Source organism: Dielma fastidiosa (assembly GCF_000313565.1).
GTDB classification, from domain to species: Bacteria; Bacillota_I; Bacilli_A; order Erysipelotrichales; family Erysipelotrichaceae; genus Dielma; species Dielma fastidiosa.
The window spans coordinates 106,334-164,004 of the sequence record NZ_HE578927.1 but is presented as its reverse complement, the minus strand read 5'-3'; the positions used below and the strand labels follow the sequence as shown (position 1 = coordinate 164,004).

Sequence of the window (57,671 nt, the reverse complement as noted above, 5' to 3'; positions counted from 1 at the left end):
TTACCGTTCGTCTGAAGGATCGTCCTATTGATATCGTGATTGCGCAAAAAGCGGTATCGTTTGCGGAAAAAGCTCAATATGATTATGCTGGTATTAATATGGATTATGATGTTATTGTTGTAAAACAGGGTTATTTATATCCTGAACTGAAGCAGGCAGCTAAATATTTTGTTATGTCTTTGACCGATGGGGCTACCAATCAGCGTACAGAGAAAATTAAGTATCAGAAAATTTTAAGACCTATGTATCCAATTGATGCAATTTAGAATAAGAGGGAGCAAAAGCTGGCACCCTTTTAAGAAAAAATAATGCTAGACTATGGATAACAAGGATCAGGCAGAGAAATGCTGATGCGCGCTCATGAATTATTCAGTTAGCTAGAATGTCTGAATCATTGTATTTAATTTAATATACGAAAATATCGATAAAGGAGATTCGCTATGTATTATAAAGAAAAGCCAAAGTTTCCGGATACGTTCTTATGGGGAGCTTCATCGGCAGCCTGGCAGGTTGAGGGTGGTGTTGCTGAGGATGGCAGAACGCCGGCAATTATTGATTTGAACAGCAAGAAGAAAAAACCATATACAGATAATTCAATTACAGCCGATCATTATCATCATTATAAAGAGGATGTAGCATTGATGGCTGAATGTGGATTTAGTTCATATCGTTTTTCAATCTCATGGTCAAGAATTATACCTGCCAGTGATGGTGTTGTAAATGAAAAAGGTATTCAGTTCTATAATGACTTGATTAATGAATTAATTCGTCATCATATTACACCGATCATAACTCTGTATCATTATGATATGCCAGTGTGGGTTGATGAAGAATTAGGTGGTTGGCGTGATCGCCGCATAATTGATGCCTTTGATCATTATGTTCGAGTATGTTTTGAAGCATTTGGTGATCGTGTTAAATATTGGCTGTCAATTAATGAACAGAATATGCAGATAGTTTATGGCAAATGGTTAGGTATTGATAAAGGATGTACAGACTGGGAAAAAGAAAAGTGGCAGATTAATCATATTATGAATCTGTGTCATGCTAAGGCTGTTATTGCCTGTCATGAGATGGTTGCAGATGGGAAAATCGGACCGGTTCCCGGTTATGTGCCAATTTATCCAAAAAGCTGTAAGCCTGCTGATCAGATTGCAGCTATGAATGCTGAGGAATTGACTGAGAAAATCTGGAATGATTTATATGTTCATCGTGAGTACAGCAATTTTGTGAAAAAGTATTGGCAGCTTCATGATGTTGATCCGGATATTCGGCCAGGAGACATGGAACTGATTCAGCAGGCCAAAATTGATTTCTTTGCATTGAACTGCTATCGAAGCAATACGGCAATGGATTGTCCGCCTGATGAAAGTTATCTTGAACTTCAGCTGAATAAGGAAGGAATTAAAGGACAGTTTGTGTATCCTAAGTTTCCTGGCGAATATCAATTATGCGCCAATCCTTATGTAGAAGTGACGGATTGGGATTGGGAAATTGATCCGATAGCGATGCGTTATATGCTGCGTTATATGTGGGATCATTATCGTCTGCCGATGATGATTACAGAAAATGGTATTGGTGCACATGATGTATTAAGTGAAGATGGTCATGTTCATGATGAATATCGTATTAATTTCCTGCGTGATCAGATTGAACAAATTGGTATGGCCATTGAGGATGGCTGTGAGGTTTGGGGATATAATCCATGGTCTTTTACTGATTTGTTAAGTACAGGCAATGGTATGGCAAAGCGTTATGGTTTAGTTTATGTCAATACAACTGATCAAGAAGTATTAGATTTGCGGCGTATAAAAAAAGATTCCTTTTATTGGTACAGCAAACTGATTAAATCAAACGGTCAGGATTTGGGAAAATAAGGAGAACGGCGATGAAAAGCAGCGAAAAAGAAATAAAAATGATTGATGATATTATTCAGCTTGTTGGCGGTGTGGATAATATTAATACAGTTATGCATTGTTCAACACGTTTGCGCTTTACTTTAAAAAAGGAAACAGCAGCGGATGTGGAAGCGATTGAAAAGATTGAAGGGGTATTAGGAGCACAGTGGAAAGCGGGACAACTGCAGGTAATTATTGGTCAAAAGGTTGGCCGCCTGTATAATGAATTAATCAGCCGTTATAAAATAGAAGCTCAAGGTGAAGTTCCTGATGATTATGGTGAGAAAAAGAAATTCTCATTTGCGATGATTTTAGATTTTTTAGCGGGTTGTTTATCACCATGCCTGCCTTGTATTCTCGGCGGTGGTTTATTAAAGGGGTTGATCAGTTTATTTGTCATGCTGAGTATCTTAACTCCAGAAACAGGCTTTCATACACTGTTGACTATTCTCTCTGATGTACCCTTTTATTTCCTGCCATTTTTGTTAGCAAGTTCAGCAGCTAAAAAATTCGGTACTGATCAGATGATGGCAATGGCTGTCGCTGGTATGTTGATGTATCCAACGGTAATCAACAATGCGGGTTCATCTATTTCAGTGCTTGGCCTGCCGATTACTTATGTTAAATACTCAGGTTCAGTGATTCCAATCATTTTATCCGTATGGGTTTTGAAATATGTTTACAAATGGGTGAATAAAGTGATTCCGGATACTATGCGAATGCTGTTTGCACCAGTTTGTATCTTTATTATCATGGGTATTGTCAGCTTGGGAATTACCGGCCCAATTGGTTATTATTTAAGTTCATATGTTGCGATGGCAGTTAATTGGCTGTTTGCTTTTTCACCGGTGGTTGCTGGCTTTGTTGTTGGCTTTACCCGTCAATTTATCGTTTTCACTGGTATGCATCTAAGCTTGACTTCAATTATTCTCTCTAATATTGAAGTATATGGTTACGATCCGCTGATTGCCATCTATGGTATTAGTGCTTTAGCTGTATCTGGTGCAGCTTTCGGTGCTTTCTTCAGATTAAAGAACAAGAGTAATCGTCAGGTTGCTTTATCTTCAGGAATCAGTGCTTTACTTGGTATCACTGAACCAGGCCTTTACGGTGTGCTTGTACGTTTTAAGTGGCCGTTTATGGCTGTTTCTATTGCCAGCGGTATTGGCGGCGTTATCAGTGCCTTATTAGGAGGACATGGTTATACAGTATCTACACCTTCGGTAATTACCTTATCTATTTTTGAGGATACGATGCCAGCGGTAGCATTAAGTTATGCGGTAGCATTTGTCATTGCCTTTGTGTTAACATATATACGTCCTATTGATGAAACAGCTGCTAAGAGTGAAAAAGCACTGGCGGCTGAGAAAAAACTGGTGATTAAGGTTGAAGCATCACCGGCTGATATTTGCGCACCGGCTAAGGGTACAATGATCGAATTAAGTGAAGTAAATGATAAAACATTTGCCAGCGGTGTAATTGGCAAGGGAATGGCAATCATACCTTCTGATGGAGACTTATATGCACCGGTTGACGGCGTGGTGGCAATGATTTTCCCTACTCAGCATGCGTTGGGCTTTACAACTGATGATGGTAAAGAAATCTTAGTTCATATCGGTTTGGAGACAGTTGATCTTAATGGAGAAGGCTTTAATCTTGAGATTAAGGCTGGTCAGCAAGTTAAACGCGGTGAGCGAATCGGCAGTTTTGATTTAAGCTTGCTGAAAGAAAAAGGCTATGATCCTACAATCATCGTGGTTGCAACACATAATGACAGTCAGATTGCAACACAGGCCGCAGGTAAAGTTGAAGCCAAGGATTTAATGTATACAATTAATGCCTAAAAGAAAGCAGGTGACAGGATGAGGGCAGGTTACGCAAGAGAAATAATTAATCCGTTTTATCCTTGTAAAATGGAAGGATATAATGAAGCTAGATTCTGTTTTAATCAAAGTGAGGAACAGAAGGCTGCAAGCGGTGAAGGCTTGAGAACGGCCTATGGACAGCGTGATGATCTGTTAATGGATGTGCTGTGTATTGAAGCTAAAACAATGTTGGTTTTTATACAGCTTGATATTTGTATTGTTGAAAGAGAATTTGCTGACTTCTGCCGTGAGGCTTTGTCTTGTGAATTTCATTTGCGTCGGGAACAGATTTCCATAGCATGTTCACACACGCACAATTCACCTGTTGTTTCTCATGGTATGGCTTATGATTTGAAACCAGATCTTGAGTATTGGGAATTGATTCGGAATAAAATGATATTGGCTTTGCGTCAGGCAATAAGCAAGCTAGAGGATGTGAGTGTTTGTTTAGATCAGCATACAGTCACTGGTTATTATAATAATCGGAATCGGCCAAATGATGAGTATTATCGCTATTGTGATGAAATTCGAATCAGTGCGGGTAATAAGCCTATTGTCAAAATTCTGAACTTGGCTTGCCATCCTACAATTCTTGGTGCCCAGAATATGCTGATCAGTGCAGATTTCTTTGGTGTTATGCGCAGATGCTTACAAGGAAATGACGGCTATCCGGTTATGATTTTCAACGGTGAAGCAGGTGACAGTTCACCGCGTTTACTAAAAAAAGGTGTGGACTGGCAGGAATGTATCCGTTATGGTGAGGGTATTGCTGATCAATTGATGAAGCCATGTGCTCAGCGAATGGTTGAGGTCGATGAAGTTGATGTGAAAGAAATTGTTTATCACATTGATTATGAGCCGCAAAAGAATGCGTATCTGCTTAATCAAAAGCAGAAACTGGAAGCTGAATTGGAAACGCTGAGTCCAGAGAGTGATCGTTACCATCGGATAGATACATGCTATCTTTATGATGTTAAAGATAAACTCAAAAAGGATCATATCCATTATGAGACATTAAGCTATATCTATGATTTTAAAGCTTTCAGGATAGTCTGTGTCCCTTGTGAAATTGATACTGTATTAGGTGCGAGACTTCGCTATGCGGATGAAAAGCCTACTTATCTGTGTGCATATAGTAATGGCTTTCACTATTATGCAGTTAATAAGGATGAATATGGAATTGTTTTTGAATCATATAATACTTATTTTCCTTATGGTGCAGCTGATGAGATGGTGGATATGATTCTTCGTGAATATAAATAAAAAGAAAAAGAGGTGCGGTTATGAATCTATTTGATGCAGTAAAACTAAAGGAAATACCTGAACCTATTATATCTAAAGCTGAAAAACCAGTGATGCTGAGTGATGAAACAATGCAGGAAAGAAAAGCTAAGCTGCTTGCTAAAATGCAATCAGAAAAACTAGATGTGATGCTTATTTATGGTGATCTTGAACATGGGTCTAATTTTGAATATTTAACTGGTTTTCTTCCTCGTTTTGAGGAAGCGCTGCTTGTCGTGCATAAAAATGGCACAGCGTATTTGCTGCTTGGCAATGAAAATTTGAATAAGGCGAGTATTTCCCGAATCAAAGCAAAGGCTGTTCATGTACCGTACTTTTCTTTGCCTAATCAGCCAATGCAGGGTGAACGATCACTGATTGATTGTTTTAAGGAAGCAGGCATTCAAAAGGGAATGCAGCTTGGTGTTGTTGGCTGGAAAATGTTCACGAGTCAGTTTAATGATAATACACAGCTTTTTGATCTCCCTTATTATATTGTTCAGGCACTTGAAACTTTAGTAGGCAGAAAGAATCTGATGAATCGATGTGATTTGTTTATTGGCGCAGAAGGAATTCGAACGATTAATAACGCTAATGAGCTTGCCCATTATGAATTTGGATCTGCTTTAGCGAGTGATGGTATGCTGGCGGCTATGAATATACTCGCGGCAGGTGTTTCAGAAATGGAGCTTGGGCAGTGCCTGAATCGTTATGGCCAGCGCAACAGTGTTGTTACGATCGCTGCTGCCGGAGAACGTTTCGTTAAGGCTAATCTCTATCCCACTGATAATCAGGTTAAACTAGGTGACAAGATTTCTTTGACAGTGGGTTATAAGGGTGGTTTAAGCAGCCGCAGCGGTTATGCACTGTATGATGAAACACAATTGACAGTTCCCTATTTAGATGGAATTGCCAAACCTTATTATTATGCGGTTGCTGCATGGCTTGAAAACATCCAGCTTGGAATGAGCGGGGATGCAATGTACCAAAAGATTGAGCAGGTGTTGCCTAAGCATAAATATCATTGGCATTTGAATCCTGGGCATTTGTGTGCGGATGAGGAATGGCTGTCATCACCGATTTTTGAAGGCTCAGCGGCTTCTTTAAAAAGTGGAATGCTGCTTCAGATTGATATCATTCCAAGTGTTGAAGGATTGGGCGGTGCCAGCTGTGAGAGCGGAATCGCTTTAGCGGATGCAGCGCTGCGTAACCAGCTAAAACAAGAATATCCAACCCTATATGAAACTTTCATGAAGCGCCGTGCATATATTAGTGAAGTGCTGGGTATTCATCTGCATCCAGAAGTGCTGCCGATGAATGATACAGTTGCTTATTACCGTCCGCTCATGCTGAATAAAAAACTAGCTTTTGTAAAAGAGTAGACTCCCTTCCGGGAGTTTTCTTTTGCGAAGAACAAGTTTCACGGCTGTTTTTCTTTTTTGCTTATGCTATAATAACATTATTCGTAAACAGTATGGAGCACAGATATGCGTAAGAAAGATGGATTTACATTAATAGAATTAATCGTTGTCATTGCCATTCTTGGTATTTTGGCACTTTTTTTAGTACCGTCTTTTATCGGTTATGCCCAAGATGCGAAGAAAGCCGTTTGTGATAGTAATCTAACCTCAATCAACCGTGCTTATCAGACTAAGCTTACCAGACTTGGCAGTGATGAAAATTATGATTTACTGAATGAGGTACTAAATAATAAGAATGAAGAATATTTCTCAACTGTGCCTAAATGTCCTGACGGCGGCAGCTACTTAATTGAATCATACACAACTGATTCAGGAAAAACTGCCTATCGGACAAAATGTACGATTCATTCTAAAACAACTTCGACAATTCCAGTTCAGATTTTTGACCAAATGAAAGATTTGATGGATAACCCAGATAAATACAAACAATTTAACCCTTACGGAAGTGATAAGGATATTAATGATTGGCAGTTAAACAGCAATGATCAGGTACGGGCTATCTTAAAAAAAGCCAATGGCGGGAAATGGCCGACACTTATCCTTGATGGAAGTGATACTGTTTATTATGTACAGCCTTATATGGATACATATAAATCAGAGACAACAACACCAAGCGGCCAAAAGTATGTCTATGCGTCGACAGGTGAAAATTGGTTTGCTTCGCTGATTTATGACCGTGACAGCGGCAAGTGGTATCAGCCGTCTACAAAAAATCAGACAATCTTAATCGCTAATAAATCCTATGATACTGTTAAAGAAGAAATGGAAAAGCTGCACTGGGTAGAAGCTAACCCTGTGATTTCCGGAGAAATTATCATGCCATAACGAACAGACGCGTAATCTGTTCGTTTTTATGTTAGACACAATTTCACATTCATTTTTATTCGATTTTAGCACTTTATTGTTGACAGTGCTAAAGATTCGGTATATACTGTTAGCAGTAAGAAGGGTTGAGTGCTAGAAAGGAGCGGTGAATATGGATCAGCTAACATTCAGACAGACGAAAGTATTTAAAACCATCGTTGATGAATTTATTCGTACCGCTGAACCGGTCGGCAGTAAAACATTACTCACACTGCTTGATTTCAACTGCTCATCAGCGACGCTGCGCAATGAAATGGCAGCGCTTGAAGAAATGGGCTTGCTTGAAAAAACACATACATCTAGCGGCCGCATACCTTCTTCTAAAGGTTATCGGTATTATGTTGATAATCTAATGGAAAAGCAGCTTGATCAGAAGGTTGTCAATGCCTTGCAGACCGTCTTTGATGCCCGCAACATGAGCATCGATGAGGTAGTTCGGCAAAGCTGTGATATTCTCTCACAGATGACAAATCTGACAAGTGTGGTTCTGGGACCTGAATCAAGGTATCAGACCTTGCAGCATATCTCGCTGATTCCAATCAATGAACGCAGTGCAGTGGCAATATTTATTACCAATCATGGTCATACAGAAAATAAAACCTTCCAATTTGAAGATAATATTTCAATGAGTGATATTACCACCTGCTGCAATATATTGAATGAGAATTTGTGCGGTATCGCGTTAAATGAAGTTGTTGAAAAAATGAAAGAGATTGAGCCGTTGCTGGCAGGCAAGGTTAAGCGGCATGAAATATTGTTTGAAGCCTTTGTCAATGCCTTTGTACGGTTTGCCAGTGATCAGGTTTATCTGTCAGGACAGAAAAATATGCTGTATCAGCCGGAATTTGCCGATATTGAAAAGCTGAAGCAGCTGATGTCAATGCTGGAAAACAGCAGTCTGTGGCGTCAGATTGGTTATGGCAATGAAGAGATGGCAATCAGGATCGGTACAGATAATCGTGAATTAATGAATATTGATGATGTTTCTGTCATATCCAGCAAGTTTAAGATCAATAAGGACGAGGAAGGTCAGCTGATGGTAGTTGGACCTACACGTATGCCTTATAATCAGGTTGTTGCGCTGATGGAATACATGAGCCAGCAGATTGAAAAGATGTTCAACAACGAATAAGGAGAATAAAATGGACGAGAAAAAAACAGAAGAAAAGCAGACATGCGAAGCGGCGGCTGAGGAAACTAAGCCAAACGTTGAAGCCGAAGCCTGTGAATGTGAATGTCATGAGAAAGCTGAATCTTGTGAATGTGAATGTGAACATGAAGGCAAGGGTCACGGACATGGCAAGAAAAAAGAAATTGAACGGCTGAAAGCGGAAAATGAAGATTTACGCAAGGAATTAGACGTAGCCAAGAATGCTTATTACAAGGCGTACGCAGATACTGAAAATGCGAAGCGCCGGCTTCAGCAGGAATTTGATACTGCTAATAAATATAAAATGCAGAGCTTTGGTAAAGAGATTCTGCCTGTCATTGACAATCTTGAACGAGCATTGATCGTCAAGAGTGACTCAGAAGATATCAAGACTTATGTCAAGGGTTTTGAAATGATCTACAACCAGCTGATCGAGCTTCTGAAAAAAGAAGGTATCACTGAAATCGAAGCGAGTGATAAGCCGTTTGATCCAAACTTCCATCAGGCACTGATGCAGGAAAGCCGGGAAGGCGTGGAAAGCGGTATGGTATTGGAAGTATTACAAAAAGGCTATATGATTAAAGATCGTATTTTAAGACCAGCGCTTGTAAAGGTAAGCGAATAAGGAGGACACACATTATGAGTAAAATTATCGGTATTGACTTAGGTACAACAAATTCATGCGTTGCTGTTATGGACGGCGGCGACTGCAAAGTTATCACAAACCCAGAAGGAAACAGAACTACACCGTCAGTAGTTGCTTATAAGAACGGTGAGCGTATCGTTGGTGATGCTGCTAAACGTCAGGTAGTAACTAATAAGGATACGGTTTCTTCAATCAAACGTTTAATGGGTACGAATGAAAAAGTAACTCTGGAAGGTAAGGAATATACACCGCAGGAAATTTCTGCAATGGTTCTTCAATATTTGAAATCTTATGCAGAAGGATATCTTGGTGAAACAGTTACTAAAGCGGTTATTACGGTTCCTGCATATTTCAATGATGCTCAGCGTCAGGCAACTAAAGATGCTGGTAAGATTGCCGGTCTTGAAGTTGAACGTATTATCAATGAACCGACTGCTGCTGCATTAGCTTATGGTATTGATAAGACAGATAAAGAACAAAAGGTTTTAGTTTATGACTTAGGCGGCGGTACATTCGATGTATCTATCCTTGAATTAGCTGACGGTACATTTGAAGTATTATCAACTTCAGGTGATACACATCTGGGCGGCGATGATTTTGACAACGTTGTTGTTGATTGGATGGTAGATTCTTTCAAGAAAGAAAATGGCATTGATCTGCGTTCAGATAAAATGGCTATGCAGCGTTTAAAAGAAGCTGCTGAAAAAGCGAAGAAAGATTTAAGCGGTACAGTAACAACACAGATTTCATTACCGTTTATCTCAGCGGGTGCTAATGGTCCGCTGCACTTTGAAGCAACATTAACAAGAGCTAAATTTGATGAAATGACTAAATCATTAGTTGAACGTACAATCATCCCGGTACGCAATGCGTTAAGAGATGCCGGTTTGACAAAGAATGATATTCATCAGGTATTATTAGTTGGTGGTTCTACACGTATTCCAGCTGTACAGGAAGCTGTTAAGAATGAATTAGGTAAAGAACCAAATAAATCAGTAAACCCAGATGAAGCCGTAGCAATGGGTGCTGCTATCCAGGGCGGTGTTATCAGCGGTGATGTTAAAGACGTATTATTGCTGGATGTTACACCATTATCATTAGGTATCGAAACGATGGGTAATGTAATGACCGTATTGATTCCTAGAAATACAACAATCCCTACAAGTAAATCACAGATCTTCTCAACCGCTGCGGATAATCAGCCGGCAGTAGATATTCATGTATTGCAGGGTGAAAGACCAATGGCTAACGATAACAAGACATTAGGTATGTTTAAGTTAGACGGTATCGCACCGGCACGCCGCGGTATTCCTCAGATTGAAGTTACTTTCGATATTGACGTTAACGGTATCGTACACGTATCTGCATTGGATAAAGGTACTAACAAGAAACAGTCTATTACGATTTCTAACTCTTCAGGTTTAAGTGATGAAGAAATCGAACGTATGGTTAAAGAGGCTGAAGAACATAAGGCTGAAGATGAAAAGCGTAAAGAAGAAGCTGAATTAAAGAATAAGGCAGAAGCTTTCATCAACCAAATTGATACTTCAATCGCTGAAGCCGGTGACAAGATTGACGCTAAGCAGAAGGAAGAAACAATGAAACTTCGTGATGAACTGCAAAAAGCTCTTGACGAAAACGATATGGAGTCTGTAAAATCTAAGCTGGATGCACTTGAAAAAGCTGCACAGGCTGCCAGTGAAGCAATGTATCAGCAGCAGGCACAGCAGGGTGCTGACGCTGGTTCCGCAAATAACAACGATGATAACGTTGTGGATGCTGATTTTAAAGAAAAGAACTAAACAGTTTATAGAAACACGAATTCTAGCCATCGCTAGAATTTCGTGTTTAACGAGTGAATAAAGGTCAAGGGTGATTCTATGGAAAAAAGAGATTATTATGAGGTGCTTGGACTCAGTAAGGGTGCAAGTGAGGCTGAAATAAAAAAAGCATACCGTTCCCTGGCGAAGAAGTATCATCCTGATGTGAATAAAGAAGCAGGCGCCGAGGAAAAGTTTAAGGAAATTAATGAAGCCTATGAGGTATTAAGCGATCCTCAAAAGAAAGCGAATTATGATCAGTTTGGTCATGCGGGCATGGACGGCGCCTTCGGCGGCGGTGCCGGCGGTTTCTCAGGCGCTGGTTTTGATGATTTCAGTGATATTTTTGGGTCTTTCTTTGGCGGTGGAACATCTTCACGCCGTCAGTCTACAGGCCCGCGCAAAGGCAATGACCGCTTCATGCAGATGCGGATTGATTTTATGGACGCGGTATTTGGCAAGAGTGAAGAAATTACGCTGGAAGTGGATGAACAGTGCAGTGAGTGTTTAGGCAGCGGTGCGCGCAGCAAAGACGATATTCAGTCATGTTCAAGATGTAACGGTACAGGTCAGATTCAGCAGCAGTCAAGAACCCCATTTGGTGTATTCATGACAAACTCCATCTGTCCGGAATGTAACGGTACGGGTAAGCAAATCAAGAATAAATGTCCGAAATGCCATGGCCGCGGCTATGAGCATAAGCGTGTTAAGCTGGAAATCAAGATTCCGGCAGGGATTCAGTCCGGTCAGCAGATCCGTGTAGCCAATAAAGGCGAACGGGGTACTAACGGTGGTCCAAATGGTGACTTATACATTGAAATCAATGTAAACCGTCATCCTAATTTTGTTCGTGACGGCAATGATATTCGTATCTCGGTGCCAATCAGCGCTGTTGATGCGACATTAGGCTGCACTGTTGATGTGCCAACCGTTTATGGTGATGTTGAATTGACGATTCCAGCCGGTACTCAGCATGGTACTCAATTCCGTCTGCGCGGTAAGGGTGTTAAAGCTCCCCGCGGCGGTCAGGGCGATCAGTATGTAGAAGTAAAAGTGGAGATTCCAACGAAGCTGTCTCGCGAAGAAAAAGAATACTATGAAAAGTTAAAGAACAGCAAGACAAGTGAATCACCATTTGATAAGTTTAAGAAAGCATTTAAGAAATAGACAAAAACCTCGGCATTTGCTGAGGTTTTTATTTTGGATTTTAAGGAAATTTAGTAAGCTGAAGTTATTGCTTTTTCATCTGCCGCAAAAATAAAAAGACAGCAGCTATAATAGCTATGACAGTATATCCGGCTACCCACCATATATGAGGAAATATACCCGCATAATTACCACTAAAAACGGCCCTTTCAAGTTCTACGGCATGAATAAACGGCAAGGCATTTGCAATTGTTTTAAAAGTACCGCCTACCAGTTCAACATCAAACCAAATGCCAGAGAGCCAGGCGGACAGGTTTGTTAAAAGAGCACCGCATATACCACTCACTTGTTTCACGGTTAATACACTTCCGCAGATTAAGCCGAGGAAAATATAGAATAATGCGACAGGGATAGCAAATAAAACAGCATAGAGAATTGTAATTTGAGGCTCCAAGCCAATAAAAATTGCCGCAATATAACAAATAACACACTGCGCAATTCCAATCGGTAAAAGCGGCAATGCATATGCGAAAATAAAATCAGACGATGTTAACGGCGTTGTGTATAGTCTTTGCAGTAATGCACTTTCTCTGTCTTTTGAAATAAGTACCGCTGAAAACAAGGTCATAAAAGAGAGTCCGAATACAGTAATGCCAGGCGTTAAATGATCAAGCTCAAACATAGGGACAGGGATGTTTGATTGAATGGCTGTAAGCAAAACGATAAGCACAAGAGGGAAGCCTAAACCGAAGAAAAGATTTAGAGTATCACGCAAAATTTCCTTAGCTGTTCTGCTTGAGAAAATTAGAAATCTCATAATTTTACTGCCTCCGTTACGATTGCTACAAAAGCATCCTCAAATTTTTCTTTGCCTGCTGAAATTTTAATTTCATCTGCTGTACCAAGGGCTAACAGTTTTCCGTCTTTCATTATGCCAATACGATCAGAAAGGATTTCTGCTTCTTCCATATAATGAGTCGTCAAAGTAATGGTTATTTTTCCTTTTAGGGCACGTATAGTATCCCATAAATCACTTCTAGCAAGGACGTCTAGTCCCAAAGTCGGCTCATCAAGAAAAAGTATCTGAGGTTCACTGATAAGCGCCATGGCTATACTTAATCTACGCTGCCAACCGCCTGACAGCTTGCCGGCTCTTTTATTTAAAATAGCAGATAAATCAAACTGATTAGAAAGTTCTTTAATTTTTGACAGTCTTTTTTCCTTGTTAAAACCATGGATTCCACACATTAATTCAAGATTTTCTTTGACGCTCAAATTAGGTGCAACAGCGGTTTCCTGCGGAGAAACACCTATGATATTTTTAACCTTGTTGGTATCCGTAATGATACTGTTTCCGTTTATTAATGCATCACCGTGATTGGGTTTTGTAAGACAAGTAAGCATTTTTATTGTGGTTGTTTTGCCTGCACCATTTACACCCAGCAGCGCAAATAATTCCCCTTGCTCTATGGCTAGATTAAGATTGTCTACAGCTGTCAAGTCTTTGTATATTTTTGTAAGCCCTTCTGTTTTAATGGCATACATATTTATTTACCTCCCGTATAACGGTATTTTAATCCTTCATATGCATCAGTGAGCGCCTTGTTTATAAATTCGATATCCCAATCCAAATAGGATGTTGCTACCATGGTTGCAATACCGTGAGCATAAATCCATGCTTCCATGTGGAATAGAAAGGCATCATCTTCATTTATTTTAAGATTGTTCATAATAATCGTAAGAATGGGACGAAGCTCTTCACGATTTTCTTCCAGCTTTTCACCTGTCCTGTCACGCATGAAGAGCAGTTTAAATAATTCCTTTTCTTCTTTGGCAAACTGAATATATGCTATACCGCTTGCCTTGTATGGAGGATATTTATTATCTGTCATACTTTTTTGCAGGAAAGATTGATAAAGCTTATCTGCGGCTTTTATAACCTCTTTTTGGACTTCCTCCATATTTTGAAACAAGCCAAAGATAGGCTTTGCAGATGAACCAAGTTCTGCTGCTAATGATCGTGCAGTAAGACCTGATGAACCATTCTTTCTTACAACATTTACCGCGCTGTCAATAATTTGTTCTTTTGTGAATTTGAATTTAGGTGGCATAGAATTTCCTCCTTTGTTGAGAAACGAATGTTACGCAACTTATGTTTCTTATTCTATCACTGCTCTTCACTTCCGTCAACCCATTTCAGGAAATAGTTATAATTATCTTGGATAGAATTTGATTTCAGTCGTTGATTAATAACATATTCTTATTCTTCCATCAACATGATATAATATGTTTGAGATATATGTTATAATATATCAAGGTCGCAGCTCATTGCGGGAGGTTAAGGTATGCAGAGTAAATGGACGTCTAATTTTTTATATGTAATCGCTGGTTCTTTTTTATTTGGAATGGCAGTTAATATATTTGTGGTTCCCATGCATGTATATAATGGCGGAATCATCGGTATCGCGCAGATTATCAGAACACTGCTGACGGAAATCTTTCATCTTGAATTTAATTTTGATATTGCCGGTATCATTAATTTTCTGTTGAATATCCCTTTATTTTTAATCGCGTATAAAAGTATATCTAAAAAGTTCTTTGTATTGACGCTGCTTTCAATCATCGTTCAGACAATTACTTTTTCCATTGTGCCGATTCCTGAAACAGCGATTCTCAAAGATCCGCTGACCAGCATGATCATTGCCGGATTGATTGGCGGTTATGGGACAGGCTTATGTCTGAAAGCCGGCGGCAGCGGAGCGGGTGCGGATATTCTCGGTGTCTTTTTCGCGATGCGTTCTAAAACCTTTACGGTGGGCAGGCTTTCAATCGTCATCAATGCTCTCGTTTACACCTATTGCGCCTTTGCTTTTTCCTTTTCAAACGCGATCTATTCCATTATCTATGCGGTAGTATTCGCGCTGGCGATGGATAAGATTCATACCCAAAATATCATTGTAAAGGCAATGGTGATCACCAAGCATCAAGAAGTCAAGCAAAAGGTACTGACTGAGCTGGGCCGCGGTGTTACAAGCTGGCAGGGCATGGGTGTATATACGAATGAAGAGACGGATGTATTTATTACCATCCTTTCTAAGTATGAGGTGAGCATGCTGAAGCAGTGTGTGTTGGCATTAGATCCCAACGCTTTTATCATCTTAAGTGAGGGAAATGAAATTGTCGGCAATTATGAAAAACGATTCTGAACAGGGATGAAAATATAACATGTCATAATAAGATGGGTGATTCACCTGACATTCAGCGGCATATCAAGGCAGCTGTTATGTTGGGTGGTCTTTTTTTTAATCATATTTCAGTATCAGATGCGTGAATTTTATAGCTGAAGGGTTATAAATCGCTCAATTTATCCATATATAGTAGTGATTCAGGAGGTTTTTACAATGAATATATAAAATGATCGATGAATTTGATAGTATATCTTGACAAACTAGATATAACAAGTTAGTATATAGTTATAACAAGAGACAGGAGGTGTTATAACCATGATCATGTATGATATTCACGGACATATGGGAAAAACAAGTTCAGGGGATCTTAATTCCGCTGATGATCTGATCAAGGATATGGATCATTATGGAATTGCTAAGATTGGCATCAGCAGTTTATCCGGCACGGTGAACCGGATTCAAAACGATTTAGTTTATGAGGCTCATCTTCAATATCCTGATCGGATTTATCCCTATGCTTTCATTAATCCAAAAGCGCCGGACGCGCTGCAGGAAATTGATTTATGCCTCGGTGAAAGAAAATATAAGGCAGTTAAATTTCATTCCTGGAAGAATGGCTATTACGCAGATAATACACCGCAGTTAGAGGAAGTCCTCACACGCATCGAACAATATGGCGTTCATGTTCAGACCCATGTCGGTACCAGCCCTTTAAGTACCCCCTTTGCCTGGATTCGCTATGCGAAAAAGCATCCTAATCTAAGGTTTGTATTCACACATATGGGCTGCCGCGAGTTTGCGTACAGCGTCATTGAAGCGGTTCGTGATATTCCTAATATTTATCTTGAAACATCTGTAGTGTATGAGGCGGATGTGCTTAAAAAGGTTAAGGATTGTGTTGGTTCTAAACGCATTGTATTTGGTACAGACTGGCCGTATAAATCAGTGGAATGTGAAATTCAGAAAATTTATCAGATGGGCTTTACGGAAGCTGAGCTTGAGGATGTATTCTATAAAAACGCGGAGCAGTTATGGACCATAAAGGGAGGAAGTAAAAATGAACATTAATGTCTTCAGAATTGATGATCGTCTGATTCATGGTCAGATTGTTACCAAATGGATCAAAGACGCGTCAGCTAAAATGATTATGGTTGTTGATGATAAGGCTGCTGGTGATAAAACTCAGCAGATGATTCTGAAATTCGCTGTACCATCAGGCATCAAGCTTGAAATATTAAGCAAGGAGGATGCCGTGAAACGGGTTAATGAGGATCAGAGTAATACGAATGTATTGATGCTGGTCAGAAATCCTAAAGAAGCCAATGCTTTAGTAGAAATGGGATTAAAGATTGACCGCATTATTATCGGCAATATCTCAAATTCAAAATCAGAAGTCGGCAGAACAAAGCTGCTTGATTATATTTATGTCGAACCGGGTGATGTTGAAGCTATCCGCAGTCTTGACAGCAAGGGGATAAAGTTGGAAGTCAAGGCAATTCCTGAGGAGAAGGCGAAAGACCCTATTGAATTGATTAATAAAAAATTAGGATAATTGAAATTTAGACGAGGGAGGAAATACCATGTTTATAGAAGCATTATTAACGTCTATTATCGTTTGGCTTGGTTTCTTAGATAAAGCATTCCTGCATACATTCCTATATCGTCCGATCGTAATCGGGCCATTAGTAGGCTTAGTATTCGGTGATCTGACAATGGGCTTACAAGTTGGCTGCGCGGTAGAATTAATGTTCTTAGCTGTTATCTTCGTAGGTACCGCTATTCCGCCTGATGAAACAATCAGCGCCGGCTTGGCAACTGCATTAGCGTGCGCGACAGGAAGTGTTGAAGTCGGTATCGCAACGGCACTGCCAATTTCATTTGTCGGTCAGATTTTCCGTCAGACAAGAAATTCTACAATTTATGAGATTACTCAGCGTCAGGTCGATAAGGCCGCGGCTGAAGCTAATCCAAAGAAAGTAATTTTATGGACTTCGATTATTCCATCAGTGATTGAATATATTTGCTTTGGTGTACCAACCTTTGTTGGTGTCTATTTTGGTGCCAGCTATGTTCAGGCATTCATTGATATCATTCCGCCATGGCTGATTGATGGTATCGCAGCCGGCGGCGGTTTGCTGGGTGCAGTCGGTGTTGCCTTGCTGCTTGGTTCAGTTAAAGATAAAAGCTCTTGGCCTTATTTCTTAGTTGGTTTCCTGTTTGCTTCTTATTTAGGCATCAATATGATTGGTATCGCATTGATCGCGATTATCTGTGTAGGCTTGAATTTCTATGCGGATAAGAAAAAGAGTCAGGATGAAGAATTTGAAGCCAGTGATTATGAAGCTGAAAACGGTGATCGATCCTATTGTGTTGTCGAAAAGAAAGATTTGTGGCGTACATTCAAATATGCATTGGCCATTGAGAGCGGTAACTGTACAACCCGTCAGGAAGCAGATGGCTTCTTACAGGGGATGATTCCGGTTCTTGATAAGGTTTATGATGATAAAGAAGAACGCGCGAAGGCTTATCAGCGTCACTGTGAACTGTTTTTAACTGAAGGCCGTATGGCATCCTTCTGTATCGGTATCTCCTGTGCGATGGAAGAACGCAACGCTAAAGTCGGCGATATCGATGTTGATTCAATTAATGCAATTAAAGTAGCATTGATGGGACCTTTAGCCGGTGTCGGTGATTCACTGATTCACGGTACACTGCGTCCGATCATGGCGGGTCTTGCCTGTTCAATGGTTGCTGCCAGTAATTATATCAGCCCAATTGGCCCGATCCTGTTCTTTGCGGTTATGACGATCGTTGGTATGGGTGTTCGTTATTTCGGTATTTTTAAAGGCTATGAAGGCGGTTTGGCATTAGTGGCAAATCTTCAGGAAGGCGGTATGCTTGATCGTCTGACTAAATATGCAGGTATCGCGGCATTTACGGTCTGCGGCGGCTTTATTTCTGCGTTAGTTTATGTAACTTTAAATATCTCCTATACACAGGGTGATACGGTAATCGCTCTTCAGGAAGTATTAGATGGCTTAATGCCGAATCTGATTCCGCTGCTTTATACATTGTTGATGTATTGGCTGATCGATAAGAAAAAGGTTAACATTATCCTGCTGATGGTACTTACAATTATGCTTGGTATCGTTGGTGTATTCGTTGGTATTTTATAATAAGAAATTGGAGGTAGGTATATGGTGCTGGATTTTCATGCCCATCTTGACCGTGATCCGATCACCAAAGAATACGATGTGACTGGATTGCTTCAGGATATGGAAGAAAATAAGATTGATCAAAGAGTTGTGTCTACGTTTTATGGCGCGAGTATGTCTGCGGCCAATGACAAAATCATTGAGCTAGTTCGCCAATATCCAGATAAATTGATTGGCTGCGCAGTGATTAATCCTAAGCTTGATGATGCCGTTGAGGAAGTCAGACGAATCGCGGCTGCTGATGAAATTAAAATGATTGAATTTAATTCGCTGGAACATGGTTATCGGCCAGAGAAATTTGCCTATAACATTGAACCGATCTTAGAAATCTGTGAAGCAAAGGGATTGATCGTTAAGCTGTTTTGCGGACAGGGTTTCTACACAATGCCAGAGCAATGGGTTTATTACACCCATCGTTATCCAAAGGTACAATTTGTGATTCTGCATATGGGCGGCACTGATTATACGTATGGAACCGTTGATTTATGCAAAGAAGCAGGCACAGAAAATCTGATGCTTGAGACTTCGTATGAAACGGAGGTACCGGCATTGCATAAGATGTTTAAAGAATTACCGGTTGATAAATTCCTATATGGATCAAATTATCCAAGTAATTTTACTAATTTATCAATTATGAAATTCAATTCGCTGAATCTGTCTGCGGCTGCGATGGATAAAATCTTTTATCAAAATGCTGCGCAATTATTAAAACTGAAATAGGGGAGCGGCGCTCTCCTATTCTAATCATGAATCAAGGAGAAATATATGGAGAAGAATGAGGTTAGAGAACTGCTTCCCAAAAGCTGTTTAAAGGCTTTTGATGATATTGTAGAGGGCCGCTCATTAGGTGCCAGCAATCACATTAAAATGATATCCGCGATGTATGTGGATATCGCTGCTGAGAATGATGAAGTCATAGCCAGTGAAAAAATCAGGATCGTCGGTGATTTCTTTAAGGAAACCCGCGGCAAGTCCAGCTATGCGATCGTTTTGGCACTGGCGAAGATTGAAGCGAAGATAGAAGCGGGCAGCACTGCCTATGAAATGCGGGTAAAAGCGGCCAGGGATGCCTATTTTAATGAGGCTGAAGAAGATTTGAAGAAGCTGCTTACGTATACCCAGCGCTTAATGGCAAAGATGTCATGCATTATGATTTTTGATTACTCAAGTACAGTAGAAAAAGCTGTCTGTCAGGCGGATCAGAAACTGGTTGTTTATATCCCTGAAAGCAGGGTGATCAATGGCGGTTATCCTTTTGTTAAGGGAATCGTTGAGTCTGGTCATACGGTACATTTTATTCCTGATGCTTCCATGCTGTCAGTATTGGATAAGGTAGATGCTGTCTTTATCGGCGCAGAAACCTTCTATCCTGACGGTACGGCATTTAATACGATTGGTTCTGATATTTTAGCTGAATTATGTATGCTAAGACACGTGCCTTATTATGTGCTGACACCGCTGATCAAGGGGGATATCCGTGCTCGCTACGGCATTTATAAAGAAGTGCTGACCAAGGATCTGAAAAATGAACTAGCGGCGCAGTGGCCTGAAGAATTAAAAGAACGGGTTGCCTTTGAGTCAATAGAACTTGTCGGTGTACGCCCTGAATGTATTACAGCATATGTATGCGAAAAGGGAATACTGAAAACCAGTGACCTGTTTTCCATGATTTGTAAGGAGGAGATGCCATGTTAGATAAGAAAAAATTCCCACTGGCTCTGGTGATGATTCAGCCGCCGGCAATGCCGGGCAGTTATTTGAATGATGGACAGTCCTTTGACAGCATCATCGATACAGTTTTAGCGGAAGCCAGTATGATTGCGGAATTAGGCTTTGATGGTTTTATCCTTCAAAACATGCACGACGGCCCGATCGCCCAGCATGCCCGCACCGAAACCATCGCTTTTATGAGTGTTTTAGGTAACAAGCTGAAAGAGCAATTCCCGGATAAGGTTTTAGGCATTCTGATTAATTGGGACGGCATCGCTTCATTGGCGGTTGCGGAAGCCACGAAGGCTGATTTTGTCCGTGTCGAGCATTTGTATACGGGTGTAAGTATTGATTTAAGCGGCTTTATGTTTGGTCAATGCGCGGATATTTTAACCTTTAAGAAGCGCATCGGATCATCGATACCGGTTTATGCTGATGTTCAGGAGGTTAATGCCAATTATCTCTGTCCTGATCCAAAACCAAAAGCTGCGAAAACAACAATTAAGAGTGCCTTTGCGGACGGCCTATTCATGAGCGGCAAGGATAGTGAGGAAAGTCTTTCGTTAATCAAAGAAACACGCAAGACCCTGCCGGATGTGCCGATCTTCTTAGGCGGCGGTGCGACCGGAGAAAATGTATTTGAATTGCTGAAATATTATGATGGTGTTTCGGTTGCAACCTGGATCAAAAATGGCGATATGCGCAATCCAATTGATCCAGCAAGGGCTAAACAATTTCTTGATGGCTGTAAAAAAGCCCAGCAATGGCGTGAAGAACACAGAGAGGATAACTTATGATTGGAGTAATTTTATGTACGCATTCTGATTTTGCAAAGGGACTGCGAAATGCGGTAGAGATGATTGCCGGTGAACAAAGCTGTTTTGACAGTTTCTGCTTCATGAATGGTGATGATGTTGATGAATTAAGTGAGAAAATTGCTGCTGCCGCCCAGCTTTATATTGATCAGAAGATGCCTTTCTGCATCCTCGTTGATATGTTTGCGGCAACGCCTTTTAACGCATCATTAAAATATACTGCGGAGCATGGCGGTTATGTGCTTACCGGTGCCAATCTGCCGTTATTGCTGGAAATATTGACCAGCCGAGAATATTTTGATGGCGATGATATTAAAGCGTTCCTCAGCAACGCGCTGGACAGTGTAAAGGAAAGCATGCAGGTGATTGACGCCAAGGCAATGGCAGAAGAAGCATAACGGGTATTTAATTACCCGTTTTTCTTTATGAATTATGATCACTTCATCGAAAACTCGCTTAAATAGCTAAAATATCGGCATGAAAGGCGAATGATTGGTTGAATTAAGGGAACGTATCCTTTAAAATAATAGAGAGGTGAAGGGAATATCATGGAAAATAAAACGATACCATTATATATGGTAATTTATGAAGAATTAATTAAAAAAATTGAGGACTCCACCTATGGAGTTGGAAGTTATTTGCCTTCAGAATCAGAATTACAGGATATTTATAAAGTCAGCCGCATTACGGTACGCCGGGCGCTGACGGATATGGAACATGATGGTTATATCAAGAAAATCAAGGGAAAGGGTGCCGTGGTTCTGCCCAAGAAAAAATACTCTGACTTGTATGAGCTGACCGGTTTCTCTGAAGATGCGAAACGCGGCGGTGATGTACCGTCAAGTATTATTTTAAAATGTGAGGTGCAGCAGGCTTCGGTTTCCGTAGCTGGTTTTCTACAAATTGAACCAAATGAAGATGTTTATTATTTAAAGCGTTTAAAATTATTGAATGGCCGCATATCTGGTATCTTTGAAACATATATCACTCAGCGCTTGGGTTTTGTGATTGATACTGAAAAATTCGGTGCGACAACTTCTCTTTATGATTTTTATGAAAGCTGCGGGGTAAAATTAGGATCGGCTTCAGAAACGATTGAGGCAATCATGTCAACACCCGCTATCCGCAAGGATATGTTTTTGGATAAAGATGAGCCGATTTTTTACCGTGAACGAATTACTTATAATAATATGAATATACCGATTGAATACTCAAAGAATTACTACAAGGCAAACGGCTATAAGTATGTAGTGCGGCTGCATCGGTAGTTAATGAATTTAAAATTGATACTTAAATTAGAAAGATTGGCATTATTGAAAGAATAATAGTGTCAATCTTTTTTTGCGTGATAAAGAAAAAAATCAATCTATTTTATTTAATAAAGAATTTTTACGTAAAATTTGAAGATATTATTTTTGCATTATGATAATAATTTAAGCTATGATATAAGTTTTACTAAGCGCTACAACGAATATCATTTGCCATATTTTAATTATTAAAATAAAAAATTAAATTTTATATAGATAAAATCAGATTAAATTCAAAATTTTTTAATAAATAAGAGTGGACATATGTTAACTCTTATATAAATCCTGACTATTATCATACTGTGATTATAAAAGAAGGAAATCGTGTATATTAAAAATAATTGACGATTTATGTTAGAATTATCGCTAAATGCTCTATTGACATTATTTTTATTTTGTTTAAAAATTATAGAAACGGGAGAACTAATGTTATGAAAAAACTTTATTGCTTATTACTTACGTGCTTATTATCATTATTCTGTGTTGTTGAAAATTGTGCACATATTCATACAGATTATTGTGGGGAAAAGGGTGCAAATTGTACTCATCATCATATTCAGTTATTTGATGATGAAATATATGGCTATTAATCTATAAATGTTTATGAGAAATACTATTGGTTATCAAATTAAAAATTGCCGAAAATATAAGGGTTATTCACTACAAGCTGTAAGTGAAGCAACTGGTATATCATTTGTGCGTCTTAGTAAATTTGAACGTGGTACAGAAAAACCTACTGCACAAAACATAAATAAAATAGAAAATGTATTAATGGTGGATTTTTCTAATACAGATATTATTGACGATGAAATAAATGCGTTAATGGCTGAGTTTAAGGAATCTATATTCTATTTGAGAAATAATAATAATTATTATTTGGATTTGATTGAAAGCAATAGAGAAAGATATGTTATTAGTAGTAATTACTATAAAATACTCCTAATTGAATATATAGTTAATGTTTTAGCTAATTATGATGATGTGATCAAACTTGAGAATGAAATTGAAGCAACAATTAATCATAGTATGATAGATTTTCAATTGTTTATCGAATATAGAGCAGTAAGAAAGCATTCTATGAAGCAGTATGATTCAGCAATGAAGCTGCTTAAAGAAGCATTAATAATTGCTAATGACGAGAAAAATATGGGTATGATTTATTACCATTATGGAATCATTGCTCACAGCTGTGAGCAATATTTTGAAGCTTATGATTACTTAGTAAAAGCAAAATATATATTTGATAAATATTATTCATACTTACGCTCAGGTAAATGTGATTTACAAATCGGTAATATATATATAAGGTTAGGAAGATATGATCTTGCTTTAAATAAATTGAATGAATGGTTAAAAGCTTTAAAAGACACTAAAGAAGAACGAAATATTAAAGCAATAATATTTAGAAATATGGCATGGGTTAATATTTTAATGAGAGATCATGAAGCTGCTATTAAATTAATAAAAGAAGCAGAGAAATTAAGTCCTAAAAATGGTAATGCTATATTATATAAAATATGGTGTTTATATAAATTAGAAGATTATAAAAGTGCATATAAAGTAATATTGAATAATAAGCAATTAGAAAAGGACAAAATTTATCGGGACAGATTTATATTATTTAGTTATTTAGTTAAAGACCGTAATGAACATCCAAGAAAGAGAACACTTGATCAAGCTAAAAAGGTTTATGAACAATTTTTAATAGAGAAGAAGGCCGGTGTTTTAGATTTTTATCTTACTATTTTAATTGAGATTTTAGAAAAAAGTAATGAAACAAAAGAATTAATTTATTATCTAAAAATAAAAGCCAAAGTTTAATTAAGGAGGGATATCATGAACCGATATTTTTATAGTTTTCTTAAAGACATTTATATTATTGTATTATTTATAAGCTGTATGCTGAAACTTTCAAAAAAAGCAAACTTAATTTTGCTGGCAGTTGTGGATGGCATTGTACTGATATTAATTTTTACGTTTTTTGAGCCAAGCGATTTATGGTTTGTGATTGGCTGTGGAATTATTTCGCATTTAGAAGCCTTCTTCAATCGGAAATAGCCATGAAAAAGAAAATCCGGCGGCTATGTGCTATATTGGCAGTTTTGCTGATCATGATACTGCTCGTTATCGGCGTTAGAAAATATGCACACGAACAGTTTCTGGCCAGCTTTGAAATACTAACCAGAGAAGAAATGGAAGCGCAGCTTGTGGATTTGCCAAGTGAACATGTACACGGTGCCAGAAAATTGGACGATGGAACAGTCTATGCTTTTGAAAGAATAAAATATAAATTCACTCACCCAACGGCCGGTCATGTGGTCATCGTCTATTCCACCAATAGCGCTACACCTAGAGAAATAGTAGGATATTATTACGTGGATGCGGAAATCTTCTATCAGGAGATATATGTGAACGGCAAGTTTCTGATGTACGGCATCCAGCTGGGAATCGACTTGGAAGCCGCTCCATAGTTCACAAATTGTAATGCTTACAGATAAAATATGAACTTTAATATCTCTTGTGGGTATTTAATAATTAATTTATAATTATTATGCGAGGTTGATGAACATGAAAAAAATATTCTGGGGCATGCTGTTTGTATTTTTTAATTTTACTTTAACTTTTGGCAGTTCCAAATTGGGACTGATTCCTGATTTTGTCGGCTATCTGCTGATGCTGTCAGGGGTTGCTGAACTGCGCGGCGAAAGTGAATGCTTTGTGAAAGCAAAGCCGGCTTTAATCGTCATGACTATCATTTCACTGCTGTTTTATATCGCTGATTTTTTAGGCTTTGGCGATACAAACAGTGTGATATTAGTGATGATAATCAATGGCCTTATCGTAGCTGGCAATCTTTACAGCACTTACATGATTACCTATGGTATTAAGGAAATGGAAACAAACCGCCAAACAGATTTAGCGGCTGAACGGTTAATGTATATGTGGAAGGTACGGGCAATGTTTACAATATTGACTTATCTTGTACTCTTTATTCCAATCCTGTCACTGATCTGTATCATCGTATCTTTAGTATTTGCGGTTTTATATTTAATTGCTTTCAATCGGTCAAGAAAGCTGGTTGAACAATTTCAATTAGAAAGTTAATAATGAACAGGGCTGACAGCTGTCAGTCTTATTTTATGTTTAAGTATATTTTACATAGCTTATAAAAAAGGTATAATAAGATTATGAAGAAACAGACAAGCTTTAGAGCAAAATTACAGCATAATATTTTTAAATCAATTATTTTGCTGATTTTAATCGCAATTGTGGCCTTTGCCGGTTCACTTTTCATTTATTCCTATTCACTCAATCAGCGCAAAGCTGATCTTTTCAGCGAATCCTTAAGCAGTTTGTTCACAAAGACTTATCATGATTATGCCAAGTATCTTTATTCTGCGAATAATACACTTGATTATCAGGCTGTGCTTGACGGTACCAAGAAGGAACAGGATATTGTTTATAATTTCTATCAGATGACTTCTGAATTTGAAATTAAGGCGGATTTGATTTTACTGAATTCAGACCGCCAGCCAGTGCTTTCTACCATGCCCGCCGATGCCTTTAACAAACATTTTATGAGTTTTCTCGGGATTGTCATTGATAAGGCTTTGCCTGAAGAAATCGTATCAGCGGTATACAGCCGCGGTGAAACCTATTCGCGTTTTCTCATGTGTTATCCAATCATGGAAAATACTGAAATCAGCGGTTATCTCTTTATTCTGATGGATGGCGCTGACTGGAATTACGCGATTACCCGCGAACAGGTGGACGGTGTGATTACAGATCGCTTCGGCAATATCATCGCCTGCTCACAAAAGAGCTTTATTCAAAATTACAATCGCTTTAAGCTTGATTCTTCGCTGACTCATTATACGAATAACGGCCGTGAATATATCGTTAATCATCGCTATCTAAAGGCTTATGATATTACGATTTTTACGTTCAGCGGCTTGGAAAATCAGCTTGAACAGCTTTGGATCGGTATATTGATTATCCTGCTTTTGGGAATTACATTGTTTCTGATTGCGAAACGGTTTGCCAATCAGATTGCTAAGTCGAATACGGTGGCAATCAATCAGCTGATCAGTGAGATTGATAAGATTAAAAGTGATGTCCATCATCATGTAAAGCTGGAAGGCGAGGATGAGTTTATTCTGATAGCTGAGAATATTAATTCCATGGTGGATGAGATTAATGCCTTGCATGTGAAAAACAGTGAATTAGCGGATATCCGCCGTCAGTCGGAAATTAAACAGCTTGAGGCTCAGTTCAATCCGCATTTCCTCTATAATACATTGGATACGATCCGTTATTCGATTCTGATGGATCAGCGCATCGCATCAGATTTAATCATTCAGATGACAGCGCTTTTGCGTTATAGTATAAATAATGATTTAGATCAGGTTTATTTCAGTGAAGATTTAAAATACACATATATGTTTTTGAAGATTCAGAAATATCGTTTCAATGATCGTTTTGAGTATGAAATCAATGTAGATGATTCATGCGGCGAGGTGGTTGTACCTAAGCTTTTGCTTCAGCCAATCCTTGAAAACAGTATTAAATATGGTTTTGCGCATGCGAAAAAGCTGCTGATTACGATTCATGGCAGTGTTGATGAGGACGGCATGCTGCTGGTTGTTGAGGATAACGGCGCCGGTATGAGTCCAGCGGAAGTACAGGCTTTAAATCAGCGTCTGCGTTCAGATAAGAATGAAACCACTCATTATGGCTTATTTAATATTGCCCGCCGTCTCTATTTATCTTATGGTGAAAAGAGCACCTTAATTGTAGAAAGTGAGGTCGGCAAGTATACCCGAGTGAGTCTTAGAATACAAATCAGGGGAGATGATCACAATGTATAAGGTATTAATATGTGAAGATGAATATTTGATCCGCAAGGGGATTATTTTCAGTACCGATTGGGAAAAGAATGGCTGTGTTGTCGCCGGTGAAGCGGATAATGGTGAAGACGGCATTGAGAAAATCAAGGAATTGAAGCCGGACATTGTTATTACTGACATCAATATGCCGATTATCAGCGGCTTGGCAATGATTGATGCAACTTATGAGGAATTTGATTACAGCGTGATCATTCTGACCGGGTATAATGATTTCAATTATGCGCAGAAGGCAATTCGTTACGGTGTCAGCGAGTATCTGCTCAAGCCTGTTGAACAGGATGAGATGGATAAAGCGATTCAGCATGCGATTGAACAGCTGAAGATGCGTTTGCATTATCAGCATCAGGTTGAAAGCAAGGAAGCCATTCGTTCGATTCAGGTACTTGATGTAAAGGTCCAGCTGGACAGCAGTGATGATCTGGTTAACCGGATGGTAGAATACATTCAGGAAAACTATATGAATAAGATTACGATGAAAGAACTCAGTGAGGTATTCAGCTATTCTGAGACATTATTGAATAAGCGTTTTAAGGATGGCTGCGGGACAACCTTTAATGATTATCTCAATAAGGTGCGGATTCAGAAGGCGATTGATGCGATGCAGGATGAAAGCCGTTATGTCTATGATATTGCGACTGACTGCGGTTTTAAAGATTATAAATATTTCACAATTGTATTTAAGAAATATATCGGCTGTTCACCCAAGGAATTTATGAAGGCACTTAAGTAAAAAATGGGGTATTAGTTGTGAATAATACCCTTTTTTGTCTTTTTTTAGGATATGAAAGCGTTATCACAATTAATATAATAAGAATATAAGGAGGTAGGCAAATATGAAAAAATTGACTATATTGCTTACAAGTATGTTAATGGCACTTACGTTAGGTGCATGTTCTTCAAATGGTGGCAATGATACACCAAAGGATGATGGAAATAAGGATACACCGAGTGAAACGGGCGGTAAATTAGTTGTTTACTCACCAAACTCAGAAGGTCTGATTAATGCAACTATTCCATTATTTGAAGAAAAATACAATATCAAAGTTGAATTGATTCAGGCAGGTACAGGTGAATTGATTAAACGTCTGCAATCAGAAAAAGATGATCCATATGCGGATATTCTGTTCGGCGGCGCGCATTCACAATATATCCAAAACGCTGATTTGTTTGAAAACTATACGTCTAAAAATGAGGGCTTAATCATTCCTGACTATGCCAATGAGACTGGTTATACAACAAGCTATGTGCTTGATGGTTCATGCTTATTAGTAAATACTGAATTAATCGGTGACATCAAGATTGAAGGCTATGCTGATTTATTAAATCCTGAATTAAAAGGTAAGATCGCGACAGCAGATCCAGCCAGCTCTTCTTCTGCATTTGCGCAATTAACCAATATGTTATTAGCAATGGGCGGCTATGAAGATGAAGGCGCTTGGAATTATGTAAAAGAATTATTCACAAACATTGATGGTAAGATTTCATCAGGTTCAAGTGCAGTTTATAAATCAGTCGCAGATGGTGAAATGGTTGTTGCTTTAACTTATGAAGATCCAGCTGCTACATTAGTTCGCGACGGTGCGCCTGTTAAGATTGTTTATCCGGTAGAAGGTTCAGTTTATCTGCCAGCTACAACAGGTATCATCAAGAATGCTAAGAATATGGAAAATGCTCAATTATTCGTTGACTTCATCACTAGCAAAGAAGTTCAGGATATTTATGGTACAACATTGACAAATCGTCCGGTATTGAAAGAAGTTGAAGTTGCTGATTTCATGACACCGATGGATGAAATCGTGCGTATTGAAGAAGACCGTGAATATGTAAATTCTCATAAGGATGAAATTGTTGAAAAATATAAAGATATTTATACTTCAGTAGCTAAGTAAAGAAGAGGGTTTAGTATGAGTGAAATTAGAATAAAGGATGCCGTCAAAAAGTACGGTGATAATACCATTATTAAAGATTTATCTTTAGATATAAAGGATGGTGAACTATTTACTTTACTGGGTCCATCAGGGTGTGGTAAAACAACGTTATTAAGAATGATTGCTGGATTCAACTCAATTGAGGGCGGTAGCTTTTATTTTAATGATAAGCTGATCAATGATATGGATCCAAGCAAGCGTAATATTGGTATGGTTTTCCAAAATTACGCGATCTTCCCGCATTTAACCGTTCGCCAGAATGTTGAATTTGGGTTGAAAAACCGTAAAGCTGACAAGGATACTTTAAAGACAGAAACCGATAAGTTCTTAAATGCCATGCAGATCATGGAATATCAGGATCGTATGCCGGAACGTCTGTCTGGCGGTCAGCAGCAGCGTGTCGCTTTGGCCCGTGCATTGGTTATTAAACCTGATGTATTGCTGATGGATGAACCACTAAGTAATCTTGATGCTAAGCTGCGTTTGGAAATGCGTGTGGTTATCCGTAATATTCAGCGTGAAGTAGGTATTACAACAGTATATGTAACTCATGATCAGGAGGAAGCTATGGCTATCTCTGATCGCATCGCCGTAATGAAAGATGGTGTTATTCAGCATGTAGGTACGCCTAAGAATATCTATCATCGTCCGGCTAATGTTTTCGTAGCAACCTTTATCGGACGTACGAATCTGATTAAGGCAGAATTGAAATCAGGTGTGATTCATTTCAGCAATGGCTTTACGATTGAACTGGATCGCTTAAAGGATCTGCCGGATCAAAGTGTTCAAGTATCAATTCGTCCGGAAGAGTTTGTGCTTTCACATGAGGCACAGGGCAGCGGCTTTAAAGCTGTGGTTAATGATTCTGTTTATCTTGGTTTAAATACTCAATATTTCATCAAGCTGGAAACGGGCGACGAAGCACAGATCGTTCGTGAAAGTACGATGGAAGATGATTATGAACCAGGCAGTGAAATGTATTTAGGTGTAAATAAGGAAAAAATCAACGTATTCACAGCGGATGGCGAAAGAAATCTCTTGTTGAGTGAATGATATGAAGAATAACAACAAGTTTAAATTAGACTTATGGGGCGGAATTACCTTAGGTATTTTGATCCTGTATGCAATCTTCCTGCTTTATCCATTGCTGAATATGTTTAAGGATGCGGTTATTGGGGCTGCTGGTTTAACGATGGAGCACTTTGCCAAGTTCTTTTCAAGACCTTATTATACCAATGCTTTAAAAAATAGTTTCGTGGTTTCCTTTGCGGCAACGTTCACTTCGATTGCCGTTGGTACACCTTTAGCTTATATTTTTACGCAATACAAGATTAAAGGTAAAAAAGTAATGCAGATGCTGATCATCATCGCTTCTATGTCAGCGCCATTTATCGGTGCTTATTCATGGATTTTGCTGATGGGACGCAGCGGCGTTATCACAAATCTTCTGAAACCTTTAGGTATTATATTACCTGATATCTATGGTTTCGGCGGTATTCTGCTTGTATTTACCTTACAGCTGTATCCGTTGGTATTCCTCTATGTTCAAGGCGCGTTATCCAATGTTGATAATTCCTTGATCGAGGCCAGTGAGAATATGGGCTGTACAGGCTTCAGACGCTTCTTCAAGATTATTATTCCATTGATTATGCCTACTCTGCTGGCATCCTCATTGCTTGTATTTATGAGGGCTTTCGCTGATTTCGGTACACCGATGCTGATTGGTGAGGGCTGGCTGACATTCCCGGTATTGCTGTTCAATGAGTTTATTTCTGAGGTAGGCGGTGACTCTGCATTCGCAAGTGCTTTGTCGATTATCGCAATTTTAATTACTACAATATTCTTCCTCGGTCAGCGCTGGCTTTCTAACCGTAAGTCATTCTCAATGAATTCACTGCATCCGATTGAAGAAAAGGAAGTTCATGGTTTTAAGAGCTTCTGGCTGCATTTCTACTCTTATTTTGTAGTTGGTTTCGCGGTTATGCCGCAGGTCTATGTTATTTATACTTCATTTATGAATTATAAGGGCATGGTCAGACAGCCGGGCTATTCACTGGATCAGTATAAGCAGATCTTCTCATCATCGTTAGGCAGATCTGTATGGAATACATTATTTATACCGATCGTCGCTTTGATCATTATCGTATTGCTGGCAGTATTGATTGCATATATCGCGGTACGCCGCCGCAACTGGCTGACCGGTATTGTTGATACGATTTCCATGGTGCCATATATCGTGCCGGGAACAGTTATCGGTATCGCGTTGATTACAGCCTTTAAACGGCCGATTACCGGTGGTATGCTGATCATGGTTATCGCGCTTGTTATCAGGCGTCTGCCTTATACGATTCGATCCTCCGTTGCGATATTGCAGCAGATTCCAATGAGTATTGAGGAAGCTGCGTTAAGCTTAGGCAGCAATAAAGCAAAAACTTTCTTCAAGATCACGATGCCGATGATGTCTGCCGGTATTATCTCTGGTGCGATTCTCTCATGGGTAACGATGATTTCTGAATTGTCGACAGCCATTATCCTATATTCTGTAAAGACGCAGACACTGACAGTATCTATATATACGTCGGTTATCCGCGGTCAATATGGTGTGGCAGCCGCCTTGTCAACCGTATTAACGGTACTGACAGTTATTTCCTTATTGGTATTCAATAAGTTCTCAGGCGGTAAGAGCGTTCAATTATAGAATTGTAAAGCTCAGCAATTTTTATGAATTGTTGAGCTTTTTTTCTTGAATTTGATGCTGAATAGGAGTAAAATATATGTACGGCTCGTTGGTGAAATGGTTAACACACTGCCCTCTCAAGGCAGCATTTACGGGTTCGAACCCCGTACGAGTCACCATATGCTAATAAACGTCTAGAAATAGGCGTTTTTTTTATGCTTAGTGCTATCAATGTCCAATTTATGCCTTAAAATAAAAGAAAAGAAAGCTATAATGCTTGTTTCTAGTCCTTCAATGAGTACATTTTAGAGTCTGTATTCGAATTATCATTATAACAATGTCAAAATAAAAATAGCTTAATTGGCGTATTTTTGCATTTAATCGTAATTCTTTGATATAATGTCGTTGTTTGTTAGCTGCTGAAATGGTAAAGGAGGAATGCAGATGGATCACGGACTTATAAGTATTATCATACCGGTTTATAATCGTGAAGATAAAATTGGCCGCTGTCTGGATTCAATTCTCGTTCAGACATTTCATGATTTTGAAATTCTTATTGTTGATGATGGCAGCACGGATCAGACTTTAGCGGTATGTGAAAGCTATATGGAAAAGGATCAGCGCATTCAATTATTCCAAATTGAACATCGGGGAGTATCGGCTGCCCGGAATAAAGGCATTGAAGAGGCCAGCGGACGTTATTTGCTTTTTGTTGATTCCGATGATTGTATCGATGCGGAAATGACAGCTGCTCTCATGGCACAGGTCAAGGCTTCGGTTTTAGTTATGTGCGGTTATGTTTTAGAAACCGAGAATAAAGCTTATGTGCATGTCTATGATGAAAAAAAGGCGGTAAGTCTATGTGATAAAACGGAATTAGCGGTATTCAGCCGTAAAAGTCTGTTAAATTCACCTTGCAACAAACTTTATGAACATCAAATCATCATGGACAGACAGCTGCGTTTCAAAGAGGAGCTGCATTGCGGTGAAGATCTGGTGTTTAATATGAATTATTTGCTGGCAGTTGATCAGATACTTGTAATTAATCAGCCTTATTATCATTATTGTTGGGGCGGCAGCAGTCTTTCCAGAACCTTAAGCAGCAACAGTCTTCTTTATGTTGAGCAGATGCGTCACGAGGTTTATGCACTGCTTCCTTTCTATCACTTAAAGGAAAGGGATATTGCTGAAATCTATCGCAGTATTTTAGCTATGAATTTGAATATACTGGATGCCAAAGGCTTTTATTATCGGTTAATGAAAAAGGATTGGATGAAGGATAAGCTGAATGAAGATCTAACGGCATTAAAACCGCTTTTAGCATATACTTCAGTTTTTGTCCGCTTACAGGGCTGGCTGCTTGAACATCAGCTGTATACCATCGAATGGCTGCTGCGCCGGATGTATCGGCTGGTTCGAAATTATCAATAATCTGATTTATTTGAATAACACTACCGGGGGGCAAAAGCCTCCTTTTTTTGGTTGGAATTACCAGTAACTTGTTTGCTTGATGATTTGATAATGAATCACTCAGTTGATAGAATGAGTATGCCTAAATTTAAAACAGCTTTTTTTCAACAGGCTGTTGAAAGAGATTATCGGCTTATATGCATCAGCTTTGATAAAATGAAACTATGAAGGAGGTTTAACCTTATGCCTATTTATCAACCATCAATATTAGTATCTAATATACTTGATCCGCTGACTCATAATGAGCAGGATCTGTGTCAGCTTTATCAGCGTTTAGGGGAACTGAAACGGTATGCGAGTATTGAAACACGAATCATGAAGGAAGCATCAGTACGAGCTGTCTGTGATGAAGTGTTTAAAACCGAACAGCTGACGTTTTGGATTACCGGAGAGCTGTCGCGGGCTGGTCTGAATTTGTCCTCAGTCAATGAGTCAAACCGGCTTTCAGCAGTGGAAAAAGTAAAGGAAATGATGCAGCTTGCGGCACTTGACCGATGCACATGGCTGGGGATTGCCAGCGGCGGCATTGAGACGACACTTAATGAAGGCATTGACGCTTTTGTGAAATCAGTGAGTGAACTGCTTGATGAAATCAATATGAAGGCCTATCCATTCAAACTGATTATTGAACCCTTAGATCAGTTTGCCCATAAATGCAATGTTCTTGGCACCACTGAGACAGTCTTAAGCTTTATGCATCGTCTGCCGGCATCAGCCATAGAGGATAAACAGGTTTGTTTATGCTGGGACAGTGCTCACATGGCTTTAAATGAAGATGATTTTGAAGCATCCTTTGCCGCGTTGGCACCCTATATCGTCCGGGTACACTTTGCGAATGCCATCCTCGATAAACAATCACCGCTTTATGGTGATCATCATTTGAATTTTTGTGAAGAGGGCTTTTTAACGCTTAAGAGTGCCCGTGCGATCAAAAAACTGATGGATCACTATCTCACAGGTGAAATCAGCGTTGCTGTGGAAATCCGTGAAAAGGAACGTGACCACGCGTGGCAGCTTGAGGCTGAAAGCTATGCTTTCTTGATCCAGGTGCTGCAATGAAGCGGGTTATGATTCTTGGTGCTGGCAAGTGCGGCCGCGGGTTTATTCCGCGTTTTCTGCATGATGTTAACCTATGCTTTTGTGATAAGGATGAAGCCTTGATTCAATCCCTCAACAAACAAAACAGTTATCAGATTCATTTTTTCAATGATCGGCCGGCACTGACAATTAACTATGAGGAATGCTGTGTTTTCGGCAGTGAAAAGGCGCATGAAGCACTCATTACTGCTGATATTTTATGTATTTCTATCGACTGTTCCAACTATGCCGACATCGCTGTACAGCTTAATGAATGGATCAAAGAACGTGAATTTCCATTAATCATACTGTTTTTTGAAAATGCTGTTAATGCGGGCGAAAAGCTGCTGGTTCATTTAGATCAGGCAGCGGCAAATAATTGTGTGCTTTTGAATGCCGGTGTATTTACCACAACAGAAAATGCGGAGGGCCTGGATATGATTTCGCAGGATCTGGATTATCTGCCGATTCAAAACAGCGGCTTGATCTTGCCTTTAAAGGGGATAACGCGGATTGATGATTTTACTTCATTAATGAAACGCAAGCTGTACACATATAATTGTCTGTCAGCGGTTATTTGTTATCTAGGCTATCTGAAACATTATGAGTGGCTCGCTGAGGCGGCTAATGACGCGCAAATTCATGAAAAGCTGATGATTCTGCTGCCGGAAATGAATCAGCGGCTGGCCGATTATTTTCAGCTGCCTTTAGGAGAACAGCAGCAATTTGCGAAGAACGCGCTGATTAAATTTTCTGATCCTTATCTAAAAGATCCCATTTCACGCAACGCGCGCAATGTCAGCCGCAAGCTGGGAAGTGATGAGCGTTTATACAAACCGCTGCAATTATTGCATGATGGCGGACGGGATGTGCTGCTTGAAACGATCGCCGCCGCCTGTGTCTATGATTTCTATGAGGAAACGCATCAGGGCATCGCATTATTAAATCAGTTTAGCTATACCGATGAGGAATGTGTAAAAATTAAAGCTTATTATGAATCATTCATTTTGCAGCAGCCTCCTGCAAATGCATAAATTTTCAAAATCAGAGATCAAGGATACAATGAAATCAGAAAGGAGGGGTCGATGATGGAAGGATGTGTCATATCAATATTAAGAGGTTATACGTATGAACAGGTAAAGGCAGTCTGTGATACCTTATGTCAGAGTTCAAAAGTAAAGAATGTAGAAATAACCTTAAATACTGAAAACGCGTTGGAAATCATAAGCAGAATTACCAAGGAATACGGGCATTGCCTGCATATCGGTGCCGGTACAGTCGTTACCCATGATGAAGTAAAAGCAGCTATTGCCGCGGGTGCAGAATTTGTTCTATCACCGGTTGGCTATACGAAAGCAATGATCGATACATGCCACGCTCATGATGTAATCGCTATTCCCGCCGCCTTTACACCTCATGAAATTTATACCCAGCTTCAGCTTGGTGCCGATCTTGTCAAGGTTTTCCCAGCCAATGAGCTGAGTTGGACTTATGCGAAAAAGGTGATGGAACCATTGGGTGATCTGCCATTATTAGCGGTTGGCGGTGTTAATGCGGAAAATGTACAGGAAGTATTAAACAGTGGCTATCATTACGTTGGCTCAGCAGGCGGTATTTTTAAGAAACAGGATATTATAAACTGTGATCATGAAAAACTGCTTGCATCATTGCGCAGGTTTGAAGCGGCGCTTGATGGAGAAACCCATGCTGTCAGCTAAACAAAAGGAATTGCTGAATATTTTACTGCGTCAGCAGCAAAAAAGCACGGTGGAACAATATGCCCGTCAGCTGAATGTTTCAAAGCGAACGGTTTATTCCTATCTTGATTTACTTGAACCTGAACTCAATCAGCGCGGTTATACATTGCTGCGCAGCCCTGGTCAGGGGGTTGAGGTAATCAAGGGGAAAGCCATCAATGAAGAAATGGATGAAGAAACGGATCTGTTCTCCATTGAAAGCCGGCGGATGGAATTGGTTTACCGCATTCTGCTGAAGCAAAACAAGGTATCACTGGATGCCTTTGGTGATGAATTCTTCATATCTGAAAGCTCGATCCGCAAAGATATCCTTGCCATGAATCAGCTGCTGGAAAATTCAAGCGGGCTTCGGTTTAATATCAGCCACAAGGAAATCACGCTCAGCGGTGAGGTCAATGAACGCAGTGTCTGTGAAGCCTTGATTCAATTAAATGAAGGCTTTCTGATCGGCAATGACTTTCATGAAAAGCTGGCTCATCTCAGCGCACTTTATGATATGCAAATCATTCAGGCGGTAATTGCCTTAGTGACGGATTATATTCAGGATGTGAAAATCAATCTCGCTGAACATTATATGACTAATATCTCCTCAGTGTTAATCGTATTAGCCAGCTTTGCATCCGCCGGCCGGCATATTCAGGATGAAGACAATCTGCTTGACTATGACCGCATTCGCTTTTTACCAAATCAAATTCTCGCTAAGCAGTTTCTCTCAACGCTGACCGAGCAACTGAATGTTGAATTCAGTGAAGGCGATGCTCAATTTCTTGTGGAATATCTTGTTGCAGACCGCATTCAGATTCATAATTTTGAGAAAATCATGGAAGCTGATCGGGTTATCTTTGAAAAGATCCTGCAAAAAATGGAAATGCTGATCTATGTTCAATTCTCAGATAATGAGGAATATCGGAATAATCTGCTGCTGCATCTCAACGCGATGACCTTTCGTCTGCGTAAGGGGTTAAAGCTTAAAAATGAATTGCTGAAACAAATTAAAAGAGAATTTGAGATGCTGTTTAATCTTACTTGGGTCGTACTGGAAAGTGAAGCCGATGCCTTGCATATTCACATCAGTGAGGATGAGGTTGGTTTTCTGGTGATTCATTTCCAAAATTTTATCGATCTTCAGCAGCGTACTAAACGTATCTTGCTGATCTGTCCGCAGGGCATCGCAACCTCAGAACTGATTTTAAACCGTTTGCGCATGGTACTGCCGGCCTTTAACGCGATTGAAACAGCTTCTACCTCTAAAGCGCTGCGCTGCAATTTAGACAGCATTGATTTTATCGTATCAACTGTTGATGTAGAAGATATTCATAAACCGGTCGTCCGCGTATCACCGGTCATCACGGATGAGGATCTGCGCAATATCATGTCTTTCTATCAGCAGCAGATTCTTCAGCCGCCGAAAAGTGAGCGCAGTGAATTAAAATTATCCACCTTAAAGCGCTATCTGCATCCTGATTTTATTATTGAAGGTGAAGCTGAAAGCAAGGAAGAAATTATCATGAACATGGCGGAATTGCTGAAGCAGGCCGGTTATGTAAAGGAAGGGTATGCCCAATCCATGCTGAGCCGGGAAACCGTAGGTTCAACGGATAATATTTATCAGATTGCGCTGCCGCATGGTGATATCAAGCTGGTTAATAAAACGATCATCAGTTTCTATTTGCTTAAAACAGCAAAAAAATGGAAAAATCACACCGTCAAGCTCGTTATTTTCTTCAATATCGCGGAAAATGATCTGACAATCAGTAAAAAAATCTTAGATGATTTATACTGCCTTATTAAAAGCCGTGAGCTGGCAGAGGCATTCAGACAGAAAATTGATCAACGTACGATTCAGGTACTGTTAGGAATAGGGGAATATTATGATTAGAAAAGAACTTGTATTTGTAGATGAAGAAGTTGACAGCCAGAGTGAAGCGATTGAAAAGCTTGTCCATCAGGCGGTTCAGCTTCAGGTTATAGAGGATGAAGAGAGCTTTTTAAAAGCCATCTATCATCGTGAAGAAGAGTTTTCTACCGCTGTCGGTTTTGGCGTAGCTATTCCGCATGGTATGAGCGACACAGTACGCGAAGCTTTTGTCGGCTTTATGAAACCCAAACATACGATATTATGGGGAAATGAACAAAAGGAAGTTGATCTGCTGTTTATGATCGGCGTACCGGAGAGCAGAAAAAATGTGATTCATTTAAAGCTGATTTCTCAAATCAGTAAAAATCTGATGAAGCAGGAATTCAGAGAAAAGCTGTTGGCTTGTAAAAATAATGATGAAGCATTTCAATATTTAGAAAAAATAAACGAAGATATCGCAAAGGAGCTGAATTAAATGTTTGTAGTTGGTATTACGGCTTGTCCGACAGGCATTGCTCATACTTATATGGCACAGGAGTCATTAGAGGCTGAGTGCAGAAGACGCGGGTATGAGTATCACATTGAAACACAGGGAAGTATCGGTATTGAAAATGAATTAAGTGAAGAGGACATTGACCGTGCGGATATGATTATTTTAGCAGTAAGCATTCAAATTGAGGAGGAAGAACGTTTCGAGGGGAAGAACGTTTATTATGGCAATGTTGATGAAGCTATTTCATATCCTGAACGGATTTTAGATAAAGCATTAGAGCATTATGGACTAAAATAAAAGGAGAACATTATGGAAGGGTTAAAGAAAGAATTAAAAAATATTCAAAAAGCGTTGTTGACAGGAACATCATACATGATGCCATTAGTAGTTGCCGGCGGTATCCTGTTCTCATTCTCATTGCTGGGCGGTGATGCGACCTCTACCGGTATTGTCGTTGCCAATTCATTTATGGCTAACTTAAAAATTATTGGCGCGGCTGGTTTATTTATGATGATTCCAGTATTAGCCGCTTATATCGCTTATTCAATTGCCGGCCGTCCAGGTTTGGTGCCAGGCTTTATTTTAGGGTATATCGCCAATAATACGATTGGTGATACAGGGGCTAAGACAGGTTTTCTGGGTGCTTTGATTTTAGGTATATTAGCGGGTTATTTTGTTCGCTGGATGAAGAGCTGGAAGGTTCCCAACGCGATTAAATCAATTATGCCGATTTTAATTGTACCGGTTGTTTCAACATTTGTTTTAGGTATCTTCTATATATATTGTATTGCTAACCCAATGGGTGAATTAATCAATATCTTGATGGATTTCCTGACCAATATGAACGGCACCAATCAGCTTTTATTCGCAATCATTATCGGTGCGATCTGTGAGATTGATATGGGTGGTCCAATTACTAAGACAGTGACGATGTTTACTATTGCGTTGATTGCGGAAGGTGTTATGGGGCCAAACGGTATTTATCGTGTATGTCCGGGTATTCCGCCAATGGCAATCTTCTTATCAACAGTATTGTTTAAAAATAAATGGACTCAGGCTGACCGCAATGCGGCTAAGACTGCGGGTATTATGGGTTTCATGGGCATTACCGAGGGAGCGATACCATTTGTAATTGCTGATTTGAAGCATATCCTGCCGTCAACGATTACCGGCTGTATTGTCGCGGCGGTCATTGCGTCATTGACAGGGGTATCCTCACCGGTTCCGCATGGCAGCTTTATTACCTTGCCGATGGTCGATGGCAAAGTCGGCTTTGTTGTAGCTATCGTGGTGGGTACGATTGTCGCAGCCGTTATGATGGGCTTACTGCGCAAACCAATTGAACAAAAAGAAGAAAAAGCAGTACCAAATAATTAAAACAATAAGTCAGCGTAAGCTGGCTTTTTGTTTCGGATAATAAAAAAAACACTGCATGCAGTGTTTTAATTTGTAAATGATTAAAGGTAAACCTTTTCTACATAGACGCGGTTAGCGGCAGCCAATACCATCGCTCGTACAAGAATCGTTTGCTGTGTACGCTTCGTTTCCAGTGAAGGCAGTGGTTCACCGGTAAAATCAAAGGCTTCTCTTAACGCGTTTTCAAATTCAGTACAGAAATAATCATAGGCTGTCTGCAGATCATATGTTTCTTGCTGGATTTGAAAGAACTGGCCAATCTGCTGAACCGTAAAGACTTGTTTTAAAATACCTAAAACAATCATATAACAAAGATGCTGGCGATAATATTTCTTTTTAACGGGTGAAGGCAGAGCATTATTTTTTATATAATTGCTGATCATCGCACCGGTGATAATCTCATTTCCCTGCAGGCTGATTGGTGTGAGCGCGGAAGTCACAACGTTGATGACCTGTTCCAGATAAAGACCGATATCCGGCAGCTCATGGTAGCGTGGGCAATGGAAATTACGGGCTTCTTGTATGGCTTCTTCACGATTCATTGGACTCACCTCTTTTAATGTCTGTTTTGGAAATTGTAGCATGCAACTATGATTCCGTCAACAATCAGGGTTTACAAAATGTCTTTAATGTGATAATCTAATGTTCGACATTCGATAAAGATATGTCGAACATGAAAAGGAGCGTTTTATGAAAAAGAAAATGACCGCGGCAGCGCTGAGCGCGATGCTGCTTATGGCTGGATGTTCTAACATTACTGGGATATCCTCAGACAAGCTGAATGATAAAGCGGTAAATCTGGATAGCTTTGCTGCTCATCTTGAAGAAAATTACTATGTTCAGGAAGGAACGTATAAAGAAGTGGACACGCTTGAGCTTGCCAGTAAGGGACAGCTGACTTCCTGCTTCGGCAATAATCAGGGATCAAGCTATCAGGTAGCCTTCCTGCCGCCGGCACCGGAACAGAATGCTGCCAAGGGGATCGCGGCGCTTAACTGGGCGGATGAGGAAGCAGGTAAATTTGATGATCCGGCAATTGAAAATGCCCCGGCTAATCCATATTTTGCACCGGTCGGCTGGTCTTATAAGCTGCGTGAGGATGAGGCTATCGTCTTAATGCTTGAATTACCGCAGGAATGTAAATATTTCTCAATCGGTGCATATTTGATGCTTACCGCAAATGACCCAACAATGGATCTGAGCTATGATAAATATGCTTTAACCGTAAAAGGCAGTGAAGAATCAGGCAATTATAATGTGATTTTCGGCAGTCTCGGCGATCAGCTGAATAACCGCAATATTGCTTCAACAGCGCTGCTTGATCAAAAAACAGATGCTTTTGGTTCCAAAGCTGTAATCGTTATGGGCGGTGACAAGAATACGAATGAAGAAATGAAATCATTGCTGATTGAAAGCGGAATCCCTTCTGAGATCATCAATGTATTAGAAATTCCATCACAAACGTTAAATCTCGGACTTGAAAAGGGAGCTGATACATTTGGTATCTTAGGCCGTGTATCACAGCCTGCCGATAGTGAAGCCAATAAGCAATATATGGCTAACTTAGCACAGACATCAACGCTTTATCGTATTACCCCTAAGGTAAAGGATGCTGTTGAGGAAATCCCGGCATTAAAGGTTGTATCAAGAGGAACCGGTGAACATGAAGCAGCTCAGCTGGGTTATGCTTCAAAAGATCTTGATCAGATCCGTCAGTCTATTCTTGATAAGTATACGGCTCAAGGGTACACATATACGGAGCTGATGCCGCATATTTCAGTACCTGACGGCATTACTTCTATCTTTAATACTTTGAATGGCAAGGGTGATAATCGTGATACTTCTTATTTAAGCACTGATTATTTTACCTTCAACAGCGATGAGGATTTCGTTGTGATTTATGGTGTGAATCATACAAAGACAAATAAAGCAATTTATTCCAATGCAGTATTGTATGGTGTTGAGAAGCTGAATGGGGTTACCAGTGTTTATGATGATCAATTTATTGGTTCAGCGGATGCTTATTTGAATAATGGCAGCCATGACGCGGATAATTATTATGTTTATAAGCTGGATCGTTACGGCAATGAGCCATACAGTGCCATTGTGCCAAAGAGTACAGGCAATGAGGACGGTAAATATTATGGTTTGGATGACGGTGCTGATATGCTGATTGCTTTCCGTGCATATATTGAAGAAGCTACGGGTGTAGGTCCGGACTATAATGAAATTGTCTATGACCGAGCGATTGTTTTCCATAAACCGCAATAAAGAAATTTACCAGGTTTTAATGCCTGGTTTTTTCTTGCGTTGCAATTTATATCTGTTATACGTTACAATATTCATAGGTGGAAAGGGGAGATGCGGATGCGCTGTCCCAATTGTCATCAGCAATTAAAAGTAAATCGAATCATCAAGCAGGCTGACTGCGAGGCATGTCATAAGCAATATCAATATCATTATCGAAAGATAAATTTGATTGCCTTGCTGCTGCTGATTCTTTTGATCAGTTCAGTTTTGGTAAAATGCTTGAGCTATTTTCGTACTGTCTGGCCCGCTTACTACCCTTTGATTTTAATCCTGTTTAATCTGGCAATCTATTTTATCACGCCTAGAGAATGGATTGACAAGTTTATATATCAGTTGATAGAAAAGGAATAGAGATATGGAATATAATGGTTGCAATCGATTTAAAATTGACTGTGCGAAATGCTGCGGGCTTTGCTGTACAGCCCTGTATTTTGCGAAAAGTGAGGGTTTCCCACAGAATAAAGCGGCAGGGGTGCCTTGTCAGCACTTATGTGTTGATTTTAAATGTGAGATTCATGATGAATTGAGTTCACGAAAAATGAAAGGCTGTCTGGCTTATGACTGTTTTGGTGCCGGACAATGGGTGACTCAGCATGTGTTTAAAGGTGCTGATTGGCGGCAAGCTGATAAAGCATTAATGTTTGATGTCTTTATCAAGGCTGTGCAGCTGCATCAAATGCTCTGGTATCTGAGTGCGGCGAATGATCTTTTAAAGGATTTGAAGCTGATGAAAGAAATTGATGGATACATCGATGAGATTGTGGAAGTATTAAATGAATCAGCGGTTCAATTGGCGGCGTGTGATGTTGAGAAACTGCGGCATCGAGTGAATCAGCGGTTAAAGCAAGCGTGTGATTCGATCAGCTGTCAAGCCTGCGGGAAGCATATTATAGGCCATGACGCGCCGGGAAGAAATTTCAAAAAGGCTGATCTGAGCGGTCATGATTACAGCATGTGTCTGCTGATGGCGGCGGATTTAAGAGGCTGCAGGTTAACAATGACGAATTTTTTAGGCGCTGATCTGCGTGATACCGACATCAGAGGTACAGATCTTAGTCATAGCTGTTTTCTGACTCAGGGGCAGATAAATGCGGCAAGAGGGAATGCGCAGACAAAACTGCCGGCTAATTTAAGCATGCCTGCAGCATGGCTGAATGAGACTGTTTAATTTTAAAATAAAAATCCTGCATTTTCAGCTGAACTGATTTGCAGGATTTCTTTTATTTTTGTAATTGAGCAATGGATGCGTCAATGCGGCGCAGAGTTTCTTCCTTGCCGATAATTTCCGCAATTTCAATCGCACCGCCCGGTGTCATTTGTTTGCCTGATACAGCAATACGGACTGGGAACAGCAGCTGACCATTCTTAATTCCTAGAGTCTGTACTAAATTCATCAATGTATCATGGATTGAGGTTTCACTCCATTCAGTTAAGCCTGCCAGCTCTTTTCTGGCAGCAATCAATGAATTCAGTGAGATTTCCTCATTCGTCTTCATTTTCTTATTGATATACAACTCATTGCTGTAAACAGGATAATTGTCGAAGAAATCAATCATTCCCGGTATTTCATTTAATACTGAAACACGGGTTTGAAGAATCTTCGCAATTTCTTTCTTATCATAGCTTTCAGTTTTAACTGCTTGATTAATATATGGCAGAACTAGTTCATAGAATTCTTCCAGTTCCATCTTACGCAGATACATGCCATTCATCCAAGTCAGCTTCTCAATATCAAAGATAGCTCCTGAGGTATTGATGCGTTTTACGTTGAAGGCTTTCTTTAGTTCCTCTAGGCTGTAAATCTCTTGTTCACTTTCTGGTGCCCAGCCTAACAGTGCGATGTAATTGATAATCGCTTCCGGCAGATAACCTTTCGCAACAAGATCCTGGAATGAAGCATCGCCATTGCGTTTTGACAGCTTGTGCTGTTCATCTTTCATCACTGGCGGACAGTGAATGTAGGTTGGAATCTTCCAATCGAAAGCCTGATAAATCAGGTTATATTTCGGTGTGCTTGAAAGATATTCATTACCGCGGACTACATGCGTTATATCCATCATATGATCATCAATGATGTTGGCAAAGTTATAGGTAGGGAAACCATCTGATTTCAGCAAAATACTTTCATCAAGAGTTGCATTATCAACCGTAATGGTACCATAAACCTCATCTTCAAATGAAGTTGTGCCTACTGGATCAATGTTTTGGCGAATTACATAAGCTTCACCAGCCGCGATACGCGCATCAATTTCTTCCTTGCTTAAATGTTTACATGGATCATCATATTTAAAAGATAAACCGGCAGCCATCACTTCCTGACGCTGAGCCTCAATATCTTCCTCTTTACAGAAGCAGACATGTGCGCCGCCCAATTCAACCAGCTTCATCGCATATTCCTTATAAATACCTGAGCGCATCCGTTCAGATTGTACATAAGGTCCATACTCTCCGCCGATATCCGGTCCTTCATCATGACTTAATCCACATTGCTTTAATGTTTCATAAATAATATCTGTGGCACCTTCAACCAAACGGCCTTGGTCCGTATCTTCAATTCTTAAAATAAAAACGCCGTCATCTTCTTTTTTTGCGACTAAATATTCATAAAGAGCAGTTCGCAAATTACCGATATGCATATAACCGGTAGGACTTGGCGCAAAACGAGTTCTTACTTTTGTCATCCTAACCCCTCTTTCACGGTTCTTATTATACTTTGCTTTTGATTATGTTTCAAACCTTTTTATGATAAAACCATGATTCTTTTCATATTTATATGACGCATTTGTAAGCTTAGCTGATTTTCTTAGGTTAAATGCTATAATATCAAGTAATTAGAGGTGATAAAAATGCGGTTATTGATTAAACAAAGGGTATTTACATGGTCTGATACCTATGATGTTTATGATGAATATGAAAATCCTAAATATTATGTAAAAGCGGAAATTTTCGCATGGGGGCATCAGCTTCATGTCTATGATCAAGAAGGAAATGAATTGGGTGTGATTCACCAAAAGGTACTTTCCTTTTTACCGGAATTTGAGATAGAGATAAATGGTGAAGTGATCGGAACCATTTATAAGAATTTTACCTTTTTTTCAAATAATTATGAAGTTGAATATATGGGATGGAAGGTGGAAGGTGATTATTTGGGTTGGAATTATGATATTTATGATGGAGAAGAAGCAATTCTGCATATTAATAAGAAGGTGCTGGCATGGGGTGATACCTACGTGCTTGATATTATGCGTGAAGAAGATGAAGTTAATGGCTTACTGCTGGTACTTGCCATCGATGCCGCTAACTGTGGTAAATAAAAGCTCTGAACGTTGAATTTCAGAGCTTTTTCATTATTCGAAAATGAAGATTTCCTCAATCGGCGCTTCCACAATTCTTGATATATCCACCGCCAGTTTTAGAGAGGGGTTATACTGCGCCTTTTCAAGCCGCATGATTGTTTCACGGCGCACGCCTACTAATTCTGCCAGCTGTTCCTGAGTCAGATCCTTCATCACCCGATATTTTTTTAAGTTACAAATAAATTCAGACATACTTACTCCGATAATTGCTCGTCATGATCCAGACGGTACAGAAAATACTCACATAAAAATAAAGTAAGGGCAATATCCAGAGAAAGCGTGATGGTCAGAATGATGGCAATCATGTCAAGATTATGAATGAAGCGTCCCTGAGAGACGATGATAACCGCAAGGAATATGATCGTGAAACCAATTTTTAATGCCTTTAGCTGGGCGGCTTGAGCGTTTTGCTGAAAACGTTCATCAATCAATGTGTCCGACATTTTACCTTCCAGAAAAAAGCTGAAAAAGCCAAAGAAAACAAAAAAGCAGAAAGGAAATATCGAAGCATCAATCTGATAAGTCCAAATGCCGGCAAAACCTAAAAAGCCAAGGAAACCAAGATAACCTAACTTAGGACTGATTTTTCGCGTTTTATTTTGCGCCGGTAAAGCTTTCTGGCGGTTAAGGTTCGCTTTAAACAGAATAATGATAACCACACAGATATAAATGAGAAGCATCAGGATTGAGGCTAAAAGCGGCAGATCACTGAGCTGAAAAACATAAGCTGAAGCATCCATTGGATAAACGATGCGGCCAGCATTATAAAACAAATCATAACCAACCGACAAAAGCATTAAAACGACAATTAGAATACCAGCTATGGTTAAGCCTTTAATTTTAGATTTATTCACTGACAATGACTCCTTCTGTGAACTATTTATCACTTTATAAGACAAATATATCACTTATCGGCACTCTTGGCAAGTAAAAGATACAAATAAATCACTTTTTTATTATTTCGATATATTTAATCAGATCTTCACGATTGTTTTTTACTTCCTCGCTTAAAACAGCGTCGATTAATTGATCAAGGCATTCACGGATCGCTTTGCCCTGTAAACCAAGCTGCTGACAATCATTGCCATTAACCGCCAGTTTTTGACGGTCAATCAAGTCATTTTGATTCAGCTGGCGCAGATGCGTTAATGCGGCTTTGTGATCTTCATGAAAGAAGGCTTGCCGCAGGATCAGCAGATCGTTCATCCATGCTATATTATTATGATGATCATAGAGGCATTTTCTAAATGCGTATGGACTATCTATTGGTGTATGCAATGCATCAAGCAGCATAAGTACATAATCTCTTAATTGACGGCTGACCTTCCATCGCATTAATATAGCTTCTGCTTCATTGATAGGTGACAGCAATGCGGCAAGCTTAAGCGGCAATGAATTTGGCAGAGTGTTTAGCTGTGTATTGATCAAATTTAATTCATCATCGTTTAAGCCATTCATTTCCGGCAGCAGTTCTTCAAGCAGCTGAAGGCTGATGAGCATTTTTAACAAGTTGGGATTGCCGTCTGTAAGCATACTGAAAAATTCACTCGTAATCCGCTCAATAGATATATAATGCAGATCTGAACGCTGGGCAATCAATGCCTGATGTGTCTTATCTTCAATAGCAAAATTAAAACGATGGGCAAAACGCACACAGCGAAGAATGCGCAGCGCGTCTTCTTGAAAGCGTGTTATTGGATCACCGACACAGCGAATCAAGCCTGCTTTTAAATCTTCAAAGCCATGATGCTCATCAATTAAACCAGTTTCAGGCGCATAAGCCATGGCATTGATTGTGAAATCACGGCGTTTTAAATCTTCGCTGAGTGAGCGGGTGAAATTCAAAGAGGCAGGCGAACGATGATTCGCATAGACTTCCTGCGCGCGGAAGGTTGTAATCTCAACCGCATGGTGTTGATAATGAACGGTAATAGTGCCATGCTTCAGTCCGGTTGGAATGATTTTAAAGCGATTGTCAAAGCAGCTCATAGCTTGCTTCGGGAGTGCTGAGGTGGTTATATCATAATCATGAGGAACCTGCTTCATTAATGCATCACGAATACAGCCGCCGACAAAATAAGCTTCATAGCCGTGTTGTATCAGCTGCTCATAGATTTCTAATAATGCTGGCTCAAGTGTAAATTCAATCATCTGAAACACTCCTTTCAATGGTTCTATTATAACATTTTATGATATACTTATCGAAGAAATGAGGGTGTCTCTATGAAGAAAATCGTTGATTTAGCGCATGACTTTTTGAGTGAAGTATTAAATGAAACAGATACAGCCGTTGATTTTACATGCGGGCAGGGATTTGACACATGCTTTCTAGCCGCTCATTGTCAGCATGTATTTGGCTTTGATATTCAAATAGAAGCAATCAAACTGACCAAGCAGGCGCTCTTTGAAAGAAATCTCAGCGCAGAATTGATTCTTGCCTCACATGCGAAAGCGGCGGATACGGTTGATCGGTTTAAGGCCGGAATCTTTAATCTTGGTTATCTGCCCCATGGTGATAAAGCTATAACGACACAGGCGCTTGAGGTCATCAGCGCCCTTGATCAGATGCTGCCAAGACTTCTGACCGGCGGCCGGATCATCCTTGTATTATATCCAGGCTTTGCGCATGGTCTTGCGGAAAGTGCGGAAATTGAAAGCTATTGTGAAAAATTACCTGCTAAGATTTATGATGTGACCAGAATACAATTAACGAACCGATGTCAGGCACCGTATCTGCTGCTGATCGATAAACATTAATGTCCGTGAAATGCGGACTTTTTATTTTTCTGTATGAAAGCTAGACTTTTCATCATTCACATAAAATTCCAAAAACTACACTTTCAGCAAGTCATTCATAGCATAAAATTATATCGGTATGTCCGCAATATAGATACATATGTATGCTATATAAAACTAACAAAATTTAACTAATGTGCAAATAGCTTATGAAATCAAGCTTTCTTACAATGCTGTTAAATATGAAATGATATTGTAAAATATTTCATTTCATATGAAAATAAAATGAAATTTTTCTTGACAATGTGTGAAAAGAGGGTTTATACTAACATCAATCAAGTATCTTGCATGCTTGGACAAGTTAGGGAGGAAATACTATGAAAAAGCTTAAAATGCTTCTTACCGGATTTCTTACGTTAGCGCTGGTTGCCGGTTGCGGTGGCGGCGGTAATGGAGATAACGGTGGAAATGGAGGAACTGCAGACGGTGCCAAGACAGTAACGGTTGCCAATGATGTAGAACTTTCCTCAATGGATACATGCCTTGCGACTGATGGTACTTCATTTGAAGCAATTGCTGCAACAATTGAAGGTCTCTATACATTAGATGCTGACGGCAACGCGGTTTTAGCTATCGCTTCTGATGAACAGGTAAGTGAAGACGGATTGACTTATACGTTCACTCTGCGCGATGCGAACTGGTCTGACGGAAATCCAGTTACAGCGAATGACTTCGTATTTGCATGGCGTCGTTTAGCTGATCCGGCAACCGCTTCTGAGTATGCTTATATGATCGGTGTTGCGGGTATTAAAAACGCTTCTGCTGTTACTAATGGCGAAATGGCAACGACTGAATTAGGTGTCAGCGCTGTTGATGACAAAACATTAAAGGTTGAACTTGAATATCCGGTTCCTTTCTTTAATCAATTGATGGCTTTCCCATCATTCTATCCGATTCGTGAAGATTTCTATAATCAATTTGGCGATCAATACGCATTGACTCCAGATGCATTATTAGCTAACGGCCCATTCAAGATGACTGCTTGGAATCAGGGCGCTAACTATGAAATGGTTAAAAATGAAACCTATTACGATGCTGCTAATGTTAAAATTGATAATTTAAACTTCCAGGTCATCAAAGATGCACAATCTGCAATGGTAGCCTTTGAACAGGGTACAGTTGATTATGTTAAGCTGACTGGTGAAATGGTTGAACAGTATAAAGATTCTCCTGAATATACTATTACATTAGGTGGTTACTTATGGTATATGTCTCCAAATGAAGATGTTGCCGGTTTAGAAAATCAGAACCTGCGTCTTGCCTTTGCTTATGCTTATGACAAAGAACAGATTGCTGAAAATGTGTTAAAAGATGGTTCGATTGCAGCTAATTTCGCAATTCCTGTAAAATTGGCAGTCGGTCCGGACGGCAAAGATTTCCGTGATACAACGGATACTTATCTGAATGTTGATAAGGCTAAAGCTCTTGAATATTTTGAAGCCGCTAAGAAAGAATTAGGCAAAGATACGTTTGAATATGAATTGTTATTTGAAGATACTGAATCAAGTAAGAAAGTAGCTGAATTTGTTAAGTCTGAAATCGAAACGACGCTGCCGGGTGTTACTTTGAATCTGAAGCAGCAGCCTAAGAAAGCACGTCTGCAGGCTATGCAAAACGGCACTTACGAAATTGGTTTAACTCGCTGGGGTCCTGACTATGCTGACCCAATGACTTATCTTGATATGTGGATTACTGGTGCTTCTTACAACTATGGCCATTGGTCAAATGCTGAATATGACGCGTTGATTGAAAATGCGACTAAGGGTGAGCTTACTTCTGATTTAGACGCTCGCTGGGAAGCATTGAAACAAGCTGAGAAGATCGTTATGGATGAAGCAGTCATCCTGCCGGTTTATCAGACTGGTTCTGCCGTTATGATCAAATCAGGTGTATCCGGATTTGAATTCCACTCAGTAGGCGTTCCTACAATTTATAAGAATCTTACAAGAGAGTAGAAAGCAGTTCTAACAGTACAGTGCTCTCGCACTGTGCTGTTTTATTTTTAATCATACGAAAAGGAGGGGTAAAATGACAAAATATGTACTAAAACGTGTCGCTATATCGGCTGTCACCCTTTTGGTTATTTTGTTTGTCTTGTATTTGATGCTTGAATTCATGCCTGGTACACCATTCAATGATGAAAAGCTGACTGATGCCCAGCGTTTGATCATTGAAACTAAATACGGTTTGAATCGGCCATTCCTGGTGCGTTTTGTAGATTATGTGGTGATGATGCTTCGGGGCGATCTGGGTGTCAGCTATTCGATTCAGAAGAATATGCCGATTTCTCAGATGCTGGATGCTCGTTTATGGGTATCGATCCGTCTTGGTTTGCAGGCAATTATTGTCGGCGTTCCAGTAGGCATCGTGCTTGGTATTGTATCAGCCTTAAAGAAAAATACTTGGATTGACACCTTGACATCTGTCTTTGCGGTATTAGGCGTTTCAATACCTAACTTTCTGTTTGCCATGTTATTTATTTTATTGTTCTCGAAGACTTTGAATTGGCTGCCGTCGATCTTTATGCTGCAGAAACCTTTTGTTTCCAGTATTATGCCGACCATCGCGCTCTCATTGTTCTCAATCGCGCAGATTGCCCGCTTTACCCGCAGTGAAATGGTTGATGTCTTGGGCAGTGAATATATGCTGCTTGCGCAATCAAAGGGGCTGTCTCGTCCGATTTTGATTTTCCGTCATGCGCTGCGCAATACGCTGATTCCGGTAATTACCGTTATGGCACCGCTGATCGTAGGCGTTATGACCGGCTCATTAGTTATTGAAAAAATGTTTTCAATTCCAGGTATCGGTCAGCTGCTGACAATGGGAATTCAGGCTAATGATTATAATGTAGTTATGGCATGCGCATTTATTTACAGCTTGCTGTATGTAGTTGTAATGTTTGCTGTCGATTTATTATATGGTGTAATTGATCCGCGGATTCGCTTAGTAAAAGGAGGTACCAATGAGTAATCAAGATACAGTATTCCTTAAAGATGATTTTCAGCTGGCACACCGCAAGGATCTTTACATCGATAAAGTTTATGAAAATCAATCTTTCTGGAAAGACGTGGCTGCACGTTTAAAGGAAAATAAAGGCGCATTGGTCGGTCTGGTTTGTATAGTGATTATCATTTTACTGGCTGTACTGGCTCCGATGCTCTCAGAATATACGATTAACGGTGTTAACGTCGCTCATCAAAGTCTGCCGCCAAAGATACCTGGTCTTGAGCATTTAGGAATCTTTAACGGTATGTCAAGAGGTGTCGATGTCTATGCCAAAAAAGGTGTTGAAGGTATTTACTATTTATTCGGTACTGATGAGCTTGGCCGTGATTTATGGCTGAGAACTTGGAGCGGTACCCGTGTATCATTGATCATTGCGGCAGCGGCAGTTGCGGTTGATATGATCATCGGTATGACTTATGGTTTAATTTCAGGTTATTTTGGCGGTAAGGTGGATATGGTAATGCAGCGTATCGTTGAAATTATCAATTCAATTCCTACCTTGGTTATCGCAACCTTGATGCTGATTGTTTTAAAACCTGGTATTGTGCCGATTTTATTTGTATTGATTCTGACTGGCTGGATCGGCATGAGCCGTGTTGCGCGTGCGCAGATGCTGAAACTGAAGGAGCAGGAATATGTTCTGGCTTCAAAAACTTTGGGCGCCGGCAATCTCAGAATTATCTTTAAGGATATTCTGCCGAATATCATTGGTCAATTGATTATCATGTCAATGTTCTCGATTCCTAATGCTATCTTTATGGAAACAACATTGTCATTTATTGGTCTGGGTATTCCGGCACCGAATGTATCGCTGGGTGTTTTAATTTCTGATGGCTTTAAGTCATTTACGGTTGCGCCGTTTATGACCTTGATTCCCGCAGTTGTATTGGCAGTATTGATGCTTAGCTTCAACTTGCTGGCAGATGGTCTGAAAGAGGCGCTCGATCCGACCATGAAGGAAATGTAGGTGAGTGAAGATGGAAAAAGAAAGAGTATTATCAATCCGTGATCTGGCAATTTCATTTAAAACCAGCAATGGTATCGTTAATGCGATCCGCGGTGTCCGTCTTGACTTATTCCGTGGCGAAACAATTGCTATCGTAGGTGAATCCGGCTCTGGTAAATCAGTAACGGTAAAAGCAATCATGGGCATTCTCAGCGGCAATGGCTTTGTGAATGACGGCAGTATTATCTTTAATTATACTGATGAAAATGGCGAAAAGGTTTCACAGGATCTTTTAAAGCTTTCAAATCGGGAGATGCAGCATAAAATCTGCGGGAAGCATATTGCTATGGTTTTCCAAGATCCGATGACATCATTAAATCCAACAATGACGATCGGCAAACAAATCATGGAAGGCATGATGTATCATTATAAGGTTTCCAAGGCAGAGGCTTACAAAAAAGCCGTAGAACTGCTTGAAGAAGTAGGGATTACTGATCCTGAGAAACGGATGAAGAATTATCCGCACCAGCTGTCCGGCGGTATGCGGCAGCGTGTGGTTATTGCCATCGCTTTGGCATGTGATCCTGATATCTTGATTTGTGATGAACCAACAACGGCGCTGGATGTGACGATTCAGGCAAAAATTCTTGAATTGATTAAGGAAATCCAAGCGAAGAAGAATATATCGGTTATTTATATTACTCATGATTTAGGCGTAGTTGCGAAGGTCGCTGACTATGTTGCAGTTATGTATGCAGGAAAAATCATTGAAAAGGGCAGTGTTGATGAGATTTTCTATGATCCTCGTCATCCGTATACGTGGGGTCTGCTGTCTTCAATGCCGGATGTCAATACCAATGAGGAAGTTCTGTATACAATACCGGGAACCCCTCCTAACTTGCTCAACAAGGTAGAAGGCGATGCCTTTGCGGTTCGTAATGAATACGCTCTAAATATCGACTTTAGGCTTGAACCGCCAATGTTCAACGTCGGCGGCAAGCATCGTGTATCTTCATGGCTGCTTCATGAAGATGCACCTAAGGTTGAGATGCCGCTGACTTTGCGTCATCGTATCGATAACATGCTGAAGGAGGATGAATAAGATGGAAGAAAGAACTCCTTTACTTGAAGTTAAAGACTTGAAACAACATTTTAAGGTAAATAAGAAATATTCGGTTAAAGCGGTAGACGGCATTTCATTTGTGATCTATCCGGGCGAAACCTATGGTTTAGTAGGTGAATCCGGTTCGGGTAAGTCAACCACCGGCCGTTCAATTATCCGCCTTTACGAACCTACATCCGGTACGATTACCTTTGAAGGCGTTGATATTTCAGGCAAACTGAGCCAGCATCAGGTGAAGCATCTGCGCACGAAGATGCAGATGATTTTCCAAGATCCGATGGCCTGTCTGAATCCGCGCAAGAAGGTTATTGATATTATTGCGGAAGGGCTGGATATCCATCATCTCTGCAAGGATGAAAAGGAACGTGAAGAAAAAGTTTATAAGATTCTTGAACTGGTAGGCTTATCGCATGAGCATGCGATGCGTTATCCGCATCAATTCTCCGGCGGTCAGCGTCAGCGTATCGGTATTGCCCGCGCGTTGATTATGGATCCTGAACTGATTATTGCTGATGAAGCAATTTCCGCGCTGGATGTATCCATTCAGGCACAGGTTGTCAATTTAATGAAAGAAATTCAGAAGCAGACCAATACAGCTTATTTGTTTATTGCCCATGATTTATCAATGGTTAAATATATCTCTGACCGTATCGGTGTACTGCATCTGGGACATTTAGTGGAAACCGGGACGACGGAAGAAATCTTCAACAATCCGATTCACCCATATACCAAGAGTCTGCTGTCGGCAATTCCGCATGCAAATCCGCATGTTGAGAAGAAAAGAATCGCATTGGCTTATGACTATGCGACCAGCGGCATTGATTATAACTTAGGGACTCAGCATTATCTGGGTGGTGAGCATTATGTGCTTGCTACTGATGAAGAGCTTGAAGCATGGAGTAAAAAGGCGGAAATCTGATATGATTTCTGCTTTTCTTGCGCAAAACGTCAAATGGTTGGCAAAATTCGGAAAACACGTGAATAAGAATATGGTATAATAATGAGGAATCACAGAATGAGATCTAAAAGGAGAAAGAAATGAAGAAACTATTATTGAGCTGCTTAGCGGCATTATGCTTAGTGGGATGTTCATCTACACCAAAGGAAGAAGATTTAAAGAAAACCGTATGTACGTTGGAAGATTCTGGTGTTATTGTAAATACTGTTTTTGAACATGACGGTACTAAAGTAATGAAGCAAACCAATACCAATACAATTACGATTTCAGAATCAGGCATGACAAAGGAAATGATTGAAGCCGCAGCGAAGACTGCTAATGAAGCATACGGCGCTATTGAAGGCATGACTTATACCTATGAATTTAAAGATGATGATACATTTGTAGAAACAACAACGATTGATTTCACAGCAGCATCAATTGCTGATTTACAATCAGCGGGTATTGTAGAAGCAGGTGAAGCAGATTATATTGGAATCAAAGAAACACTTGAATTAAACAACCAAAACGGTATTGAATGTAAAGACGCAGAATAAGCAAATGAGCAGCTTCATTGAGGCTGCTTTATTTTTTATAATTCAATGAGCAAGTATGCAAAGCCTTTGCATTAGCCATTGAATAGACTAGAAAGACATATAAGGTTTATAAGATCTGCGATTCGTAAAGTAACCTATTGAGATATATAGTAAAGTAATTCACACAAAAACATAAAGGACTATAACATATTTTCTGTATGTTATAATCCTTTTTGATAGTATTAATGAATATTTTTTTAATAGAAAGCGAGATGAATAGTATGAAAATAACACAGAATTTTGATTTTATACCACATGATGATGAAGCTATTGAATGGATAAAAGAATTTATTGATAAAAGATGGTATGATTGTAAAGAAAATAATAATATTAGTATACAAGTTGATATAAAGTTCGTTGAAGAGCAAGAAAATAATAAAGCAAGTTAATTAATATTATGTTTTACTAATTATTTTTTTCGTAAAAGTAAATTTTAATTCAAAGTTATTAGTTTCAAAATAATCTTCTAAGTTCATAGTTTCTATATTATTTTTAAAATTTTCTTTAGCTTCTTCAAACCTTAAGAACACTAATGAACATTTGCGTTGACAACAATCAAATTGAACTTCACGTTCTGTTGGCACTTCTACTGAATGTGGTTTACCAATTATTTCAATAAGATTTATAATTTGTGCTTTGATAGAGATTTCTTGTTTATGAGTATGACATGTGACATAAGCTTTATCAACTTGATGAGCCAATTCATTAAATCTGTTGTATTATTCGAATATAGTCATTTCTATTTTCTTCTTTATGTATTTATATTGTATCATATATTACTTAGTAAAATTTAAACAAAAAGGACTAAATTTGAAGTCCTCTTTCTTTATTTATAGTATATTTCAACAAATCAGTAATACTATATCCTAGTACATTACATAGCTTACATAGCACATGAACAACTAATAACTTTACTGTGTTATTACAGTAGTTATTTATTGTACTTAAACTGATGTTGGTTAATAAACATAAATCAGATTTACTTAATTTCTTATTATCCAATAAATCAATAATTTAATATTAATTTTACCTTTAGTCATAGTAATTATTATCTCATATTTGCTAGTATTTCTAAATCACTAAGAAATTCACTAGTATTATTTAATATTTCTTGCATTGTTTTATTAGTAGTCTGTGCTTCGTTATTTGCATCATCAAATGCTTGATAATTATATTTGATAGCAGAAGTATACATATCAGATAAATTATAAAAATATTCTTTTGTTATACCTAAAAGATTATAATTGCTAGAAGCGCCTTTGTAATATTCTGGATAAGATTTATACATATAAGATTCACATGATTCAATGTTTTCATTCATATTATCCAGTTCTCTTTTTACACTACTGTAATTTTTAATAGCAAAATTGGATAAAATAGAAGACAGATTGTTTGAAATCTCATCTTTATATGGGCTTGCAATATATATTAAGTTAAATAGATTATTTTTAAATCCCAATCTTAAATCAGACATTTTAGAAACAAAATCAAAAGCTTGATTGTTTTTATCTAAATTTAAATTTTGACCTAAAACATAATATTCACCTACTAAATTAAAATAACTATCATTTAAATTTTTACTTAATGCAATAGCACTACTGAAATCATACATAGCTGATTTTAAATCTTTTTCTACATTTTTATTGTATGATTCAATAATTAAATAACGTGTTAAATCATTTATTTTATCATCATAGTTTTGATAAAAAGAATTAGCTTCAGAAACATTGCCATTATTTAAACATTGTATAACTTTGTATGAAACTATTATCGTATCTTTAGAAATAAATAGATAAATAGCTATGCAAATCACAATTATTAAAGAGACTATTTTTAGATATTTATGATTATGTTTCTTTTTTACGTCTAACGAAGTATTAAAATTATTAGTTTCTTTTGTAATATTTTTAATCAACATGTGTTTCTTCTTCTTTCTTCTCAATCATGGCATTATAGAAAGTGAGTATGTTTGCATCACAAAATACAACTCTTTCTAAGATTTCTCCTAATACATAAATTAGTAAGGATGTAATTATAGTAATAATCGCACCTATTAGAAAAGAACTGAAATCGTAGCTAATATATCTAGTGTAAGTGTTTAGTAAATATTTAATTTCTCCCATAGTTTTACCTATGAAATAAGAGCCTATTAATCCTAAAACAAGTAATACTAAAGCTAATTTCTTTATTATTGTTGCCAGCAATAACATTCCATTATCATTATTTCCAGTAGTCATAGTTATTCCTTTCTCGTTTCATTTTACTTTTTTAATAAAGCATTATTAGCTTTTAAAAGTTCAGTTATTTCTTCATGTTGTCTTTTTAACATAACATCTCGATAAATTGTTCTTTCTGTAATTTCAGCAAAGAACATCATACAAGCGCAAACACAAAATGTATATGCAGAACCAATTAAAGCAACTGTAAGTTTGAAAAGAACAGAGTATTCACGTGAACCAAAAAAAGTATCTGCAAAATAAAATGAGCCTAAAATGCCTAGCGCTAAAATTACTACTGCTACACTTCTTAATGTTTTTGTTAATACTAAACAAGTCTTGTTATCCATTGCCAATCCCTCCTTGCATATATTCTACTTTATAGCACTTATTTAATCAAGTGTAATTTACACGGC

60 protein-coding genes, 1 tRNA gene and 1 pseudogene (1 of these 62 cut by a window edge) are annotated in these 57,671 nt (G+C 39.1%); 49 read left to right on the top strand and 13 right to left on the bottom strand.

The window, feature by feature from the left end:
- From DAHG_RS10650 to dnaJ, 10 genes are all read left to right on the top strand, one after another.
- Positions 1 to 266, top strand: partial view of a M81 family metallopeptidase gene (locus DAHG_RS10650; protein ID WP_022938339.1) — the 3' end only. It extends 1,177 nt beyond the left edge of the window; the window shows 266 of its 1,443 coding nt (coding positions 1,178–1,443); its start codon lies off the left edge, out of view; the stop codon is at positions 264 to 266.
- A gap of 174 nt (positions 267 to 440) precedes the next feature.
- A complete protein-coding gene (locus DAHG_RS10645) occupies positions 441 to 1,877 on the top strand; it encodes a glycoside hydrolase family 1 protein (protein ID WP_022938338.1) in 1,437 nt (478 codons plus the stop codon).
- 11 nt (positions 1,878 to 1,888) lie between these two features.
- Positions 1,889 to 3,742 carry a glucose PTS transporter subunit IIA gene (locus DAHG_RS10640; RefSeq protein ID WP_022938337.1) on the top strand — a complete coding sequence of 618 codons (1,854 nt, stop codon included), beginning with the start codon at positions 1,889 to 1,891 and terminating at the stop codon, positions 3,740 to 3,742.
- Positions 3,743 to 3,760: 18 nt separating this feature from the next.
- Positions 3,761 to 5,026 carry a hypothetical protein gene (locus tag DAHG_RS10635; protein WP_022938336.1) on the top strand — a complete coding sequence of 422 codons (1,266 nt, stop codon included), beginning with the start codon at positions 3,761 to 3,763 and terminating at the stop codon, positions 5,024 to 5,026.
- 20 nt (positions 5,027 to 5,046) lie between these two features.
- Positions 5,047 to 6,426, top strand: coding sequence for a M24 family metallopeptidase (locus tag DAHG_RS10630; RefSeq protein WP_022938335.1), 1,380 nt, complete (start codon positions 5,047 to 5,049; stop codon positions 6,424 to 6,426).
- Positions 6,427 to 6,531: 105 nt separating this feature from the next.
- The gene (locus DAHG_RS22010) at positions 6,532 to 7,350 is read left to right on the top strand and encodes a prepilin-type N-terminal cleavage/methylation domain-containing protein (RefSeq protein WP_022938334.1); all 819 of its coding nucleotides are present in this window, start codon (positions 6,532 to 6,534) and stop codon (positions 7,348 to 7,350) included.
- A 151-nt stretch (positions 7,351 to 7,501) separates the two neighbouring features.
- On the top strand, positions 7,502 to 8,521 hold the full coding sequence (gene hrcA / locus DAHG_RS10620) for a heat-inducible transcriptional repressor HrcA (protein WP_022938333.1): 1,020 nt from the start codon (positions 7,502 to 7,504) through the stop codon (positions 8,519 to 8,521).
- Between the two features lie 10 nt (positions 8,522 to 8,531).
- Positions 8,532 to 9,164 (top strand): nucleotide exchange factor GrpE, encoded by a 633-nt coding sequence (gene grpE, locus DAHG_RS10615; RefSeq protein ID WP_022938332.1) that lies wholly within the window; start codon positions 8,532 to 8,534, stop codon positions 9,162 to 9,164.
- Between the two features lie 14 nt (positions 9,165 to 9,178).
- Positions 9,179 to 10,987: a molecular chaperone DnaK gene (gene dnaK, locus DAHG_RS10610; RefSeq protein WP_022938331.1), complete on the top strand. Its 1,809-nt coding sequence runs from the start codon at positions 9,179 to 9,181 to the stop codon at positions 10,985 to 10,987.
- Between the two features lie 78 nt (positions 10,988 to 11,065).
- Positions 11,066 to 12,172: a molecular chaperone DnaJ gene (gene dnaJ, locus DAHG_RS10605; protein WP_022938330.1), complete on the top strand. Its 1,107-nt coding sequence runs from the start codon at positions 11,066 to 11,068 to the stop codon at positions 12,170 to 12,172.
- Positions 12,173 to 12,236: 64 nt separating this feature from the next.
- Here the strand turns inward: dnaJ and DAHG_RS10600 are convergent, their stop codons facing one another.
- From DAHG_RS10600 to DAHG_RS10590, 3 genes are read right to left on the bottom strand one after another with little or no spacing between them, the layout of a single operon-like run.
- Positions 12,237 to 12,968 (bottom strand): ABC transporter permease, encoded by a 732-nt coding sequence (locus DAHG_RS10600; RefSeq protein ID WP_022938329.1) that lies wholly within the window; start codon positions 12,966 to 12,968, stop codon positions 12,237 to 12,239.
- Positions 12,965 to 13,696 carry an ABC transporter ATP-binding protein gene (locus DAHG_RS10595; protein WP_022938328.1) on the bottom strand — a complete coding sequence of 244 codons (732 nt, stop codon included), beginning with the start codon at positions 13,694 to 13,696 and terminating at the stop codon, positions 12,965 to 12,967. The genes DAHG_RS10600 and DAHG_RS10595 overlap by 4 nt, the downstream gene beginning before the upstream one ends.
- Before the next feature lie 2 nt (positions 13,697 to 13,698).
- Positions 13,699 to 14,262, bottom strand: coding sequence for a TetR/AcrR family transcriptional regulator (locus tag DAHG_RS10590; RefSeq protein ID WP_022938327.1), 564 nt, complete (start codon positions 14,260 to 14,262; stop codon positions 13,699 to 13,701).
- Between the two features lie 234 nt (positions 14,263 to 14,496).
- On the opposite strand from DAHG_RS10590, the gene DAHG_RS10585 reads away from it, so the two are divergent.
- From DAHG_RS10585 to DAHG_RS10445, 27 genes are all read left to right on the top strand, one after another.
- A complete protein-coding gene (locus DAHG_RS10585) occupies positions 14,497 to 15,357 on the top strand; it encodes a YitT family protein (RefSeq protein ID WP_022938326.1) in 861 nt (286 codons plus the stop codon).
- Between the two features lie 297 nt (positions 15,358 to 15,654).
- Positions 15,655 to 16,407, top strand: coding sequence for an amidohydrolase family protein (locus tag DAHG_RS10575; protein ID WP_022938324.1), 753 nt, complete (start codon positions 15,655 to 15,657; stop codon positions 16,405 to 16,407).
- On the top strand, positions 16,397 to 16,891 hold the full coding sequence (locus tag DAHG_RS10570) for a PTS system mannose/fructose/N-acetylgalactosamine-transporter subunit IIB (RefSeq protein ID WP_022938323.1): 495 nt from the start codon (positions 16,397 to 16,399) through the stop codon (positions 16,889 to 16,891). The genes DAHG_RS10575 and DAHG_RS10570 overlap by 11 nt, the downstream gene beginning before the upstream one ends.
- 28 nt (positions 16,892 to 16,919) lie before the next feature.
- Complete coding sequence (locus DAHG_RS21405; protein WP_022938322.1) at positions 16,920 to 18,515, top strand: PTS system mannose/fructose/sorbose family transporter subunit IID; 1,596 nt, start codon at positions 16,920 to 16,922, stop codon at positions 18,513 to 18,515.
- A gap of 21 nt (positions 18,516 to 18,536) precedes the next feature.
- A complete protein-coding gene (locus DAHG_RS10560) occupies positions 18,537 to 19,274 on the top strand; it encodes an amidohydrolase family protein (protein ID WP_022938321.1) in 738 nt (245 codons plus the stop codon).
- A 45-nt stretch (positions 19,275 to 19,319) separates the two neighbouring features.
- Positions 19,320 to 20,249, top strand: coding sequence for an IF-2B domain-containing protein (locus DAHG_RS10555; protein WP_022938320.1), 930 nt, complete (start codon positions 19,320 to 19,322; stop codon positions 20,247 to 20,249).
- On the top strand, positions 20,243 to 21,061 hold the full coding sequence (locus DAHG_RS10550) for a BtpA/SgcQ family protein (protein WP_022938319.1): 819 nt from the start codon (positions 20,243 to 20,245) through the stop codon (positions 21,059 to 21,061). The genes DAHG_RS10555 and DAHG_RS10550 overlap by 7 nt, the downstream gene beginning before the upstream one ends.
- Positions 21,058 to 21,477 (top strand): PTS sugar transporter subunit IIA, encoded by a 420-nt coding sequence (locus DAHG_RS10545; RefSeq protein ID WP_022938318.1) that lies wholly within the window; start codon positions 21,058 to 21,060, stop codon positions 21,475 to 21,477. The genes DAHG_RS10550 and DAHG_RS10545 overlap by 4 nt, the downstream gene beginning before the upstream one ends.
- A gap of 150 nt (positions 21,478 to 21,627) precedes the next feature.
- On the top strand, positions 21,628 to 22,347 hold the full coding sequence (locus DAHG_RS10540; RefSeq protein ID WP_022938317.1) for a GntR family transcriptional regulator: 720 nt from the start codon (positions 21,628 to 21,630) through the stop codon (positions 22,345 to 22,347).
- 642 nt (positions 22,348 to 22,989) lie between these two features.
- Positions 22,990 to 24,207, top strand: a complete 1,218-nt coding sequence (locus DAHG_RS19365; protein ID WP_022938315.1) for a helix-turn-helix transcriptional regulator — start codon at positions 22,990 to 22,992, stop codon at positions 24,205 to 24,207.
- 15 nt (positions 24,208 to 24,222) lie between these two features.
- Complete coding sequence (locus DAHG_RS10525; RefSeq protein WP_022938314.1) at positions 24,223 to 24,444, top strand: hypothetical protein; 222 nt, start codon at positions 24,223 to 24,225, stop codon at positions 24,442 to 24,444.
- Positions 24,445 to 24,497: 53 nt separating this feature from the next.
- Positions 24,498 to 24,857 (top strand): hypothetical protein, encoded by a 360-nt coding sequence (locus DAHG_RS10520; protein WP_146211895.1) that lies wholly within the window; start codon positions 24,498 to 24,500, stop codon positions 24,855 to 24,857.
- Positions 24,858 to 24,954: 97 nt separating this feature from the next.
- The gene (locus DAHG_RS10515) at positions 24,955 to 25,491 is read left to right on the top strand and encodes a hypothetical protein (RefSeq protein ID WP_022938312.1); all 537 of its coding nucleotides are present in this window, start codon (positions 24,955 to 24,957) and stop codon (positions 25,489 to 25,491) included.
- A gap of 83 nt (positions 25,492 to 25,574) precedes the next feature.
- On the top strand, positions 25,575 to 27,254 hold the full coding sequence (locus tag DAHG_RS10510; RefSeq protein ID WP_022938311.1) for a sensor histidine kinase: 1,680 nt from the start codon (positions 25,575 to 25,577) through the stop codon (positions 27,252 to 27,254).
- A complete protein-coding gene (locus DAHG_RS10505; protein ID WP_022938310.1) occupies positions 27,247 to 28,023 on the top strand; it encodes a response regulator transcription factor in 777 nt (258 codons plus the stop codon). The genes DAHG_RS10510 and DAHG_RS10505 overlap by 8 nt, the downstream gene beginning before the upstream one ends.
- A gap of 103 nt (positions 28,024 to 28,126) precedes the next feature.
- On the top strand, positions 28,127 to 29,182 hold the full coding sequence (locus DAHG_RS10500) for an ABC transporter substrate-binding protein (protein WP_022938309.1): 1,056 nt from the start codon (positions 28,127 to 28,129) through the stop codon (positions 29,180 to 29,182).
- A gap of 15 nt (positions 29,183 to 29,197) precedes the next feature.
- Positions 29,198 to 30,274 carry an ABC transporter ATP-binding protein gene (locus DAHG_RS10495; protein ID WP_022938308.1) on the top strand — a complete coding sequence of 359 codons (1,077 nt, stop codon included), beginning with the start codon at positions 29,198 to 29,200 and terminating at the stop codon, positions 30,272 to 30,274.
- A 1-nt stretch (position 30,275) separates the two neighbouring features.
- Entirely contained in the window at positions 30,276 to 31,919 is a 1,644-nt protein-coding gene (locus DAHG_RS10490) for an ABC transporter permease (RefSeq protein ID WP_022938307.1), read from the top strand.
- 82 nt (positions 31,920 to 32,001) lie between these two features.
- Positions 32,002 to 32,077, top strand: a tRNA-Glu gene (locus DAHG_RS10485).
- A 265-nt stretch (positions 32,078 to 32,342) separates the two neighbouring features.
- Positions 32,343 to 33,329 carry a glycosyltransferase family 2 protein gene (locus DAHG_RS10480; protein WP_022938306.1) on the top strand — a complete coding sequence of 329 codons (987 nt, stop codon included), beginning with the start codon at positions 32,343 to 32,345 and terminating at the stop codon, positions 33,327 to 33,329.
- A gap of 222 nt (positions 33,330 to 33,551) precedes the next feature.
- Complete coding sequence (locus tag DAHG_RS10475) at positions 33,552 to 34,427, top strand: sugar phosphate isomerase/epimerase family protein (protein WP_022938305.1); 876 nt, start codon at positions 33,552 to 33,554, stop codon at positions 34,425 to 34,427.
- Positions 34,424 to 35,479 (top strand): mannitol dehydrogenase family protein, encoded by a 1,056-nt coding sequence (locus DAHG_RS10470; RefSeq protein ID WP_022938304.1) that lies wholly within the window; start codon positions 34,424 to 34,426, stop codon positions 35,477 to 35,479. Before DAHG_RS10475 ends, DAHG_RS10470 begins: the two co-directional genes overlap by 4 nt.
- Positions 35,480 to 35,530: 51 nt before the next feature.
- Complete coding sequence (locus tag DAHG_RS10465; RefSeq protein ID WP_026880938.1) at positions 35,531 to 36,163, top strand: bifunctional 4-hydroxy-2-oxoglutarate aldolase/2-dehydro-3-deoxy-phosphogluconate aldolase; 633 nt, start codon at positions 35,531 to 35,533, stop codon at positions 36,161 to 36,163.
- Entirely contained in the window at positions 36,138 to 38,081 is a 1,944-nt protein-coding gene (locus DAHG_RS10460) for a BglG family transcription antiterminator (RefSeq protein WP_161650521.1), read from the top strand. Before DAHG_RS10465 ends, DAHG_RS10460 begins: the two co-directional genes overlap by 26 nt.
- Positions 38,074 to 38,535, top strand: coding sequence for a PTS sugar transporter subunit IIA (locus DAHG_RS10455; protein WP_022938301.1), 462 nt, complete (start codon positions 38,074 to 38,076; stop codon positions 38,533 to 38,535). Before DAHG_RS10460 ends, DAHG_RS10455 begins: the two co-directional genes overlap by 8 nt.
- Positions 38,536 to 38,850, top strand: coding sequence for a PTS fructose transporter subunit IIB (locus DAHG_RS10450; RefSeq protein ID WP_022938300.1), 315 nt, complete (start codon positions 38,536 to 38,538; stop codon positions 38,848 to 38,850).
- 12 nt (positions 38,851 to 38,862) lie between these two features.
- Positions 38,863 to 39,930 (top strand): PTS fructose transporter subunit IIC, encoded by a 1,068-nt coding sequence (locus DAHG_RS10445; RefSeq protein ID WP_022938299.1) that lies wholly within the window; start codon positions 38,863 to 38,865, stop codon positions 39,928 to 39,930.
- 80 nt (positions 39,931 to 40,010) lie between these two features.
- Here DAHG_RS10445 and DAHG_RS19360 read toward each other — a convergent pair whose 3' ends face one another.
- The gene (locus tag DAHG_RS19360) at positions 40,011 to 40,511 is read right to left on the bottom strand and encodes a DUF1836 domain-containing protein (RefSeq protein WP_022938298.1); all 501 of its coding nucleotides are present in this window, start codon (positions 40,509 to 40,511) and stop codon (positions 40,011 to 40,013) included.
- Between the two features lie 148 nt (positions 40,512 to 40,659).
- On the opposite strand from DAHG_RS19360, the gene DAHG_RS10435 reads away from it, so the two are divergent.
- From DAHG_RS10435 to DAHG_RS10425, 3 genes are all read left to right on the top strand, one after another.
- A complete protein-coding gene (locus DAHG_RS10435; RefSeq protein ID WP_022938297.1) occupies positions 40,660 to 42,240 on the top strand; it encodes a hypothetical protein in 1,581 nt (526 codons plus the stop codon).
- Positions 42,241 to 42,330: 90 nt separating this feature from the next.
- The gene (locus DAHG_RS10430; RefSeq protein ID WP_022938296.1) at positions 42,331 to 42,630 is read left to right on the top strand and encodes a hypothetical protein; all 300 of its coding nucleotides are present in this window, start codon (positions 42,331 to 42,333) and stop codon (positions 42,628 to 42,630) included.
- 4 nt (positions 42,631 to 42,634) lie between these two features.
- Positions 42,635 to 43,447, top strand: a complete 813-nt coding sequence (locus DAHG_RS10425) for a pentapeptide repeat-containing protein (RefSeq protein ID WP_022938295.1) — start codon at positions 42,635 to 42,637, stop codon at positions 43,445 to 43,447.
- A 52-nt stretch (positions 43,448 to 43,499) separates the two neighbouring features.
- Here the strand turns inward: DAHG_RS10425 and gltX are convergent, their stop codons facing one another.
- Positions 43,500 to 44,960, bottom strand: a complete 1,461-nt coding sequence (gene gltX, locus DAHG_RS10420; protein ID WP_022938294.1) for a glutamate--tRNA ligase — start codon at positions 44,958 to 44,960, stop codon at positions 43,500 to 43,502.
- A gap of 165 nt (positions 44,961 to 45,125) precedes the next feature.
- Between gltX and DAHG_RS10415 the strand changes: the two genes are divergently transcribed.
- Positions 45,126 to 45,593 (top strand): LURP-one-related/scramblase family protein, encoded by a 468-nt coding sequence (locus DAHG_RS10415; protein ID WP_022938293.1) that lies wholly within the window; start codon positions 45,126 to 45,128, stop codon positions 45,591 to 45,593.
- A gap of 33 nt (positions 45,594 to 45,626) precedes the next feature.
- Here the strand turns inward: DAHG_RS10415 and DAHG_RS10410 are convergent, their stop codons facing one another.
- From DAHG_RS10410 to DAHG_RS19355, 3 genes are all read right to left on the bottom strand, one after another.
- Positions 45,627 to 45,827, bottom strand: coding sequence for a helix-turn-helix transcriptional regulator (locus DAHG_RS10410; protein WP_022938292.1), 201 nt, complete (start codon positions 45,825 to 45,827; stop codon positions 45,627 to 45,629).
- Between the two features lie 2 nt (positions 45,828 to 45,829).
- Positions 45,830 to 46,489 (bottom strand): DUF3796 domain-containing protein, encoded by a 660-nt coding sequence (locus tag DAHG_RS10405; RefSeq protein ID WP_022938291.1) that lies wholly within the window; start codon positions 46,487 to 46,489, stop codon positions 45,830 to 45,832.
- Positions 46,490 to 46,580: 91 nt separating this feature from the next.
- Positions 46,581 to 47,786 carry a CCA tRNA nucleotidyltransferase gene (locus DAHG_RS19355; RefSeq protein WP_022938290.1) on the bottom strand — a complete coding sequence of 402 codons (1,206 nt, stop codon included), beginning with the start codon at positions 47,784 to 47,786 and terminating at the stop codon, positions 46,581 to 46,583.
- A 63-nt stretch (positions 47,787 to 47,849) separates the two neighbouring features.
- Here DAHG_RS19355 and mnmM point away from each other — a divergent pair.
- The 8 genes and pseudogenes from mnmM to DAHG_RS21140 all read left to right on the top strand — a co-directional run.
- Positions 47,850 to 48,392, top strand: a pseudogene (gene mnmM / locus DAHG_RS10395) (tRNA 5-(aminomethyl)-2-thiouridylate-methyltransferase MnmM); the annotation flags it as partial.
- Between the two features lie 356 nt (positions 48,393 to 48,748).
- Positions 48,749 to 50,386 carry a peptide ABC transporter substrate-binding protein gene (locus DAHG_RS10390; protein WP_022938288.1) on the top strand — a complete coding sequence of 546 codons (1,638 nt, stop codon included), beginning with the start codon at positions 48,749 to 48,751 and terminating at the stop codon, positions 50,384 to 50,386.
- Positions 50,387 to 50,459: 73 nt separating this feature from the next.
- Positions 50,460 to 51,401 carry an ABC transporter permease gene (locus tag DAHG_RS10385; protein ID WP_022938287.1) on the top strand — a complete coding sequence of 314 codons (942 nt, stop codon included), beginning with the start codon at positions 50,460 to 50,462 and terminating at the stop codon, positions 51,399 to 51,401.
- A complete protein-coding gene (locus tag DAHG_RS10380) occupies positions 51,394 to 52,404 on the top strand; it encodes an ABC transporter permease (protein WP_022938286.1) in 1,011 nt (336 codons plus the stop codon). The genes DAHG_RS10385 and DAHG_RS10380 overlap by 8 nt, the downstream gene beginning before the upstream one ends.
- Before the next feature lie 10 nt (positions 52,405 to 52,414).
- A complete protein-coding gene (locus tag DAHG_RS10375) occupies positions 52,415 to 53,485 on the top strand; it encodes an ABC transporter ATP-binding protein (RefSeq protein ID WP_022938285.1) in 1,071 nt (356 codons plus the stop codon).
- 1 nt (position 53,486) lies between these two features.
- Positions 53,487 to 54,425, top strand: coding sequence for an ABC transporter ATP-binding protein (locus tag DAHG_RS10370; RefSeq protein WP_022938284.1), 939 nt, complete (start codon positions 53,487 to 53,489; stop codon positions 54,423 to 54,425).
- Between the two features lie 119 nt (positions 54,426 to 54,544).
- On the top strand, positions 54,545 to 55,000 hold the full coding sequence (locus DAHG_RS10365) for a DUF1307 domain-containing protein (RefSeq protein ID WP_022938283.1): 456 nt from the start codon (positions 54,545 to 54,547) through the stop codon (positions 54,998 to 55,000).
- A gap of 260 nt (positions 55,001 to 55,260) precedes the next feature.
- Positions 55,261 to 55,428, top strand: a complete 168-nt coding sequence (locus DAHG_RS21140; protein ID WP_022938282.1) for a hypothetical protein — start codon at positions 55,261 to 55,263, stop codon at positions 55,426 to 55,428.
- Between the two features lie 6 nt (positions 55,429 to 55,434).
- Here DAHG_RS21140 and DAHG_RS10355 read toward each other — a convergent pair whose 3' ends face one another.
- From DAHG_RS10355 to DAHG_RS10340, 5 genes are all read right to left on the bottom strand, one after another.
- Positions 55,435 to 55,740 (bottom strand): hypothetical protein, encoded by a 306-nt coding sequence (locus DAHG_RS10355; protein ID WP_022938281.1) that lies wholly within the window; start codon positions 55,738 to 55,740, stop codon positions 55,435 to 55,437.
- 103 nt (positions 55,741 to 55,843) lie between these two features.
- A complete protein-coding gene (locus tag DAHG_RS22145) occupies positions 55,844 to 56,041 on the bottom strand; it encodes a helix-turn-helix domain-containing protein (protein WP_161650519.1) in 198 nt (65 codons plus the stop codon).
- Positions 56,042 to 56,087: 46 nt separating this feature from the next.
- A complete protein-coding gene (locus DAHG_RS10350) occupies positions 56,088 to 56,957 on the bottom strand; it encodes a hypothetical protein (RefSeq protein WP_022938280.1) in 870 nt (289 codons plus the stop codon).
- The gene (locus DAHG_RS10345) at positions 56,947 to 57,276 is read right to left on the bottom strand and encodes a hypothetical protein (protein WP_022938279.1); all 330 of its coding nucleotides are present in this window, start codon (positions 57,274 to 57,276) and stop codon (positions 56,947 to 56,949) included. The genes DAHG_RS10350 and DAHG_RS10345 overlap by 11 nt, the downstream gene beginning before the upstream one ends.
- Positions 57,277 to 57,299: 23 nt before the next feature.
- Positions 57,300 to 57,605 (bottom strand): hypothetical protein, encoded by a 306-nt coding sequence (locus tag DAHG_RS10340; protein WP_022938278.1) that lies wholly within the window; start codon positions 57,603 to 57,605, stop codon positions 57,300 to 57,302.
- Positions 57,606 to 57,671 lie beyond the last annotated feature (66 nt).

What these genes read in the sequence shown, in the direction of transcription:
- DAHG_RS10510 (WP_022938311.1), top strand. Translation starts at nt 25,575, where the DNA reads ATGAAGAAACAGACAAGCTTTAGAGCAAAATTACAGCATAATATTTTT.
- DAHG_RS10590 (WP_022938327.1), bottom strand. Translation starts at nt 14,262, where the DNA reads ATGCCACCTAAATTCAAATTCACAAAAGAACAAATTATTGACAGCGCG.
- DAHG_RS10465 (WP_026880938.1), top strand. Translation starts at nt 35,531, where the DNA reads ATGATGGAAGGATGTGTCATATCAATATTAAGAGGTTATACGTATGAA.
- DAHG_RS10445 (WP_022938299.1), top strand. Translation starts at nt 38,863, where the DNA reads ATGGAAGGGTTAAAGAAAGAATTAAAAAATATTCAAAAAGCGTTGTTG.
- DAHG_RS10600 (WP_022938329.1), bottom strand. Translation starts at nt 12,968, where the DNA reads ATGAGATTTCTAATTTTCTCAAGCAGAACAGCTAAGGAAATTTTGCGT.
- DAHG_RS10570 (WP_022938323.1), top strand. Translation starts at nt 16,397, where the DNA reads ATGAACATTAATGTCTTCAGAATTGATGATCGTCTGATTCATGGTCAG.
- DAHG_RS10460 (WP_161650521.1), top strand. Translation starts at nt 36,138, where the DNA reads ATGGAGAAACCCATGCTGTCAGCTAAACAAAAGGAATTGCTGAATATT.
- DAHG_RS10425 (WP_022938295.1), top strand. Translation starts at nt 42,635, where the DNA reads ATGGAATATAATGGTTGCAATCGATTTAAAATTGACTGTGCGAAATGC.
- DAHG_RS10370 (WP_022938284.1), top strand. Translation starts at nt 53,487, where the DNA reads ATGGAAGAAAGAACTCCTTTACTTGAAGTTAAAGACTTGAAACAACAT.
- DAHG_RS21140 (WP_022938282.1), top strand. Translation starts at nt 55,261, where the DNA reads ATGAAAATAACACAGAATTTTGATTTTATACCACATGATGATGAAGCT.
- DAHG_RS10630 (WP_022938335.1), top strand. Translation starts at nt 5,047, where the DNA reads ATGAATCTATTTGATGCAGTAAAACTAAAGGAAATACCTGAACCTATT.
- DAHG_RS10505 (WP_022938310.1), top strand. Translation starts at nt 27,247, where the DNA reads ATGTATAAGGTATTAATATGTGAAGATGAATATTTGATCCGCAAGGGG.
- DAHG_RS10635 (WP_022938336.1), top strand. Translation starts at nt 3,761, where the DNA reads ATGAGGGCAGGTTACGCAAGAGAAATAATTAATCCGTTTTATCCTTGT.
- DAHG_RS10645 (WP_022938338.1), top strand. Translation starts at nt 441, where the DNA reads ATGTATTATAAAGAAAAGCCAAAGTTTCCGGATACGTTCTTATGGGGA.
- DAHG_RS10475 (WP_022938305.1), top strand. Translation starts at nt 33,552, where the DNA reads ATGCCTATTTATCAACCATCAATATTAGTATCTAATATACTTGATCCG.
- DAHG_RS10525 (WP_022938314.1), top strand. Translation starts at nt 24,223, where the DNA reads ATGAACCGATATTTTTATAGTTTTCTTAAAGACATTTATATTATTGTA.
- hrcA (WP_022938333.1), top strand. Translation starts at nt 7,502, where the DNA reads ATGGATCAGCTAACATTCAGACAGACGAAAGTATTTAAAACCATCGTT.
- DAHG_RS10410 (WP_022938292.1), bottom strand. Translation starts at nt 45,827, where the DNA reads ATGTCTGAATTTATTTGTAACTTAAAAAAATATCGGGTGATGAAGGAT.
- DAHG_RS10455 (WP_022938301.1), top strand. Translation starts at nt 38,074, where the DNA reads ATGATTAGAAAAGAACTTGTATTTGTAGATGAAGAAGTTGACAGCCAG.
- DAHG_RS10480 (WP_022938306.1), top strand. Translation starts at nt 32,343, where the DNA reads ATGGATCACGGACTTATAAGTATTATCATACCGGTTTATAATCGTGAA.
- DAHG_RS10500 (WP_022938309.1), top strand. Translation starts at nt 28,127, where the DNA reads ATGAAAAAATTGACTATATTGCTTACAAGTATGTTAATGGCACTTACG.
- dnaK (WP_022938331.1), top strand. Translation starts at nt 9,179, where the DNA reads ATGAGTAAAATTATCGGTATTGACTTAGGTACAACAAATTCATGCGTT.
- DAHG_RS10375 (WP_022938285.1), top strand. Translation starts at nt 52,415, where the DNA reads ATGGAAAAAGAAAGAGTATTATCAATCCGTGATCTGGCAATTTCATTT.
- DAHG_RS10585 (WP_022938326.1), top strand. Translation starts at nt 14,497, where the DNA reads ATGCAGAGTAAATGGACGTCTAATTTTTTATATGTAATCGCTGGTTCT.
- DAHG_RS10385 (WP_022938287.1), top strand. Translation starts at nt 50,460, where the DNA reads ATGACAAAATATGTACTAAAACGTGTCGCTATATCGGCTGTCACCCTT.
- gltX (WP_022938294.1), bottom strand. Translation starts at nt 44,960, where the DNA reads ATGACAAAAGTAAGAACTCGTTTTGCGCCAAGTCCTACCGGTTATATG.
- DAHG_RS10555 (WP_022938320.1), top strand. Translation starts at nt 19,320, where the DNA reads ATGGAGAAGAATGAGGTTAGAGAACTGCTTCCCAAAAGCTGTTTAAAG.
- DAHG_RS10380 (WP_022938286.1), top strand. Translation starts at nt 51,394, where the DNA reads ATGAGTAATCAAGATACAGTATTCCTTAAAGATGATTTTCAGCTGGCA.
- DAHG_RS10450 (WP_022938300.1), top strand. Translation starts at nt 38,536, where the DNA reads ATGTTTGTAGTTGGTATTACGGCTTGTCCGACAGGCATTGCTCATACT.
- DAHG_RS10640 (WP_022938337.1), top strand. Translation starts at nt 1,889, where the DNA reads ATGAAAAGCAGCGAAAAAGAAATAAAAATGATTGATGATATTATTCAG.
- DAHG_RS10470 (WP_022938304.1), top strand. Translation starts at nt 34,424, where the DNA reads ATGAAGCGGGTTATGATTCTTGGTGCTGGCAAGTGCGGCCGCGGGTTT.
- DAHG_RS10595 (WP_022938328.1), bottom strand. Translation starts at nt 13,696, where the DNA reads ATGTATGCCATTAAAACAGAAGGGCTTACAAAAATATACAAAGACTTG.
- grpE (WP_022938332.1), top strand. Translation starts at nt 8,532, where the DNA reads ATGGACGAGAAAAAAACAGAAGAAAAGCAGACATGCGAAGCGGCGGCT.
- DAHG_RS21405 (WP_022938322.1), top strand. Translation starts at nt 16,920, where the DNA reads ATGTTTATAGAAGCATTATTAACGTCTATTATCGTTTGGCTTGGTTTC.
- DAHG_RS10545 (WP_022938318.1), top strand. Translation starts at nt 21,058, where the DNA reads ATGATTGGAGTAATTTTATGTACGCATTCTGATTTTGCAAAGGGACTG.
- DAHG_RS10560 (WP_022938321.1), top strand. Translation starts at nt 18,537, where the DNA reads ATGGTGCTGGATTTTCATGCCCATCTTGACCGTGATCCGATCACCAAA.
- DAHG_RS10345 (WP_022938279.1), bottom strand. Translation starts at nt 57,276, where the DNA reads ATGACTACTGGAAATAATGATAATGGAATGTTATTGCTGGCAACAATA.
- DAHG_RS10415 (WP_022938293.1), top strand. Translation starts at nt 45,126, where the DNA reads ATGCGGTTATTGATTAAACAAAGGGTATTTACATGGTCTGATACCTAT.
- DAHG_RS10495 (WP_022938308.1), top strand. Translation starts at nt 29,198, where the DNA reads ATGAGTGAAATTAGAATAAAGGATGCCGTCAAAAAGTACGGTGATAAT.
- DAHG_RS10365 (WP_022938283.1), top strand. Translation starts at nt 54,545, where the DNA reads ATGAAGAAACTATTATTGAGCTGCTTAGCGGCATTATGCTTAGTGGGA.
- DAHG_RS10340 (WP_022938278.1), bottom strand. Translation starts at nt 57,605, where the DNA reads ATGGATAACAAGACTTGTTTAGTATTAACAAAAACATTAAGAAGTGTA.
- DAHG_RS10490 (WP_022938307.1), top strand. Translation starts at nt 30,276, where the DNA reads ATGAAGAATAACAACAAGTTTAAATTAGACTTATGGGGCGGAATTACC.
- DAHG_RS10575 (WP_022938324.1), top strand. Translation starts at nt 15,655, where the DNA reads ATGATCATGTATGATATTCACGGACATATGGGAAAAACAAGTTCAGGG.
- DAHG_RS10430 (WP_022938296.1), top strand. Translation starts at nt 42,331, where the DNA reads ATGCGGATGCGCTGTCCCAATTGTCATCAGCAATTAAAAGTAAATCGA.
- dnaJ (WP_022938330.1), top strand. Translation starts at nt 11,066, where the DNA reads ATGGAAAAAAGAGATTATTATGAGGTGCTTGGACTCAGTAAGGGTGCA.
- DAHG_RS19360 (WP_022938298.1), bottom strand. Translation starts at nt 40,511, where the DNA reads ATGAATCGTGAAGAAGCCATACAAGAAGCCCGTAATTTCCATTGCCCA.
- DAHG_RS10550 (WP_022938319.1), top strand. Translation starts at nt 20,243, where the DNA reads ATGTTAGATAAGAAAAAATTCCCACTGGCTCTGGTGATGATTCAGCCG.
- DAHG_RS10520 (WP_146211895.1), top strand. Translation starts at nt 24,498, where the DNA reads ATGATACTGCTCGTTATCGGCGTTAGAAAATATGCACACGAACAGTTT.
- DAHG_RS10540 (WP_022938317.1), top strand. Translation starts at nt 21,628, where the DNA reads ATGGAAAATAAAACGATACCATTATATATGGTAATTTATGAAGAATTA.
- DAHG_RS10350 (WP_022938280.1), bottom strand. Translation starts at nt 56,957, where the DNA reads ATGTTGATTAAAAATATTACAAAAGAAACTAATAATTTTAATACTTCG.
- DAHG_RS22010 (WP_022938334.1), top strand. Translation starts at nt 6,532, where the DNA reads ATGCGTAAGAAAGATGGATTTACATTAATAGAATTAATCGTTGTCATT.
- DAHG_RS10390 (WP_022938288.1), top strand. Translation starts at nt 48,749, where the DNA reads ATGAAAAAGCTTAAAATGCTTCTTACCGGATTTCTTACGTTAGCGCTG.
- DAHG_RS19365 (WP_022938315.1), top strand. Translation starts at nt 22,990, where the DNA reads ATGAGAAATACTATTGGTTATCAAATTAAAAATTGCCGAAAATATAAG.
- DAHG_RS19355 (WP_022938290.1), bottom strand. Translation starts at nt 47,786, where the DNA reads ATGATTGAATTTACACTTGAGCCAGCATTATTAGAAATCTATGAGCAG.
- DAHG_RS10515 (WP_022938312.1), top strand. Translation starts at nt 24,955, where the DNA reads ATGAAAAAAATATTCTGGGGCATGCTGTTTGTATTTTTTAATTTTACT.
- DAHG_RS10435 (WP_022938297.1), top strand. Translation starts at nt 40,660, where the DNA reads ATGAAAAAGAAAATGACCGCGGCAGCGCTGAGCGCGATGCTGCTTATG.